The 56,318-nt window shown below is 59.5% G+C and carries 61 protein-coding genes (1 of these 61 running past the window's edge); 5 read left to right on the forward strand and 56 right to left on the reverse strand.

The window, feature by feature from the left end:
- Together FVQ81_04025 and FVQ81_04030 are read right to left on the reverse strand one after the other, a co-directional pair.
- Positions 1-599: hypothetical protein (locus FVQ81_04025; GenBank protein MBW7995740.1), on the reverse strand; the 599-nt coding region annotated here is incomplete at its 3' end.
- Positions 583-1,587 carry a polyprenyl synthetase family protein gene (locus FVQ81_04030; GenBank protein ID MBW7995741.1) on the reverse strand — a complete coding sequence of 335 codons (1,005 nt, stop codon included), beginning with the start codon at positions 1,585-1,587 and terminating at the stop codon, positions 583-585. The genes FVQ81_04030 and FVQ81_04025, both read right to left, overlap by 17 nt.
- A 231-nt stretch (positions 1,588-1,818) precedes the next feature.
- On the opposite strand from FVQ81_04030, the gene FVQ81_04035 reads away from it, so the two are divergent.
- Both FVQ81_04035 and FVQ81_04040 read left to right on the forward strand, forming a co-directional pair.
- On the forward strand, positions 1,819-2,910 hold the full coding sequence (locus FVQ81_04035; GenBank protein MBW7995742.1) for an ABC transporter permease: 1,092 nt from the start codon (positions 1,819-1,821) through the stop codon (positions 2,908-2,910).
- Positions 2,911-3,018: 108 nt separating this feature from the next.
- Complete coding sequence (locus FVQ81_04040) at positions 3,019-3,474, forward strand: hypothetical protein (protein MBW7995743.1); 456 nt, start codon at positions 3,019-3,021, stop codon at positions 3,472-3,474.
- Between the two features lie 77 nt (positions 3,475-3,551).
- Here FVQ81_04040 and FVQ81_04045 read toward each other — a convergent pair whose 3' ends face one another.
- Positions 3,552-4,163, reverse strand: coding sequence for a hypothetical protein (locus FVQ81_04045; protein MBW7995744.1), 612 nt, complete (start codon positions 4,161-4,163; stop codon positions 3,552-3,554).
- 78 nt (positions 4,164-4,241) lie between these two features.
- Positions 4,242-4,499, reverse strand: coding sequence for a YggT family protein (locus tag FVQ81_04050; protein MBW7995745.1), 258 nt, complete (start codon positions 4,497-4,499; stop codon positions 4,242-4,244).
- A gap of 118 nt (positions 4,500-4,617) precedes the next feature.
- On the opposite strand from FVQ81_04050, the gene FVQ81_04055 reads away from it, so the two are divergent.
- A complete protein-coding gene (locus FVQ81_04055; protein ID MBW7995746.1) occupies positions 4,618-4,872 on the forward strand; it encodes a hypothetical protein in 255 nt (84 codons plus the stop codon).
- A 13-nt stretch (positions 4,873-4,885) separates the two neighbouring features.
- On the opposite strand, the gene FVQ81_04060 is transcribed toward FVQ81_04055, so the two are convergent.
- From FVQ81_04060 to FVQ81_04110, 11 genes are all read right to left on the reverse strand, one after another.
- Positions 4,886-5,716, reverse strand: a complete 831-nt coding sequence (locus FVQ81_04060; GenBank protein MBW7995747.1) for an ABC transporter permease — start codon at positions 5,714-5,716, stop codon at positions 4,886-4,888.
- Positions 5,716-6,666, reverse strand: coding sequence for an ABC transporter permease (locus FVQ81_04065; protein MBW7995748.1), 951 nt, complete (start codon positions 6,664-6,666; stop codon positions 5,716-5,718). The genes FVQ81_04060 and FVQ81_04065 overlap by 1 nt, the downstream gene beginning before the upstream one ends.
- Before the next feature lie 2 nt (positions 6,667-6,668).
- Positions 6,669-8,333, reverse strand: a complete 1,665-nt coding sequence (locus FVQ81_04070) for an ABC transporter substrate-binding protein (protein ID MBW7995749.1) — start codon at positions 8,331-8,333, stop codon at positions 6,669-6,671.
- An 83-nt stretch (positions 8,334-8,416) separates the two neighbouring features.
- Positions 8,417-9,079 carry a hypothetical protein gene (locus FVQ81_04075; protein ID MBW7995750.1) on the reverse strand — a complete coding sequence of 221 codons (663 nt, stop codon included), beginning with the start codon at positions 9,077-9,079 and terminating at the stop codon, positions 8,417-8,419.
- A gap of 64 nt (positions 9,080-9,143) precedes the next feature.
- The gene (locus FVQ81_04080; protein ID MBW7995751.1) at positions 9,144-10,133 is read right to left on the reverse strand and encodes a hypothetical protein; all 990 of its coding nucleotides are present in this window, start codon (positions 10,131-10,133) and stop codon (positions 9,144-9,146) included.
- 75 nt (positions 10,134-10,208) lie between these two features.
- Positions 10,209-11,561, reverse strand: a complete 1,353-nt coding sequence (locus FVQ81_04085) for a GWxTD domain-containing protein (GenBank protein MBW7995752.1) — start codon at positions 11,559-11,561, stop codon at positions 10,209-10,211.
- Positions 11,548-13,800, reverse strand: a complete 2,253-nt coding sequence (locus FVQ81_04090; protein MBW7995753.1) for a hypothetical protein — start codon at positions 13,798-13,800, stop codon at positions 11,548-11,550. The genes FVQ81_04085 and FVQ81_04090 overlap by 14 nt, the downstream gene beginning before the upstream one ends.
- Positions 13,801-14,054: 254 nt before the next feature.
- On the reverse strand, positions 14,055-15,671 hold the full coding sequence (locus FVQ81_04095) for a 4Fe-4S binding protein (GenBank protein ID MBW7995754.1): 1,617 nt from the start codon (positions 15,669-15,671) through the stop codon (positions 14,055-14,057).
- Entirely contained in the window at positions 15,671-16,615 is a 945-nt protein-coding gene (locus FVQ81_04100; GenBank protein MBW7995755.1) for a DUF362 domain-containing protein, read from the reverse strand. The genes FVQ81_04095 and FVQ81_04100 overlap by 1 nt, the downstream gene beginning before the upstream one ends.
- Positions 16,616-16,692: 77 nt before the next feature.
- Positions 16,693-17,751, reverse strand: a complete 1,059-nt coding sequence (locus tag FVQ81_04105; GenBank protein MBW7995756.1) for a hypothetical protein — start codon at positions 17,749-17,751, stop codon at positions 16,693-16,695.
- Between the two features lie 104 nt (positions 17,752-17,855).
- Positions 17,856-18,770: an NAD-dependent epimerase/dehydratase family protein gene (locus tag FVQ81_04110; protein ID MBW7995757.1), complete on the reverse strand. Its 915-nt coding sequence runs from the start codon at positions 18,768-18,770 to the stop codon at positions 17,856-17,858.
- Positions 18,771-19,021: 251 nt separating this feature from the next.
- Here FVQ81_04110 and FVQ81_04115 point away from each other — a divergent pair, with 251 nt between their 5' ends.
- Positions 19,022-20,386 carry an aspartate aminotransferase family protein gene (locus FVQ81_04115; protein ID MBW7995758.1) on the forward strand — a complete coding sequence of 455 codons (1,365 nt, stop codon included), beginning with the start codon at positions 19,022-19,024 and terminating at the stop codon, positions 20,384-20,386.
- A 286-nt stretch (positions 20,387-20,672) separates the two neighbouring features.
- Here FVQ81_04115 and FVQ81_04120 read toward each other — a convergent pair whose 3' ends face one another.
- A complete protein-coding gene (locus tag FVQ81_04120; GenBank protein ID MBW7995759.1) occupies positions 20,673-22,964 on the reverse strand; it encodes an LPS-assembly protein LptD in 2,292 nt (763 codons plus the stop codon).
- Positions 22,965-23,202: 238 nt separating this feature from the next.
- Positions 23,203-24,045: a twin-arginine translocase subunit TatC gene (tatC, locus tag FVQ81_04125; protein ID MBW7995760.1), complete on the reverse strand. Its 843-nt coding sequence runs from the start codon at positions 24,043-24,045 to the stop codon at positions 23,203-23,205.
- A 213-nt stretch (positions 24,046-24,258) separates the two neighbouring features.
- Between tatC and mazG the strand changes: the two genes are divergently transcribed.
- On the forward strand, positions 24,259-25,098 hold the full coding sequence (gene mazG / locus FVQ81_04130) for a nucleoside triphosphate pyrophosphohydrolase (GenBank protein ID MBW7995761.1): 840 nt from the start codon (positions 24,259-24,261) through the stop codon (positions 25,096-25,098).
- Here the strand turns inward: mazG and FVQ81_04135 are convergent.
- The 39 genes from FVQ81_04135 to FVQ81_04325 all read right to left on the reverse strand — a co-directional run.
- A complete protein-coding gene (locus FVQ81_04135; protein MBW7995762.1) occupies positions 25,088-26,260 on the reverse strand; it encodes a family 10 glycosylhydrolase in 1,173 nt (390 codons plus the stop codon). The two genes, mazG and FVQ81_04135, sit on opposite strands and share 11 nt — an antisense overlap.
- A 100-nt stretch (positions 26,261-26,360) precedes the next feature.
- The gene (locus tag FVQ81_04140) at positions 26,361-27,119 is read right to left on the reverse strand and encodes a 50S ribosomal protein L17 (protein ID MBW7995763.1); all 759 of its coding nucleotides are present in this window, start codon (positions 27,117-27,119) and stop codon (positions 26,361-26,363) included.
- Between the two features lie 84 nt (positions 27,120-27,203).
- Positions 27,204-28,253 (reverse strand): DNA-directed RNA polymerase subunit alpha, encoded by a 1,050-nt coding sequence (locus tag FVQ81_04145; GenBank protein MBW7995764.1) that lies wholly within the window; start codon positions 28,251-28,253, stop codon positions 27,204-27,206.
- Between the two features lie 197 nt (positions 28,254-28,450).
- Complete coding sequence (gene rpsD, locus FVQ81_04150) at positions 28,451-29,086, reverse strand: 30S ribosomal protein S4 (GenBank protein MBW7995765.1); 636 nt, start codon at positions 29,084-29,086, stop codon at positions 28,451-28,453.
- A 22-nt stretch (positions 29,087-29,108) separates the two neighbouring features.
- Positions 29,109-29,507 (reverse strand): 30S ribosomal protein S11, encoded by a 399-nt coding sequence (gene rpsK / locus FVQ81_04155; GenBank protein MBW7995766.1) that lies wholly within the window; start codon positions 29,505-29,507, stop codon positions 29,109-29,111.
- Between the two features lie 122 nt (positions 29,508-29,629).
- Entirely contained in the window at positions 29,630-30,013 is a 384-nt protein-coding gene (rpsM, locus tag FVQ81_04160) for a 30S ribosomal protein S13 (protein MBW7995767.1), read from the reverse strand.
- 41 nt (positions 30,014-30,054) lie between these two features.
- The gene (gene rpmJ / locus FVQ81_04165) at positions 30,055-30,168 is read right to left on the reverse strand and encodes a 50S ribosomal protein L36 (GenBank protein ID MBW7995768.1); all 114 of its coding nucleotides are present in this window, start codon (positions 30,166-30,168) and stop codon (positions 30,055-30,057) included.
- A 29-nt stretch (positions 30,169-30,197) separates the two neighbouring features.
- Positions 30,198-30,416 (reverse strand): translation initiation factor IF-1, encoded by a 219-nt coding sequence (gene infA / locus FVQ81_04170; protein ID MBW7995769.1) that lies wholly within the window; start codon positions 30,414-30,416, stop codon positions 30,198-30,200.
- Between the two features lie 71 nt (positions 30,417-30,487).
- Positions 30,488-31,237: a type I methionyl aminopeptidase gene (gene map / locus FVQ81_04175; GenBank protein ID MBW7995770.1), complete on the reverse strand. Its 750-nt coding sequence runs from the start codon at positions 31,235-31,237 to the stop codon at positions 30,488-30,490.
- Between the two features lie 7 nt (positions 31,238-31,244).
- Positions 31,245-32,546 carry a preprotein translocase subunit SecY gene (secY, locus tag FVQ81_04180; protein ID MBW7995771.1) on the reverse strand — a complete coding sequence of 434 codons (1,302 nt, stop codon included), beginning with the start codon at positions 32,544-32,546 and terminating at the stop codon, positions 31,245-31,247.
- A complete protein-coding gene (locus FVQ81_04185) occupies positions 32,546-32,992 on the reverse strand; it encodes a 50S ribosomal protein L15 (protein ID MBW7995772.1) in 447 nt (148 codons plus the stop codon). The genes secY and FVQ81_04185 overlap by 1 nt, the downstream gene beginning before the upstream one ends.
- Before the next feature lie 78 nt (positions 32,993-33,070).
- Positions 33,071-33,265 (reverse strand): 50S ribosomal protein L30, encoded by a 195-nt coding sequence (gene rpmD, locus FVQ81_04190; GenBank protein MBW7995773.1) that lies wholly within the window; start codon positions 33,263-33,265, stop codon positions 33,071-33,073.
- Positions 33,258-33,788, reverse strand: coding sequence for a 30S ribosomal protein S5 (locus FVQ81_04195; protein MBW7995774.1), 531 nt, complete (start codon positions 33,786-33,788; stop codon positions 33,258-33,260). Before FVQ81_04195 ends, rpmD begins: the two co-directional genes overlap by 8 nt.
- 50 nt (positions 33,789-33,838) lie before the next feature.
- Positions 33,839-34,201 (reverse strand): 50S ribosomal protein L18, encoded by a 363-nt coding sequence (locus FVQ81_04200; GenBank protein ID MBW7995775.1) that lies wholly within the window; start codon positions 34,199-34,201, stop codon positions 33,839-33,841.
- A gap of 53 nt (positions 34,202-34,254) precedes the next feature.
- Positions 34,255-34,803 (reverse strand): 50S ribosomal protein L6, encoded by a 549-nt coding sequence (locus FVQ81_04205; protein ID MBW7995776.1) that lies wholly within the window; start codon positions 34,801-34,803, stop codon positions 34,255-34,257.
- Positions 34,804-34,876: 73 nt separating this feature from the next.
- On the reverse strand, positions 34,877-35,275 hold the full coding sequence (gene rpsH, locus FVQ81_04210) for a 30S ribosomal protein S8 (protein MBW7995777.1): 399 nt from the start codon (positions 35,273-35,275) through the stop codon (positions 34,877-34,879).
- A 98-nt stretch (positions 35,276-35,373) separates the two neighbouring features.
- Positions 35,374-35,559, reverse strand: coding sequence for a type Z 30S ribosomal protein S14 (locus FVQ81_04215; protein MBW7995778.1), 186 nt, complete (start codon positions 35,557-35,559; stop codon positions 35,374-35,376).
- 109 nt (positions 35,560-35,668) lie between these two features.
- Positions 35,669-36,247, reverse strand: coding sequence for a 50S ribosomal protein L5 (gene rplE, locus FVQ81_04220; GenBank protein MBW7995779.1), 579 nt, complete (start codon positions 36,245-36,247; stop codon positions 35,669-35,671).
- A 61-nt stretch (positions 36,248-36,308) separates the two neighbouring features.
- On the reverse strand, positions 36,309-36,641 hold the full coding sequence (locus FVQ81_04225) for a 50S ribosomal protein L24 (GenBank protein MBW7995780.1): 333 nt from the start codon (positions 36,639-36,641) through the stop codon (positions 36,309-36,311).
- Between the two features lie 37 nt (positions 36,642-36,678).
- Entirely contained in the window at positions 36,679-37,047 is a 369-nt protein-coding gene (gene rplN / locus FVQ81_04230) for a 50S ribosomal protein L14 (protein ID MBW7995781.1), read from the reverse strand.
- 36 nt (positions 37,048-37,083) lie between these two features.
- Positions 37,084-37,350: a 30S ribosomal protein S17 gene (rpsQ, locus tag FVQ81_04235; GenBank protein MBW7995782.1), complete on the reverse strand. Its 267-nt coding sequence runs from the start codon at positions 37,348-37,350 to the stop codon at positions 37,084-37,086.
- Positions 37,351-37,421: 71 nt separating this feature from the next.
- Positions 37,422-37,631, reverse strand: coding sequence for a 50S ribosomal protein L29 (locus FVQ81_04240; protein ID MBW7995783.1), 210 nt, complete (start codon positions 37,629-37,631; stop codon positions 37,422-37,424).
- On the reverse strand, positions 37,618-38,055 hold the full coding sequence (gene rplP, locus FVQ81_04245; protein MBW7995784.1) for a 50S ribosomal protein L16: 438 nt from the start codon (positions 38,053-38,055) through the stop codon (positions 37,618-37,620). Before rplP ends, FVQ81_04240 begins: the two co-directional genes overlap by 14 nt.
- 121 nt (positions 38,056-38,176) lie before the next feature.
- The gene (rpsC, locus tag FVQ81_04250) at positions 38,177-38,833 is read right to left on the reverse strand and encodes a 30S ribosomal protein S3 (GenBank protein ID MBW7995785.1); all 657 of its coding nucleotides are present in this window, start codon (positions 38,831-38,833) and stop codon (positions 38,177-38,179) included.
- 82 nt (positions 38,834-38,915) lie between these two features.
- Positions 38,916-39,275: a 50S ribosomal protein L22 gene (locus FVQ81_04255; protein MBW7995786.1), complete on the reverse strand. Its 360-nt coding sequence runs from the start codon at positions 39,273-39,275 to the stop codon at positions 38,916-38,918.
- A gap of 88 nt (positions 39,276-39,363) precedes the next feature.
- Positions 39,364-39,651, reverse strand: coding sequence for a 30S ribosomal protein S19 (gene rpsS / locus FVQ81_04260; GenBank protein ID MBW7995787.1), 288 nt, complete (start codon positions 39,649-39,651; stop codon positions 39,364-39,366).
- 23 nt (positions 39,652-39,674) lie between these two features.
- A complete protein-coding gene (rplB, locus tag FVQ81_04265; protein MBW7995788.1) occupies positions 39,675-40,508 on the reverse strand; it encodes a 50S ribosomal protein L2 in 834 nt (277 codons plus the stop codon).
- 22 nt (positions 40,509-40,530) lie between these two features.
- Positions 40,531-40,821, reverse strand: coding sequence for a 50S ribosomal protein L23 (locus FVQ81_04270; GenBank protein MBW7995789.1), 291 nt, complete (start codon positions 40,819-40,821; stop codon positions 40,531-40,533).
- Positions 40,778-41,446, reverse strand: coding sequence for a 50S ribosomal protein L4 (rplD, locus tag FVQ81_04275; GenBank protein ID MBW7995790.1), 669 nt, complete (start codon positions 41,444-41,446; stop codon positions 40,778-40,780). The genes FVQ81_04270 and rplD overlap by 44 nt, the downstream gene beginning before the upstream one ends.
- Before the next feature lie 55 nt (positions 41,447-41,501).
- A complete protein-coding gene (locus tag FVQ81_04280) occupies positions 41,502-42,125 on the reverse strand; it encodes a 50S ribosomal protein L3 (protein MBW7995791.1) in 624 nt (207 codons plus the stop codon).
- Positions 42,126-42,211: 86 nt separating this feature from the next.
- Positions 42,212-42,520, reverse strand: coding sequence for a 30S ribosomal protein S10 (gene rpsJ, locus FVQ81_04285; GenBank protein MBW7995792.1), 309 nt, complete (start codon positions 42,518-42,520; stop codon positions 42,212-42,214).
- 27 nt (positions 42,521-42,547) lie between these two features.
- Positions 42,548-43,741, reverse strand: coding sequence for an elongation factor Tu (tuf, locus tag FVQ81_04290; protein ID MBW7995793.1), 1,194 nt, complete (start codon positions 43,739-43,741; stop codon positions 42,548-42,550).
- A 72-nt stretch (positions 43,742-43,813) separates the two neighbouring features.
- The gene (fusA, locus tag FVQ81_04295; GenBank protein MBW7995794.1) at positions 43,814-45,895 is read right to left on the reverse strand and encodes an elongation factor G; all 2,082 of its coding nucleotides are present in this window, start codon (positions 45,893-45,895) and stop codon (positions 43,814-43,816) included.
- A gap of 177 nt (positions 45,896-46,072) precedes the next feature.
- Positions 46,073-46,543, reverse strand: a complete 471-nt coding sequence (gene rpsG / locus FVQ81_04300) for a 30S ribosomal protein S7 (GenBank protein ID MBW7995795.1) — start codon at positions 46,541-46,543, stop codon at positions 46,073-46,075.
- 23 nt (positions 46,544-46,566) lie between these two features.
- The gene (locus FVQ81_04305; GenBank protein ID MBW7995796.1) at positions 46,567-46,938 is read right to left on the reverse strand and encodes a 30S ribosomal protein S12; all 372 of its coding nucleotides are present in this window, start codon (positions 46,936-46,938) and stop codon (positions 46,567-46,569) included.
- A gap of 190 nt (positions 46,939-47,128) precedes the next feature.
- The gene (gene rpoC / locus FVQ81_04310; GenBank protein ID MBW7995797.1) at positions 47,129-51,229 is read right to left on the reverse strand and encodes a DNA-directed RNA polymerase subunit beta'; all 4,101 of its coding nucleotides are present in this window, start codon (positions 51,227-51,229) and stop codon (positions 47,129-47,131) included.
- Positions 51,230-51,310: 81 nt separating this feature from the next.
- Positions 51,311-55,117, reverse strand: coding sequence for a DNA-directed RNA polymerase subunit beta (gene rpoB / locus FVQ81_04315; protein MBW7995798.1), 3,807 nt, complete (start codon positions 55,115-55,117; stop codon positions 51,311-51,313).
- 427 nt (positions 55,118-55,544) lie between these two features.
- Complete coding sequence (locus FVQ81_04320; protein ID MBW7995799.1) at positions 55,545-55,934, reverse strand: 50S ribosomal protein L7/L12; 390 nt, start codon at positions 55,932-55,934, stop codon at positions 55,545-55,547.
- 49 nt (positions 55,935-55,983) lie between these two features.
- Positions 55,984-56,318: the 3' portion of a 50S ribosomal protein L10 gene (locus tag FVQ81_04325; GenBank protein MBW7995800.1), read on the reverse strand. Its footprint extends 190 nt past the window's final position; 335 of the gene's 525 nt are visible here — the last part of the coding sequence; the start codon falls outside the window, past its right edge; it ends in the stop codon at positions 55,984-55,986.

The following is a 56,318-nucleotide window of genomic DNA, read 5'->3' on the forward strand; positions in this document are numbered from 1 at the left end:
GCCCTGTCAACCGCGTAGCCCTTGGCGATCCCGCCCACGTCGAGCGCACCCATGCCGGCGGGGACCACGGCCGAGGAGCTGTCGGGTGTCAATGCTATCCGTCCGGCCGACATCAGGCTGTCCGCCAGCACCGTCAATGCCGATGAGTCCGGGAGATCGCGCTGAACTTTTTCGTCGCCGAAACCCCAGATATCAATCAACGGCCCGAGCGCCGGATCGAAACTCCCGTCCGAGGAATTCCGCACGGCTATCGCCGCGGCCAGCACCCTGGCCGCATCGAAACTGAGCGCCACCGTACCGCCGCCGTCTGCTGCCCGGCGGTTGAGCCGGCTGATTTCGCTTTCCGGGTCATGGGGATCGAAAAGCGCGTGCAGGCGGCGCGCCTCGTCAATGACTGCGGATGCGGCGCGCTCGGCCAGTTCCCTGTCGGCGCCCCGGATCTTGATATTCAGCACCGTGCCCATCACGAAACTGTCGTGAACGTAGGATCCGGCCTGCCTGGCTGAACCCAGTCCACCCAACGACCTGATTCCCACGGCCGCGAGCACGACCGCCAGCACCAGGCCCAGACGCAGTGTCCATCTACCTGTCGCGTTCAACAATGAGGTCCACCAGGACTTTCAGACGGGAGGCGCGTTCGAGGTCGAGGTGCTCAACAAGATCGGCGGCCTCGCCGGCCAGCTCAACCGCCCGGCCCCATGCGTAGTCCAGGCCGCCGCACTCTATCACGATCTCCTGCAGCGCCGAAGCCTCGGAGTCGTCGAGCCTGCCGCCGGTGGTGAAAGCACGCTCGAACTCGGCGCGCTGATTGCCGTCAATGCGGGAGAGAGAATGGATCAGGGGCAGGGTTATTTTTCGTTCGCGCATGTCCAGCCCGGTAGGCTTGCCGCTCTTGAGAGAGAACCAGGGGTAATCCAGCAGGTCGTCGGTGATCTGGAAGATGCAGCCGAACAGCATGCCGAAACTCTCCAGTTCGTCGAGATATTTCCCGCCGGAGGTGATCGCGGCCACGGCGCAGGTGGCGGCGAACAGGCTGCCGGTCTTTTCGCGCACGAACTTGAAATAGTCCTCTTCGCAGGCGGCCAGGTTGCCCTCCAGGGTCATCTGACGCATCTCGCCGCTGGCCAGGGACCGGCAGGCGCCGGTCAGCTTTCTGACCACCTCCAGGCTGCCCAGCGAGGCGATCTCGCTGAAAGCGCGCGCCAGCAGGTAGTCGCCGATAATCACGCTGGTCTTGTGGTTCCACTTGGAGTTCAGCGTCTCCACACCGCGACGGTAGCTGGAACTGTCAATCGTGTCATCGTGCACCAGCGAAGCCGTGTGGATCAGCTCCACCGAGGCTCCCAGGGAAACCAGTACATCCGGCTCCACCCGCTCGCGGTCGGCGGCCATCAGCAGCAGCGTGGGACGGATCATCTTTCCGCTCTTGCTGAACAGGTGGCCCATCACCTCGTTGATCGGTTCAAAATCGCTCTCGAGCAACTGTTCGATTCTCGCGCCGATCAGTCCGAGGTCCTCGCCGTGGACTAACTGGATCTGGGCCAGCGCCTCGACCCATTTTCTGCTGACACTGGTTTCGGGATTCAATCAGTCTCCCGGTTTACGGCCCCGAGTTTCAGTCATGCAAGATGGAAAAGGACAACGTTTGAAGCTAACAAATAGGCGTTTATAAGTCAACAATACTCCGCCATTTGCGGCAACTCCCTTGACTTAAGACCTGCCTGCCGCTAGATTAGGTTTTTCGCCGGCGGCGGCGAAACCTGTTTAAATCCATCGACCAGATTCGAACTTCCGAAACCAACCGGCCGGCTGCCCTTAATGTTCAAACTCGCCCTCTCCAATCTCAGTCAGCGCAAGATGCGCAGCGCGATCAGTATCCTGGCCCTCTCGGTGGGCATCTGCCTGTTCATGGTGCTCTGGGGTCTGGTCAACGGGGTGCTCAACGAGTTTACCGAGCGGATCAGGGGTATCGGCGCGGACATAACCGTGGTGCGCAGCGGGAGCAACCCCCTGCTGTTCGGCTCGGGCGTGCTGCCCTACGAGATGGCCGACGAACTGCGCCGGATCGAGGGCGTGCAGACAGTCAGCCCGGTGATGATCTGGAAAACCCAGATCGGCGGCGCGCCCTACAATGTGTTCGGAATCGAACCGGACAATTTCCAGGACCTCGGCGGCGAGTTGATCTTTACCGACGGGCGGCCGCTGCAGGCTCAGGACGAGATGTTCATCGACAGCCGGATTGCGGCCCAGGAGAGCCTGGGCGTGGGCGACTCGCTGACTCTCGGACAGCCGTTCCGGATCGTGGGAATCGTGCGGCCCGGCGTGGGTACGCGGGTGTTCATGCACTACGGAAAAATGGCCGAGCTGACCAGCCAGCCGGGGCGGGTGAGTCTGTTTTTCGTACGGGCGGAGTCGCCGGAGGCGGTCGATGAGGTCTCGAGAAAAATCCTCGCCGCTTTCGAGGGAGTCGAGACCCAGTTCATGAGCAATATCGCCGCCTCGATGGGTAAGTATCTCAACTCGCTCAACCAGTTTATCGGGGCGATTAACTACACCACGCTGATCATCAGCGCACTGGTAATTCTGCTGTCGATGTACACCACGGTGGTCGAGCGCACCCGCGAGATCGGGATCCTCAAAAGCCTGGGAGCCTCGCGCGCCTATATCCTGATCGCGATCATGACCGAGGCCTTCGTGCTCAGCCTGCTGGGAGCGATACTGGGCATCACGCTGGCCCTGGGCAGCAGCGCGGTGATCGAGTGGAAATTTCAGTTGCTGACAGTGGAGCTTACTGCCGGCCTGGCCCTTCGCAGCATGGCCCTGGGGCTGATAGTCGGCTGTATCGGCGCGCTCTACCCCGCGCTGTGGGCCGCGCGCCAGGACCCGCTGGAGGCCCTGGTTTACGATTGAGCTAATAGAATATTTTTCTTGCGTAGTCTTCCCCCACCGCATTAATACTATTCTTGCATGGCTTAAGAATTTTCTTTCTTATCCGTAGGTTATTGCGAGATAAGCGTTATGGCTCTTGAAATATTACCGACACTATGGAGCTTCCTTAAGGGACTGCTAAATCTTTTTAAGGATAGACAAAGCCGTAAAGAAAAATATGATTTAGAGTTACTTCAGAAGAGATTTGAAGTATATCAAGAAGCATATTCTTATGCAGATAAACTCAAATCTAAAATCCGCGCAGATGAAGAAAAAGATCAAATCGTTACAGAAGCAAAAGAATGGTTTACTAAAAATTGCCTTTATTTAGAACCCGGCTTGAGAAAGGATTTTCAAGGTTTTATACATGAGGTATGGATTTACAGAGAGCGAGTCATTCATTGGAAAAGAATTGGCCGAAGCGAAGGTTTTGAGACAGAAGAAGCAAAAAAACTAAGAAAAGAGATTGAGGATAAATACGAAGAAATTTGCAGTATGCAAATGAAAATCCAAGAGGATATAGATCAATATTATCAAAACATATAGTGTTGTGTCACAGAAGCAGGTTCATCTTTATCGTAGGGGCGGTCCCATGTGTCCGCCCGCCTTTTCTAAATTTAAAGCTATTTGACTTTCTTTTTCACTACCCACCGCAACGGATTATTCTCGATATACTCCCGCACTTCAGAGATGTTGCTCAACTTCCGAATAACGTGGTCGTAGTAGGATCGCTGCCAAAGATGTTTGTTAAAATGGTCCCACTTTCCTAGCTTGATCCCTCTGATAAATTCATTGGTCGACATTGTTTTGAACCACTTAACAATATCCGGCAGCGTAGCATCTATCGATGTAAATTGGTTCTTTGCCAACTTCTCTTCCGGGCGGACACACGGGTCCGCCCCTACACGCTTTGGTTGATTATTTGACTCCAGTATCTTGATAATGCCATGCAGGTGATTTGGCATTAAGATGTATGTGTCCAGTTGAATAGTCGGGAATTTATCCGGTATTTTCAGCCACCATCGCTTAACCATTTCTCCGGCTTCATTAAGCAGTATTTTCCCGCCTGCTATCTCACCAAAAAAATTGCAGCTTTGATGCGTACATAAAGTGACAAAATATGCGCCGGGAGAGGCATAATTATACTCGGGCAGACGAATAGATTTCCGTCTCTTTTCAAATGAATCCGATTCGGACATCATATCTTTCCCAAGTAGATATTTATCCGAAGACACCTGTAGGGGCGGACCCACGTGTCCGCCCAGGGTTTGGATTGTAAATCCCTTTGGATATTAGGCGTTACCACGATTATTTCAATAACCTATCAGCGAGAGCACCAGCCGCTCGATCATGCTCAGCACGAAAAAGGCCACTATCGGGCTGAAATCCATCCCGCCCAGGGGCGGGATCAGCGCGCGGAACGGCTGGAGGAACGGTTCGGTAACCCGCACCAGCAGCCGCACCCAGGGCTGGCGGTGATCGACATGGAACCAGGAAATGATAATCCTGGCCAGCAGCAGGTAGCCGTAGAAGGTGAGCAGCTTGTCCAGCAGGTTGTAAAGCATCATCATGCCCCGTTTTTTAAGGAATACATTGACAGTTCAAGTTTTATCGCATTCTGCCGATAAAGATATACGCGGGAGAAAAAAATTTCAATCTCCCGCACGTTACGGGCACGGATGCCCGGTTATGGTAATCATCACGGAGGATGAGATGCCGCTGTTGAAGTACTTCCGCTCGCTGCGCGGTAAATCCCGCCGCCGCACTTCTCCCGGCAAATCAGCTACAGGCGTTATGACCGACTGCGCCGATCCCGGAGATGCGCGTGACGACCTCCTGGCGGCCCAGAGCTTCTATGCCGAGCAGGAGACCACCCGTTCCCTGGGCAGAAAAAAAGAGCGCCGGGGCCTCAAAAAGCATATCTCGGGCATCTTCACGATCTGACCCTGTCCGCCGCTCACTTTCCCCGTCGCAGCCTGGGGTCGAGCACGTCGCGAAGGCCGTCGCCGAGCATGTTGAACCCCAACACGGTCAGCAGGATCGCCATGCCCGGGAAGATGCAGACCCACGGCCTGGTGGTCAGGAAGAACTGGCCCTCGGTGATCATCGCACCCCAGCTCGGCAGGGGGGGCTGTGCTCCCAGCCCGAGAAAGGAGAGCCAGGCCTCGGTGAGGATATTCGAGGCCACGCCCAGGGTGAGAGCCACCAGCAGCGTGCCCAGGGTGTTGGGCAGCACGTGACGCAGCACCACGCCCAGCGGTCCCACTCCCACGCTGCGCGCCGCGGTCACGTAGTCCCGCTCCTTGACCGCCATCACCTCGGCGCGCACCAGCCGGGCGATATTGGCCCAGCCCACCAGACCCAGCACGATAAAGATCTTGCCGATTGTCGGGTCCTCGAACACCGCCATCACGGCCAGCGCAAGCAGCGCGGTGGGAAACGCCAGCACGATATCGGTGATCCGCATCAGCACCTCGTCCAGCCAGCCGCCGGCGAACCCCGCCACCGCCCCGACAGTTGTGCCCACCAGCCCGGAAATCAGCACGGCCAGCACGCCGATTGCAAGAGATATCCGTCCGCCATGCAGGACCCTCGATAAAAGATCGCGGCCAAGGGAATCGGTGCCGAACGGGTGGGCCGCCGAGGGCGGAGTCATCACTGCGTCCATGTCCACGCTGTAGGGGTCGTATGGCGAGAACAGGTCGGCTCCCAGCGCGCCTAAGATCAACGTGATTATCAGCGCCAGGCCGATGCGGAAAGTCCAGCTGCGCACAGTAAGCCGGCCCATCATCCACCCCCCGCGCCGCGGTAGCCCGGCAGGCGCACCCTGGGATCGATCCAGGCGTAGAGCAGGTCGATTACCAGATTGGCCGCCACGAACACGAACGCCAGAAAAATCACCCCGCCCTCGACCACCGGCAGGTCGCGCACCAGGATCGCGTCATAAATCGCCCGCCCGATCCCCGGCCAGGCGAATACTGTCTCGATGGCCACCGCCCCGCCCAGTAGTCCCGCCAGATTCGTCCCGATCACGGTCACCAGCGGAATCGCCGCATTGCGCAAGGCATGGCGCAGCACCACCCGGTGGCCGGGCAGACCCCGGCTGCGGGCGGCCAGGATATAGTCGGTGCCCATTACTTCGAGAAAGCTGCTGCGGGTGATCCGGGCGAAATAGCCGGTGCTGATCGCACTCAGGCTGAGTGCGGGCAGGATCAGGTGGCGGACGCCGCCATCGCCGTAGCCGCTAACGGGCAGCCAGCCGAGCCAGACACTGAACACGACGATCAACATCAGGCCCAGCCAGAACACGGGCGTACTTATTCCCAGCAGAGTGAGCACCATCACGCCCCAGTCCAGCGAGCGTCCGTGGTAAAGCGCGGCCAGCACTCCGGCGGTAACGCCGAAGAGCAGGGCGATCAGGATCGTGGCCAGGGCGAGCTTGAGCGTGGCGGGAAAGCGCTCGAAAATGACCTCGCTCACGGGGCGGCGCTGACGGTAGCTGTAGCCCAGGTCGCCGGTGGCGACCCCGGCCAGAAACATCCCGTAGCGTACGTACAGCGGCTCGTTCAAGCCCATCCGCTCGCGGATCGTCTCGATAGTCTGCTCATCAACGTTCTGGCCGGCCATCAGCCGCGCCGGGTCGCCCGGCACCAGATACATCAGCGCGAACACCAGCGTGGCGATCCCCCACAGCACGGGAATCAGCGACAGCAGACGTCTGAGGACAAAGGCGAGCATAGCTACTCCGAAACCTGCTTAAGATACAGCCGCTCCAGCGGCACGGCCCAGATTCCCAGCGACGGAAACACGGCCCCACCCCACTCCGGGCGCAGCAGGGCCACCTGCCCCGGGTGATAGAGAAAAATCCAGGGAGCTTCCTCGCCGATTATGCTCTCCACCCGGCGGTAAAGCTCAGCGCGACAGTCCAGATCCACCACTCGAGCTGCCTGCTCAAGAAGACTGTCTACTTCCGGGTCGGCGAACCGGGAGTAGTTGCCGGCATCGCCCCAGTTTGACGAGTGGAACAGGGTGTGGAGGAAATTGTGCGCATCGGGAAAATCCCCGACCCAGCTTCCGCGGAAAATCCCGGCCTCCCCCGCGCGAACAGCGGCCAGGAACGCGGCCCATTCCAGGCTCTTGAGCCGGATATCCACGCCGAGCTCGCCCAGGCAGGCCTGGATGAACACGGCCACCCGCCGGTCCACCGGATCGTTGTTGTAGAGCAGGGTCAGCTCCGGCAGGCCCTCCCCGCCCGGATAACCGGATTCGGCCAGCAGGCTGCGGGCGCGCTCGGGGTCGTAGGGGTAGCCGTCCAGGCCGGGATTGTGCCCCGGCAGTCCCGGCGGGACAGCTCCGGCGGAGACCACGTCGACTCCCTCGCCAAGCACTTCCACGATAGCTTTCTTGTTGATCGCGAAATTGAACGCCTGGCGCAGGGTACGGTTACCCCTGAACGGCTCGCGGGTGAGGTTGAAGCCCAAGTAGCGCACCGAGAGTCCGGGCCAGACATGGAGCTGTTCCGGCGTGCGCTTACGCACCAGCCCGACATGGCCGGGCGGGAGCTGGTCGAGCAGGTCCAGCTCGCCGGCGCGGTATTTCTCGTAGGCCACGCTGATATTGGGCGCCACCTCGAACTCCACCCGCTCCACGGCCCGGCCGGCCGCAGGAGGCGAAGCATGTCCGGCGCGCTCCAGCACGATCCGGCTGTCGTGCTGCCAGCTGACGAAACGGAACGGCCCGGAACCGACCGGCTCCTGGCCAAAGTTGTCCGCGCCCAGCCGCTCCACTTCCTCGCGCGGAACGATACTGGCCGCGGTCATGGTCAATTGCACCAGAAACGGCGCATAGGGTTCTGCCAGACGGATCACCACCGCGCTGTCGCCCTCGGCGCTCAGCCCCTCAACGCTGTCCGCGCGTCCCTCGCGGAAATCAGCAGCCCCGGCAACCGGGGTCAGAATCCAGGGCCGCGGGCTGGCGTTGGCCGGGTCAAGCAGGCGGTGGAACGAATAGACCACATCAGCGGCCGCCACCCTGCGTCCGTTGTGAAAGCGGGCGCCGGGACGGAGCACGAACCGGAACGAGAGGCCGTCGGCTGAAACCTCCCAGCGCTCCGCCAGCGCGCCGGTCAGTCCGGCGGTGGACGGGTCCAGGCGCAGCAGGGGATCGAACAGGTTGTTGACCACACTCTGGCTCACCAAGTCCGCGCTGTGGATCGGGTCCAGGCTGGGCGGGTCGCCGGGAATCCGGAAGCGGAAAGTGAGCGTACCCTCGCCGTGCTGCCCGCGCCGATCACCGCCGGAGCATGCCGCCAGCAGCGCTAAGGACAGTATCAACCAGCAGGCAACTGTGAAAACCGAATAATGCCCACGGGCCCTGATTACCCGCGTATCCAGATAATTGGTCATGCCGGGAATATAGTCCGCCGGTCCCGGCCGTGTCCAGAGGGGAAGGTTTCAAAAGAACCAGGAGGCACAACCGGCAGCATCACTTACTTATCAGCTCCCGGCAGTTTCCAGCGCTCCGGATCGTCCTTGACAAAATAGCCGGAGCGCACGATCCGGCCGCTTTCGGCCAGGACGTAGTCGGTGGTGTCGTGGCGGACGAAATGCGGATTGCCAAGCAGGTTGACCCCCACCACGGAGCTGTCGGAGGGACCGGTATAGACCAGCAGGTAACGGCTGTCGTTGCGCGGGTTGGGGACAGTGAATACCAGCCGCCAGTCCTGTCCGAAAGCAGTCAGATCGCCGATCCGGGCGGTGTCGGCGCTGAACTCGAACGGGAATGTCCCGGCCAGCCGGCGGGTCACCCGGTTACTCTCCACCGGGCCGTAAAGCAGCAGCGAGTAGTCGCGGATAAGGCCTGAATCGACCTCGCGGTCGGGGTAGACCAGAATGTCCCGGTCCAGACTCCTGCCCAGCAGGTCGGCGACCTTGTGGGCGTAATCACGCAGGGCGGCGGTGCTTTCGCCATCGGTGCCGTAGACGATCAGCAGGCCCGAGGGATCGCGGAGAAAGACATCATCGATCGGCCCCGTCAGCGGCCTGTCGCCGCGGTTGGTAAACTTGAGGACCAGCACACAGGCCAGGATCGCGATCAGGCCGAACTTGACCGACCTGTTGCCGCCAAATATGCCGCGCGATACGGGGAACACGGGCTTCCCGCCCCTGCGTCCGATACGATCAGGCTGTCCCGGGGAACGATAGCTCACAGGGCGCTCAGACCAATCCCTGCGACGAGAGGTTGCGGGCCAACTCCTGCAGGTAGGAATTGACCTGCTCGGGGTCGTCCAGACCCAGAATTCCGATCACCGCGCGGCCTGACTGGACAGCCACCACCTTGCCGTAGTACGAATCCTGCGCGGTAAACAGCGGGGACTCCATCCCCTCCGGCTCCTCGACATTCCGGCCGTATTTCTCCATGAATTCCTTGTAGACCCGGTAGCTGCGGGCAGCTTGTTCGAGGTTGTCGTGGAGGATGAAAAACAGCTTGAACTCGCTGCCGCCGGACTCGTAATCAGCGATAAAACCGTTCTTCAATTCGCTGTGCCCCAGGACGTCCTGGGCCAGATAGCGCTGAGTACCAGCCTGCAGGCCGTTCTCGGGGAATGCGGCGAGCTGGGACGGATTGCCCGCGGGCGCATCGAGGCGTGCGCTGACGGCGCCGGCGAGCACTTCCAGCAAATCGCCCTTGCCGGTCTGGAACGCGGTGACTTTTACGTAGTAGGGTCCCTGCCAGAAATGCAGGGCATTGTCGGTGAGATAGCCCTCGGCGCCGACATCCACGCGCGGTGCCAAGCTGTTACGCTCGGCCGAATAGATCCCGAATCCGCAGAGCTGGTCGGCCATCCGGTAGATATCCACCACCGCCTGCAGGGAGCCATCCGAGGTTTCGCAGTCGGCGGTGATGACGGCCTCGAATTTGTAGACCAGATAGCCCTCGGCGCCGCCGTTGATATACTCCCACAGGTTGTCCGGAACGAATATCCGGGGGTCTCCGCTTAGCGCCCAGCCTTCCACCTCGCCCTGAACCGGCAGCAGCGCGGTCATCTCGCCGGCCAGCCGGCTGCTGTCGCCCGCCGGCTCCGAGGCTTTTTCAGCGGCTGCCTGGCGCTCTTGTTCCGATCCGGAGCAGCCGGCAGAGATAAGCACAACAGCAGCCAGGAGAAACACCAACAGGGGTTGAACAACTGAGTGACTGCGCGACATCGCCCGATGCTCCTTCAAAGTTAACTGTACCGGCGGATAAGCCTGTCTCCTTCATAATATAATCAACTTTCAGGCTCACCACCACCTGCGATCGCGGATATACTCGTCGAATTCGCCGCGGTTGCGCAGATTGTGGCCGAAAAAGTGCATCACCAGGCCCTCGTACTCGTAAATCCAGATCTGGTTCAGGCGGCTGCCGTAAATCTCGGTGGGAGGACCGAGGAGAATATAGACCTCGCCCATATTGGTCTCCCAGCCTTCTTTCTTCTCGGTGGTAAAGTGTTTGTTGGCGTAGTCGATCCGCTCGAAATACTGGACGCGCAGTTCATTGACCGCCGTGGCCGGCACGGGATCGATTTTGGTCCAGAACTCCTCGAGCGCTTTGGCCTGCTCGTCCTCGGCGATCGCCTCCAAGCGCTCCATCTCGTTTTCCCGTACCAGGTAGCGAAGGTACTTGATCTCGTTCTTGTAATTTTTGGTCACCCAGTCGGCGCTGCGGACGATTTTGAATTTGAACGAGGTGGCGCGGGCCAGGCTGGTGTTGTTGGAATCCCGTAACTGGACGTCCAGCTCGTAGGTGCCCAGTCCCATCGTACCCGTCGGGATTTCGATCATCTTGCGCTGGCGGATCAAACCGTCCTCCAGCGGCACGTCGACCCGCGGGAAGAGCATCAGCGCTTTCACCACCTCGGCGGTAAGCTGCCAGTCTTCGGGCAGCGAGGAGCTGTCGGCGTAGATCTCGACCAGCAGCCAGATCGGTTTACCGCTGGGGATCTTCAGGCTGCCCTCGTTCGGAATCTCGCCTTCCGGCGGCATCGGCGGTCTCCGGCCCTGTTCCAGTCCCTCGGGAGCCGCGTAGAACAACGGAGTGCTGAGCTTGGGCAGGTCAGCGTTAAAATCGGGCACCTGGACGCTCACGCGGCCGTTGCCGTAGGTGCTGGCCTGCACGTCCTTGACCTCAACGAACCCTTCGTATTTGCCCGGCACCGCGCGGATGGTGATAGTCAACGGGTCGAAATGCTCGGCCAGGCTGGTTTCATCGTAGCTGGGAACGTGCACTTTCTTGTCCCATAAGCCCTTGAGGATATTGCGGGTCTCGGTCTCGCGCATGTTCAGGAACGTTTCGTAATGGGCCTCGTAGTACCTTTCGCCACGGTAAAACAGCAAGTGCTCGTTCTCCACGGTCAGGGTGACCAGGCAGAGGGTACTGTCCCGGCCGTCCTTGTAAAAACTCATTCTGAACCCGAACGGGACGTCATTTTCGAACGAGTGCAGGTCCTGGGCCAGGGTGATTTCCGGCTCCGGCAGCGTAACCGCCAGCGCTGCAAACAGCACTCCGGCGGTGATAATCCTCAACGATAATTTCGACATGCCGTTCACTTTCTCCCCTCCCAGATCCTGCCGGCCGATAATGTCAATCCCGGACAAAAAACCGGGAATTCCGGCGGAAAGACCTGCCCTGCTGGTTGAGGTCTTCAATATTGATTGAAAGCTCGTAGAGACCGTTCTCGTTGTCACTGATGTCGATAGCCAGGTCTTCGGTCACCAGATCGCTTTCCAGCGGCGCCTTCTCCTTCTCCATCGTCAGGATCACTTTCTCCTTGCCGGGACTCGCGCCCAACAGCTTCCGGAAACCGTCATATATTTTACCAAACACGTTGCGGTCGCGTTCCAGTAAAGACATCGAATAGGTGATCCGGTAATTGCACCTGCCGTTGGAATCGGGAACCAGGTTGTAGATCTCCTGGTAGACGTACATTTTCTGCGACGGGTGGAACGTGCGCGAGGGCTCCGGCTGGACCTCCAGCCCGTGGCGCAGGAATTTGCCGGAATCCGCCGGCGAGGCGAAAATCTGCCGGGCGGCGATTATCTGGCTGGCCTGCAGTGAATCCTCCCGGTAGCTGTCCACCGTCAAGTCGCCGTTGAACGTCCCGACCGAGCCGCCGTTGAGGATTTTGATGAAATAATGGTAATCCCCGGGTTCCAGCTCGATCCGGACCAGACCCACAATCTGGCGGTCCATCAGATCCCGCGGGTTGATCGAGGTTGTATGGCGGTCGAGCTGCTCGTGCCATTTCACCTGCTCCCAGGCCTGGTTGTAAATCGCCAGCTGGCTTTTGACCTCGAACTGGAAGCCCTCGCCAGTGTTGTTGGACGTAATCGCCCGCCCGGGCACGCCGGAATAGAACTCAACCGTACTTTTGCCATTTTCCCGGCCGCGAAATTCCACGAAATCGTACGAGCTTTCCAGCCTGTCGGTATAGGGATAGAGGACGCTTTCGCTGGACAGGGCTTTTTTCAGGGAAGTGATATTCTGGTCGTATTCATCGAGATGGGTGAACGGATCGTAGGGATTACGCGAGAGGCGGGCGTATATTCCGTTGCCGATTTCCATCCGCGAACTGTACAGCTCGGTCATCCACTGGAGCCTGTGCGACTCCTCGGGCGCCGTATGGCTGACCCCTCCCAGCACGCCGCGAAAGTTCATAACCGCGGCCGTAAGCGAGGTAACCAGCTGGTAGTCGTAACTGCCCTTGAGCGCCACGAAATTGATAATCATGTCGCCGTCGTCGCGATAGTACACCCAGGTCACGTTGGGATGAAGGCCCTCGCCCATATGCTTGACCGACCGGTTGGGAGCCCCGTGGCGGATATGAATCACCCCGCGGTCATCGTAGCCCAGCGCCTCCTCCGGCACATAGCCCATCGAGGGATGAATGGAGGGACTGCGGCTGATAAACGGTACGCGGAACAGCGAATCGGCGGCCTGAAGGCGGCCATAGTGCTGGACAATCCTCACGCCGGGGGTAAGTCCGAGTTCGTGGTCTCGTTTGAGCCAGAAAGAACGGAAAAACTCCTCTGCCCGCTCCGGGCCGATATTCTTGTAAGTGTCATGCTCTTCCCTGCCGGCCAGCATGACCAGGTCGTGAAAAAAAGGCTGCATCTGCTCCCGGGTTTTGATATCCGAGACGCCCTGCCAGTAATAGCGGAGTCCCTCGGCATATTTGGACCTGTAAAAATTTATCCGCGCCAGCTCCAGTTCCACCAGCGGATCGCCCTCGGCGACCTGGTGTTCCACGGCCTCGCGCAGAATCCGCTCGGCATTGACCAGATCTCCGCTGGCTTTGTGCAGTACGGCCAGCTTGAGGATGATGTCCCGCTTCAGGCCCCCAAGCTCGTAAGCCCGCCGCATGTGATCCAGCGCCAGGCCGGTATCGCTCTGGTCGAAACGGCGCATATAGGCGCTGCCGAGCCAGTAATGGGCCACCCACCATTCCGGGGCCAGCTCGACCGCGGTCTTTAGATGCCCTATCGCGCGGGAGATGTTGTCGTGGTGGAACAGGCGCTCCAAGGCCTGGAAGATGATAATCCGGCTGTCCCTGCTGATCAACTGGCTGCGGCCCAGCCCCACATGTACGCGGGAGTCGTCGGGTGCAATCTCCCTCGCCTGCTTAAAGGTGTGGCCGGCCAGTTCGCTGTCATCGTTCAGCAGCTGCTGCTCGCCGAGGCGGATCAGGGTGGTGAGCCTGGTGCGGACCGTGTCCTGGGGGATAGTCCGGTCGGGAATCATCTCAGCGGCGTTATCACCGGCGGCGGCAGCGGAAGGTCCGGCGGCTGCGATCAGCCACAAGAGCAGTACGGCCGTCGGGGAGGATAATTTTTGCATAATCTATATCCACCACCCGTCAACTGACGGGTTCAGATGTGATCCGGTCTGTTGCACAGCTTTATACATTGCCTGTCACCCAAAGGTTCCGGTGCTTTGATATTTGCCGCGAAATACCTTAAAACGCAGCCGTGCACTATATTTATAACAGTCCATCAGCCATTTTTCCACTCTCATTTTCTGCCTGAAGCCCAAAAAAAGGCGCCCCGCCCGGGCCGCCCATCAACGCTCTCACATGTTTTCAACCGCTCATCTCAAACTTCGCCCCCGCCGTAGACATCCAGCAGCAGCTGATTTTCCTGACTGCGGGACTCGCCGATCGAGGTGCAGTAAATTCCCGGCTTGTCGACCAGCGGGCAGGCATACTCGCAGATTCCGCAGCCGATACACAGGTGCGGGTCCACTTTGGGCTGCTTGATCACCTTGGAAACTCCCTCGCGGTCTGTTACCTCCACTTCCTCGAAATAGATCGCCTTCTTGGGCGTCGGGCAGACTTCCTCGCAGACGATGCAGCTGCGCCCGAGCGAGTATGGGAGACAGCGGTTCATGTCGAAAATCGCCAGGCCGATAACCGTCCGGTGCTTCTGCTCGGTGGTCAGTAGCTCGATAGCGCCCGTGGGACAGACCTGACCGCAGAGGGTGCAGTTGAACTCGCAGTAGCCGAGCTGCATTTTCAGGTACGGGGACCAGAACCCCTCCAGGCCGGCCTCCATCAGGGTGGGATGGATCGCGTTCTTGATGCAGACTTTCATGCACTCTCCGCACTTGATACAGCGCTTGAGGAACTCCTCCTCGGCCACCGCGCCCGGCGGACGGATCAGGACGGGATTGAACTTCCTGCCCTCGCGTCCGCTCCCCACCCGCGCTGACGGCGGCGGCTTGCGCGGATCGATCCGGAACAGGGCCAGCGCGCCCACAGCCGCGGCCGCCGAGGCCAGCACAGCCCGTTTACCGATATCCACCGAGGCTTCTCCGCGGGCGGGCAGGCCCAGACCCAGGCTGATCGAATCGTGGGGGCAGGCCTCCACGCAGTTCCAACAGGTCAGGCACTCGCTGCGCATCCAGCTTTCTGTGCTGTGCGGCTCGCAGGCTCCCTCGCAGTTGCGCTTGCAGAGCATGCAGTTGGTGCAGGTCTGTTTGTCCACTTTCAGCTTGAGCAGGCTGAACCGGCCCAGCAGTCCCAGCAGGGCGCCCAGCGGACAGAGGTAGCGGCACCAGAATCTGCGGCGGAGTTGGTTCAGCACCGCAATCGCCACGAACAGCAGACCGATAAACAGGCCCTGGTAGAAATAGGGCTGCTCGAAAGACAGCACGTGGCTGCGCAGGAACAGGAACACAGGCTCGACAATCGCGCTCAGCCAGGGCCGGTCCAACACCAGCAGCGGGTAGAACAGCGCCCGCGTGAGAAAATTGAACACCGGGTTAACCGCCAGGCTGAACGAGCGGATCAGCACGGAGAACGGGTCGAGGAAGCCGACAATCTGCAAGCCCAGGATTGATGCGATCAGCAAAAAGATAACGGCCACGTATTTCCAGCTCTGGCGGCGGTCGTAGCGGTTGCGGCGGACATTTTCGGCCGTCTTGAGCCGGTTGTGGCTCAGGACGTGGTTCAGCGTGCCCATCGGGCAGACCCAGGCGCAGAAAAAGCGGCCGAACGCCACGGTAACCGCCACGGTCAGCAGGCTCCAGAGCATCATCGCGGGCAGGCTGTGAGCGGCGAAAAAAGCGGCCGCGGCCACCAGGGGATCGAAATCGAAGAAAATCTTGACCGGGTAACTGATCTGGTCGGTGCCCTTGTACTCGGTCATCACCAGCAGGAAGAGGAACAGAACGAAAAACAGAACCTGGCTGACCCTGCGCGCGTTCCGCATCAGATCTCGACCTCCGAGGTCCGGACGGCGTTCAGATCGAGAGTGCCCAGGCCCATCCGGCTGCCGATTTCAAGATAGCCGATCGCGGCGGGATCGATCCCGAAAAAGCCCGCGGCGCGGGCATCGGCGGCCACCGGGTCTACTGAGGCGATCACCGTGTCCAGCTGCTTGACATCGCCCAGGCTGCCGCCCGAGGGTCCGTTGGCGGTCAGAATCCGCACGGCGTCGATCACGGTCAGGGCCGGGGCGAAAAAGCGGGTCATCTCGGCAATCGAGAGGTGGACATCCTGGTGGAGCTGGTTGCGCCGTCCGCCCATCAGCCCGTAGAAGTTCTTCATCCCCAGCGTCAGGCGGCTCAACGAGTGGTGCTTGGCGATCGGGACGTTGATAATCCGGTCCACCTCCAGCGCCTCGCGGTAAACCGGCCACTCCTTGATCAACTCGCCGCCCACATTCACTCGCCGGAAATTGTAGTCCTCCAGGAACGGCACCTCCGCGCCGACTTCCTCGGCCGCGGCTTTGATCCCGCTGCGCACGTAACAGCGCCTAGGGTCGTTGATCGTGTTGTCCAGCACGGTCACTTTGGCCGCGCCGGCATCCAGGCACATGGCGCACAGCTCGGCGACAACCTCGGGATTTGTCGTGGCCGCCTGGGCCGGGACCCTGTCCCAGCCGATATTGGGCTTGATCATCACCTTGTCGCCCCGGCTGACAAACACGCCCATCCCGCCGAGTTCCTCCACCGCCCGCCGGGTAATCGCGCGGGCGTCCGCACCCTTGACCACCGACATTTCAGCCCCGACCACGTTAACCGGCCTGGGGCTGCGTCCGCCGGCGGCGGCAACTGACCCGCCCGAGCCCTCGCCTCCCCCACAGGCCCCCAGAGCGGCCGCGGCAGCCGAGCCACCCAGGAGTTTGAGAAAGCTTTTTCTATTCAGAGACATAGTTAGGTCCTCCTGAGACCTTAAACGTCTTAATCGTGCCGATGGTACACTTTTGCCGATAACTGCCGGTGAGCCTGTTAATTCTTGCTGCCCGAGCCCGTGGACATGCCGCCGCCGGGGGGATTACCCGTCCCGTGCGGTGATGCCGACCGCTCCGGCTTGACCGCACTGTGGGGATTGCTTTTCCCCGTGTCGTGCAGCGCACCGGCCTGATCGAACAGGGCGGTAATCTGGGTTGTCCGCAGGATTACCACGTCCATTCTGTCCAGATGAGTGTAGACTATCCGCTTGTCGGTGATCTTGGCGGTCGCGCTGTCGGCGGCGGCCAGATCGGCCTTGTCACGGTAAAAGGCGGTCACCGAAGAGAAAACAGCCTCGGCGAGGGTGGAATCCGGGTACTGGACCACCAGGAAACTGGCCGGGTTGCTGTTTTCGCGCATCCGGTAGGCACCAAACGCGCCGGGAATGCTGTCGCTGATGGTAAACACGTTCTCGTCACCGACAAAGCGTAGTGAATTCAGCCCCAGCGGACCCTCGAGATAGGTCTCCGTATGCGGGATCAATCCGCGGCGCGGCAGCAGGGACAGGATATCGGGCCAATCATCCGGCTCATCGGCCAGTTCAAGCTCGATTCGCGAGGCGATCTCATCGAGAGCCGCGGCGGTAACCTGATCGCGGTCCGCAGCCTGAACATCGACAAAATATTCTCCCGCACAGAACAGGACCCGGTAGTCTCCGCGAGCGCCGATAGTGCCTTTCGAGACCGGGCGGTGCGAAATCTTCCGGTTGACACTGAAGATCCCGTACGCGGCTTCGGAGTCTTCCATGCGGTAGATCTTGGCCACGATCGAAACGCCGCTGCCGGATGCGTACTCTTTGACCGCGGTTTCCTCGCAGCCGAACTCCATGAAGATATCCGCGCCGCCGTTAATGAGATCATAGAGTTCGCGGCCGCTGTAGACTTGGGCTTGACTGCCGGCAACCGTGCCCTCCGGCAGTTCGCTCAACGGGAACAGGGCCGTCAACTCGCTCGGCCCATCAGAGCCCGCTTGCTTAGCTCCGCCACAGGCAATCAGCGCAGTAATAACCGCAGCCAGCAGCAAGCGGGTGATCCCGTTTAGAGAATTCTGACTCATCCAGACCTCCAGCCGGGCATCGGTCTTCCCGGCAGTAGCTGATAACCTGCTCAGTTAAAGGTTGGAATTTACCGGATCATAACCGAATTGTCAATTGCGGGCGGTCATCCCTGACAGCCCTCAAAAAAGCGTATCGTGGCCAGCAGGCATTCACGCTGATCCGGTTCCGGCCGGTAACCCAGCGATTTGAGGCGCGAGATGTCGGCGTAGCTGGTATGGATATCGCCCGAACGGGGACCGGCATGGATCAGCTTGCTCGAGGAGCCGGTGAGGTCGATAATCTGCCGGGCGATATCGTTGATCGTGATATGTTCGCCGCGGGCGACGTTGCACACCGGACCACCTTTTTCCGAAGCCAGTACGCAGGCGGAAACGACGTCTTTGACATAGACGAAATCGCGTACCTGGGTACCGTCGCCGTACACCGTGATATCCTCGCCACGCAAGGCCCTGTGAATGAAAATCGGAATAGCGGCGGCATACTGGCTCCGGGGGTCCTGGCGCGGCCCGAAGACGTTGAAAAACCTGAGCGGTCCCGCCCCCACGCCCCACTCGTCCTCGAAAATCTTCAGGTAATACTCGCCATCGAGCTTGGTCACAGCGTAAGGACTCTTGGGTTCGGGCAGCATATCCTCGCGTTTGGGCACCACCGGGTTATCGCCATAGACCGCCGCGCTGGAGGTGAATACCACGCGTTCCACTCCGTGTTCACGGGCGGCTTCGAGGACATTGAGCGTACCCTGTGTATTGATCTCCACGCACTCCGCCGGCTTTCCCAGACTTTCCGGCACACTGATCATCGCCGCCAGGTGAAACACCCGGTCCACGCCCTCGAACAGCGGAAACAGTCTCTCCCTGTCCGTAATCGTCACCTCGTGGAACTGATGGTTCAGGCCATCCAGGTTGCTCCGGTAACCGGTACGAAGGTTGTCGACAACTACTACCTCGTGGCCGGCATGAAAATGCTCGACAACGTGACTGCCGATAAAACCGGCTCCGCCGGTAACCAGAATGCGCATCAGCAAGTGCTCCGGGACAATGAAAAACTTACGGACCGTCCTGAATTCCAACCGGCTGTTAATTTGCCACCCTCCCGCTGATAAATCAAGCGCATACGGTGGGCGCAAGCCGTTTCAAAACATCCACGTCATTGACAAAATTTGGCAGTTCCGCTAACTTTCGGACTCTTTCCCGGTTATACCAGAACCGATTACCCGGATAATAATTAAGCGTTTGATCTCATCATAAAGTTTGTCTGCAAGGAGGACCGGTGGCTAATACATTTTCGACTACGCCGAAAACAGTTCCCGAGGTGTCCACTGCCAACCGCACGATTAAAACCCGGATTCCGGTACCTGAATCTCTGCCTGTTATCGATAAACTGCGCAAGTACGAGCCGATCTCGATGTCCGGCCAGCCGCTGGTGCTGTGGAACAAGGGTGAGGGCGCAACTGTCTGCGACTCGTGGGGCAACCGCTGGATCGACTGGTCGAGCGGAGTGCTGATCACCAACGCGGGCCACAACAACCCCCGAATCCGTCAGGCGATTATCGACCAGGCCGAGTCGGGGCTGCTGACCAGCTACTGTTTTCCCAACAACCCCAGGGCGCGCCTTGCCGAACTGCTGGTGGAGATTACGCCGAAAGAACTGACCAAGGCGTTTATCCTCACCACCGGCAGCGAAACTGTGGAATGCTGCCTTAAGCTGATGCGCACCAACGGCCTGCGCAAACACGGCAAAGACAAGATAACGATTGTCAGCTTCACTAACGCGTTTCACGGCCGCACCCTGGGAGCCCAGCAGCTCGGCGGGATCCCCAAGCTGAAAGACTGGATCGTCAACACCGATCCCAATATCGTACAGGTAGCGTTCCCCGACGGGTTCCGTAACCCGGACACCAGTTTCGCGGGGTTCGAGAAAGCCCTGGCCGAACAAGGGGTCACACCGGAGTCGGTGGCCGGCGTGATCCTGGAAACTTACCAGGGCGGCGGCGCCAGTTTCGCTCCTGTCGAGTATATCATGGCCCTGCGTGAGTGGTGCGACAAGCATGGAGCGCTGCTCACGTTCGATGATGTCCAGGCAGGGTTCGGACGCTGCGGCAAGATGTTCGGCTTCGAGCACTACGGAGTCATCCCCGACCTGACATGTTTCGGCAAGGGTATCAGCAGCAGCCTGCCGGTTAGCGCCGTGCTGGGCCGCGAGGAAGTGATGAACCTCTACGGTCCGAACGAAATGACCAGCACACATACGGGCAACCCCGTCTGCGCGATGGCCGCGGTGGCCAATATCGGATCGATTATCGATGACAAGCTGGTCGAGAACGCCGCCGCCATGGGCCAGGTGCTGCTCGACGCTCTGGCGGGTCTGATGACCAAGTACGACTCGGTGATCGGCGCAGTACACGGCAAAGGCCTGGTGGCCGGGGTTCATGTAGTCAAGCCGGGTGGGATCGAGCCGGATGCCGACCTGGCCTGGCACGTGGTCAACAGCTGCGTGGAAAAGGGCCTGCTGATGTTCGCGCCGGTTGGTTTCGGCGGCGGCACCGTGAAAATCTGCCCGCCGCTGGTGATCAACCGCGATCAGGTGGAGGAAGGCCTGGCCGTGCTGGACGAGGCTTTCGAGGAAAATCTCTAGGCCACGGTATTATAAAAAACAAACTATAAAAGGCCGCGCCGGGATCGACCCGGTGCGGCCTTTTGCTTCGCATCCTGCGGTGAAGCGGGTAATGCATGCGGGCCGGCACGTTCATTGCCAGGAGCCGCCGATGGGACAGTGGGGCCGGGCGGACGGCGGGAAGCAATGAACGTGCCGGCCCGCGTCCTTACGGTTTTTCTCTTCTCAAGCTTTTCCGCTTTTGGCTTTGCTTTTGCTTTTGCCTCTCTCCTCATAGCCCCTAGAAATCACGGTTCTGTTAGCAATATTAGTTGCTGGCCCGACGGACGTCGGGAACGCGGATCGCCGGGTTGGCCAGCAGGTAGGTGCTGAACACGAACTCGAACCGTCCGTTGGTCAGCGTGATCAGGCTCAGGTTGGCGCGCCAGCAGTGAAGGTCGCGGTTGAGGATAAACCGCTGCCCCTGCAGGCCGCGGGCGTTGAAATTGAAACTGCTGCTGTAGACCAGGTGCCACTTGGCGGTCGGGTTGAACGTGAACGACCAGCGGATACTCTGGTTGTTCCGTGCTGCGGACCGGGATCGGCTGAGGTTGTGGCTGATATTCACGCTCCACGGCATCGCCCGGCTGAAAGCCAGGTCGCGTTGAGTTTCGTAGTCGCTCATCCGCGGGTTGAACGCGCTGCCGGCGGTGCCTGGATAGCGCATGCTCTCGCGGTATGCCTCCTCTTCCAGCTCCGCAGGCGATTGCTGCCGGCCTTCGCCCTTGTAAGTCCCTCTCAACGTGATAGTCGTGCTCAGGCTGCGCATGAACGGATCGAACCGTTCCCGCTGCCCCGGTTCAACCAGGTCGTGGTTCATCAGCAGCTGGACGTTTAGGAACGAGGTAGGACTGGAGGTAATCGAAGTCGAAAGATTCCCCCAGCCCAGAGTGTCACGCTTGGCCGCGCGGGTAAAATCGTAGTTCAGGCTGTTTCGCACTCTCACAAGCTGGCCGTTGCGCGAGGGCCGCTCGTCATCGTTCGCCGCGGCGCTGTCGGTTCTGGAATCCGTATCGGTGAAGTACTTGTAGTCGATATCATTGGAGATCGACAGGCTCAGCCGGCTGACCTTGCCCCGGGTTCTGAGCTCGGTCAGGTCGGGCTGGAAATTATAGGTCAAGGTGGGCCGGATCGTGTGGCGCCAGCGGTAAATCGGACCCAGCCGCGGACCATCGAAAAAACCGTAGATCTGGGTGGACATCGACGAGGAGAAATTCAGGGTCTGTTCGTGATCGAACCGCTCGCCGTCAGCGCGAAAATTGTCGTGGGAAAGGCGGGTACTGTAACGCAGGCTCGGATTAACCTTGAGCCAGCCGTAAAGTGTCTGCGGAGAATCGAGTTCGAACCGGCTGTTGGAGTTGTGGACAGAGCGGGTGGAATCGTTGCTCTCGGTGGTCCGGTTGTGGCTGTAGCTTGTCGAGGCGCCCCAGGTGATATTGTACAGCCAGCCGCTGGAGACCAGGCCGTGACGGCGCGGGACGGTCCGGGACATGTAGGGAAACAGGCCGCGCTTGTTCAGGCTCAGGCTGGCCGAGGGGAGGTTCGTCACGGTGCGGTCGCTGCTCAGGAATTTCTCGTGACGCGCGCTGGTGGTGAATGATCCCCAGGACGGTCGCCAGTAGTAACTGGCCGTGGAGCGCACGCTCTGGCGAAGGAGGTCCTGCTGGTCGAATCCCGTGCGCTGCAGGAGGTCCCGGCTGGAGGTGTAGTTGACCTCGGCATTGAACCTGCTGCTTTCGCTGAGAGTCTGGTTGTGACGGCCGAAGATGCTGAAATCCGTGGAATTGTTTATTTTGTCGTTAATCCGACGGATGTCGAAATTCCCGTCGTAGCTGTATCGCTTGCGGTAGCGTGTCCGGCCGCGGAACGTAGTCTGGCTGCTGGTGCGGATATCAACCGCGCCCAGAAAATCGACGTAATCGCTGGGCGCCCAGAAATAGCCCAGGTTACCGAAAGTACGGCCTGTGATCCTGTCGTAGGCGATACTGTTGACGCCGATCCTGGGCTGGAGGATTCCCGACTTCCGGTTGCCCCGCGTGACCGGGAAAAAGACGAACGGCAGGGCGAACACCGGCACCTTGCCCACCTTGAGCACCACCGGCGAGGCGAATACCCGCTTGTCGCGGATTACCTTGATCCGCCTGCTTTCAAAATGGAAGTGCTTGGACTGCTCCAGGTCACAGGAAGAGAACACGTTGCCCCGGCCGAAAACACTATCCGCTCCCACCTTGGCCATCCGGCTGCTGTGCAGCTCCCACTCGGCAAACTGCGTACTTCCCTCGGAAATAACCCCGTGGTTGTGGTCAAGGTTGTAGCGCACCCGGCCGCCCTCAAGCTCGTCGGTACCATCGGAGAGCCGCGTCTTGCCGCTGACAAAGATATCGCCTGTGGAGCGGTTGTAGGCAATCAGCGAGTCGCTGGCCACTTCCTGCTGCTGGCTGGACACATCGGCCTGGCCCTGCAGCACCATCACGTTGCGCTGCATGAAAAACACGATCCGGTTCCCGGCATAACGAACCGAGCTAACGCGGCCCATGCCTTTCTCGATCAGCGCCTGCATAATACTGTCTGGTTCGGGGATCCTGAGAGAATCTGCTCCGGCTGAGGTGTCCGCGCTGGTTGAATCGGAACTCGAAGAATCCCGGCTGGCAGGGGCTGATGTTGTATCAACTGATAATCGAACGGCTTCCGGCCGCTGCGCCCACGCGCGAGGCTGCCAGCAGCAAACCAATACGGCGGCCAGCAGTGCGAGCGGCAACACACTGCCCGGGCGGGCCGGATGGGGGAAAAACAACGGATCAGCCTGCCCGCTCGCCCTTCTGCTTTTTGCGGGCCACGACATAGGCAATCCAGACGCTCAGCTCGTAGAGAAACGCCATCGGCACGGCCACCAGGACCATACTGCCCGGGTCCGGAGGAGTCACTACCATCGAGAGGAGAAAAATACCGACAATCGCATGCCTGCGCTTGGCGCGCAGAAACTGGGGTGAAATAATCCCCAGCCGGGCCAGCAGCATAATCGCGATCGGCAGTTCGAAGACGAACCCGGTGGCCATGATCATTTTCAGAGCCATGTCCAGGTAGCTGCTGGCCGTGAGCATGAACTCGGTGGAGGCGAACTGGAACTTGCTGAAAAACGCCATCCCCAGCGGCAGGGTGATATAAAAGGCCATCACCGCGCCGAGGACGAACATGAAAATCGAGGCGAACAGGAGCGGGAATACCAGTCTGCGCTCCTTTTTCAGCAGGGCGGGTGCGAGAAAGGCCCAGAGCTGGTAAAGAATGACAGGCGAGGCCACAATCAGTCCGAACCCGAACGAGAGCTTAAGCGCGATCATGAACCCTTCGGTGGGCCTGATAATCATCAGCTTCCCGTCGCGAAGGTACGGGGCTACGGGTTTGACCAGGATCTGCAGGATATCGTACCTGCTGTTGAGGTAGAAGCCGATACAGATGCCGATAAAGAGGGTGGCCAGGCTCCAGAGGATGCGCATGCGCAACTCCTCCAGATGGTCAAGGAAAGGCATCTCGCTCTTGCGGTTGAGGTCGTCTTCATCTTCCTCCTGGCTGTCATCGTAAACCACCGGCGGTGGCGGCGGAGGGGATTCGACCGGAACCAGCTTTTTAGTTTCTTCGTCCATCGCACCCTGCAAAACATTGTTGCGGAGCCGGCAAGTGTCTGCCGGCGGATTGAATAAATCACGTCGGCGAAATATACGAATTTCAGGGGGTTACGGTCAAGGTTTACTGCGCATGGCATTGCCGGCGGAACCGGGAAACTCCTTGCACACGGGGCTTAAGCTGTTAACTTGTGTGCCGTGAGAAAATTTGCCAACTTGAGTACGGATACGAAGATGACCGGACAGGACAGCCGGGAATTCGAGAAAATCACCACTGTCGAGCAGCTTGTCGCGCTGGTGGATTTCCTGCGCAGCGAACAGGGCTGCCCCTGGGACCGCAGGCAGACCAGCGAATCGCTCAAACCCTACCTGCTGGAGGAGCTCTACGAACTGCTGGATGCGATCGAGCAAGGGGACGAGGCCAAGCTTAACGACGAGCTGGGCGACGTGCTGCTGCATCTCTGCTTCCAGGTCTCGCTGGCGCGGGAGGCCGGGAATTTCGGGATGGAGGACGTGGTGGCGGGAATCCGGGACAAGATGATCCGCCGTCACCCGCACGTATTCGGTGAAGAGCAGTTCGCCAGCCGCGAGGACCAGCTTTTCGCCTGGGAACAGATCAAGCACCGCGAAAAACAGAACGGCGCTGAGGACGAGCAAAATAAATCCGTACTGGACGGCCTGCCGCGCTCACTGCCCGCCCTGCTGCGCGCTTTCCGGATCCAGGGCCGGGTGAGCAAGTTTCAATTCGACTGGGACGGACCGGAGGAGCTGTTCGGTAAGCTGGATGAGGAGATCGCCGAACTCAAAGAGGCGATGGCGGCCGGAGACCAGGCGGCGGTGGAAGAGGAACTCGGCGATCTGCTGTTCACCGCGGTCAACCTGGGCCGGCTGCTGAACCTCCATCCCCACGAGGCGCTGGAGAGGACCAACGAGAAGTTTATCCGGCGGTTCAAGGCGATGGAGGGTCTGCTGGTCCAGAGGGGCCTCAGGCTCGGGGAACTGAATCTGGAGCAGCTCGACAAATTCTGGGAGCAAGTGAAAGACACGGAGCGAGGCGGGGAACTCAACGCTTGAACAGCAGCCTACGGACCGCATCGAAAAAGTAACGGTTGTCCTGGACTCCATCGTAGGAGAAAAAACAAATCCCGCCGGCGTTCAGCGGCACTATTTTCCGGGCCCGCTCCATAATCCCGCTCACCGGAACATCCCACGCACGCAAGCCCGCCCAGACATGCCCGGCTCCAATTTCCCTGCATGCGGCTTCGATCTGGGCATGCACCAATTCCGGATCGGTACTGTAGGCCATCGGCAACACCATCCGTACGTAACCCTCGCGCACCCAGCTTGGCCAGTCCTGTCCGAAAACGGTATACGCGTCTTCGATATCCGGTTTCACCGCCGCGCTCAGCACGGTGCCGGGACGCTGTGACTCAACCACGGTTTTCACCCGCGCAACTATCCCGCTCACATACCCGGCTCTTACCGCCCGCCACTGATCCATCAGTTCCTCGAAGCGCTCCTTCCCGTATTTCTTCTTTACCGTATCAGGCTGTCTGACCAGCTTCAACGGATCGATTCCGGCGGTTGAGTGGAACCCCCGGCGCGCCTCCGGACCGTAATCCACCGAACTCATCGGATAACGGATATAATCGAGGTGGACGCCGTCGAGCGGGTAGCGGGAAACCATGTCGCGGATAAAGTCCTCGAGGTAGGCGCGAACCCCCGGATCGGCCGGCGAGAGGAAAGCTCCGGCGATATTGTGTTTGTTAAGCCGTGCCGGGGAGTAATCGGCAAGCGAACGGCTGTCGCTGTCGTACATCATCCAGTCAGGATGGCGGTTGTAGGCGTGCGAGGGGTCCGCGGGAGGCGAGGGCGCGCTCCAGACCAGCAGCGTATTGACCCAGGCGTGGACCCTGATACCGCGGGCGTGGGCTTTTTCGAGCACGTAGGCCAGCGGATCGAACCCCGTGGCCAGCAGGCCGCGGATCGGCTCTGACTGCGGATACACGCGGGACGGGAACCAGGCGTCTCCCCTGCCGCAGACCTGGACGAACAGGTTGTCGAAACCGGCGTCAGCGGCGCGCTGAACCATCCTGTCGATACTCTCGGCCGAAAGCAGGCTGTAGCGCACAACCCACATCGCCCTGGCCTGGCCATCGGCGGCCGCAAGGCCCAGCTGGGCGAATGTGAAAGATGCCGCCAGCAGAGTCATGGAAACGGCGCGTTGAATACTCACGCAAGCTCCGATGCGGGGAAAAAACTAAAAAGCGGGAGAGGGAATACTATCCCTCTCCCGCCTGCATATAATGTCAATACGAGCCGGGGCCGAACCGATGCTACTTGTCTTCCTGCTGCTCTTCGTCAGCGTCCTGCTCCTGCTCAGCTTCGGCCTTTAACTCTTCCTGCCCGGCGGGAGCTTCCGCCGGCTGCTCCTCTTCGACCGGAGGTACCTCGGCTTCCGCGGCGGCTTCGGCCTCGGCTTCCGCGGCGGCTTCGGCCTCGGCTTCCGGTGCGCTTTCCTCGCTCACGGCATCATCGGCGGGCGTATCCTCGGCAGCGGCCTCTGTTTCAGCAGCACTTCCTTCTGCTTCAGCCTGTTCAGCGGCGCTCTCCTCAACGGCAGCGGCCTCGGCCGGCTGCTCCTGATCATCGGCGGCCTGCTGCACCTGCTGCACGGCCTCCGGAGCCTCTTTCTTTTTCGAGCGACGGCGGCGTTTGCGGCCTCCGCCCCTGCTGACTTCCTCGGTCACCAGCTCCAGCAGCGCCATCTCGGCGTTGTCTCCGTGACGGTTGGCCAGCTTGAGAATGCGGGTATAGCCGCCCGGCCGTTCCTTGAACCGTTCGCCCAGGGTATCGAATAACTTGGAGACGGCGTCCTTGTCCTTGACTAACCGCAGAACCTGGCGCCGGGCGTGAAGGTCACCGCGCTTGGCGAAGGTGATCATCTTCTCCGCCAGCGGCCTGGCCTCCTTGGCCTTGGCCGTGGTGGTGCGGATCTTCTCGTGCAGGATCAGGCCGGTGATCAGGTTGCCCATCAGCGCCCGGCGGTGACTTGCGGTACGGTTGAGCTTTCTGCCCTTCTTCATATGTCTCATCTTAGCAGGTCCTTAATGTCCTTGCTCCCACGCTCACCACGCACCTCATGTGGAACGTCCGGATCGTCGCGGGAAAAGCCGGTTTTATTCCTGGTCGTCTTTCTCGTCCGGATTGTCAAGCTGGTTCTGCTCCGCTTCCTCGTCCGGTTCCCATTCGCCCTTTTCATTTTTCTGCAGCTTCATCCCGAAATGCATCCCGTGGCGGGAGAGGATTTCGCTGATCTCGTTGAGAGATTTGCGGCCGAAATTGCGGAACTTGATCATCTCGTTCTCGGATTTCTGCACCAGATCGCCGAGGGTTTTGATGTTGGAGGTCTTGAGGCAGTTGCTGCTGCGCACGGACAGTTCGAGTTCCTCGACACTGCGATTGAGCCGCTCTTTGAGCTGATTGTGCTTCAGGTCCTGGGCGCTGGTTTTCTGCTCCTGGGGCTCACTGAAGCTCTTGAGATACTCCAGGTGCTCGATCAGCAGCTCGGCGGCCTTGATCATCGACTTTTCAGGGTCGAGGGCACCGTTGGTGTGCACACGCATGATCAGCTTATCGTAATCCGTGCGCTGGCCCACGCGCTGCTCCTCAACCTCGAACGAGGCGCGCACGACGGGCGAATAGATCGAGTCGGCCGGGATAAGCTGCGGATCGTTATCGGGCAGTTCGTGCTGGTCGACGGGGGTGAAGCCGCGGCCGAGCTTTACCAGCAATTCGATCCGAACCTTCTTGTTCTTCTGGAGGCTGAACAGGTAGTGGTCCTTGTTGACCACTTCGAGACCGGCGGGCACCTCGATATCAGCCGCGGTGATCTCGCCCTTCTTGCTGACTTCCAGCTTGCACACCCATTCTTCGTCCTCGTCGTCCGTTTTCTTTTTGAGCACGACCCGCTTGACGTTCAGGACCAGCTCCGAGACATCTTCCAGCACACCGGGGATGGTCGTCAACTCGTGCAGCACGCCGTCGATCCGGACGCCCCAGATCGCGATTCCCTCGAGCGAGGAGAGCAACACCCTGCGCAGGGCATTACCAAGAGTCAGGCCGAAACCTCTTTCCAGCGGGTAAACGTTGAACTCGCCGTAGGTTGCATCGCCGACTCCACTCTGCTTTTCGATCCTCGAGGGCAAAACAATATTTTTGAGACTCATAACCGCTATTTCTCCCGCTTGAAGTAACCTGATTCTGGGAAATAGCTCCGCAAAAACTTTAATCCCCAATCTTCAGGGGGCCTTATAGCCTGTTTCCGGTCAGTTCCCGCCCTCTGATGGCTCCAGCAACATCGCCGCACAACCGGGCGGGGGTTCGGTGAAGAGCGCCAACGAGGGTCTCCACCGGGTCTGCGCGCCTACTTGGAATACAACTCCACGATCAACTGCTCCTGGGCAATGATCGGAATACTCTCCCGCATCGGGACCTCCAGCAGCTTGCCGCTCTGGCTCTTGTAGTCCACGCTGAGCCAGGAGACAGGTTCCTGCTTGCCCCTGCGCTCGATAGTGGAGAGGATCAGTCCGAGTTCGTTGCTGGGCTGCTTGACCGAGATTTCCTCGCCAGGGCTGACCTGGCAGGAGGGAATATCGACTATCCGCCCGTTGATCTTGATATGGCGGTGACGGACAAGCTGCCGCGCGCTCTTGCGGCTGGGCGCGAACCCGAGACGGTAGAGCACGTTATCGAGCCTGGTTTCGAGCATCTGCAACAGGTTTTCGCCGGTAACGCCGCTCTTCTTGCTGGCTTTCACGTAATAATTGCGGAACTGTTGTTCCAGCACACCGTAGATCCGTTTCACTTTCTGTTTTTCACGCAACTGGATCTGGTAATCGCTCACCTTGCGGCGGCGGGCGGTCATGCGGCCGTGCTGCCCCGGAGCGAAATTACGGCGCTCGATCGCACATTTATCGGTGTAGCACCTTTCTCCCTTGAGAAAGAGCTTCATCCCTTCTCTACGGCACAACTTGCAACTGGCTTCCGTGTATCGCGCCATCAGATATCCTCCACCAATGAAACTAGACCCGTCTGCGCTTGGGCGGACGGCAACCGTTGTGTGGGATTGGAGTAACGTCCTTGATCGAACGGATCGACAGTCCCGCGGCCTGGATGGCCTGGATGGCCGACTCGCGCCCGGCGCCGGGTCCCTGCACACGCACGTGCACCCTTTTCATCCCCAGATTGACCGCTTCCCTGGCGGCCGTATCGGCGATGATCGTGGCTGCAAACGGCGTGCTCTTCTTGGAACCCTTGAACCCGCACTTGCCGGCGCTGGACCACAACAAGACGTTGCCGTCCAGGTCGGTGATCGTCACTAAAGTGTTGTTGAAACTTGCCTTGATGTGAGCGACACCCTCGCTCTCCACCTTCTTGATTCTCTTCTTAGGCTTGGCGCCTTTTTTTCCTGGACTCGCCATTATCACTCCTGTAACAGATACTCTGGAAATGCGGTCCGGCCACTGCCCGCCGAACCATCCCGGGGCGGCTTGTCCGCAGTTTTCCGGTTCCTGTCTCACCGCCCACAGGGCTGGTGAGAGCGTTACTTCTTGGCCTTAACCTTCTTCTTGCCCGCGATCGCGACTCTCGGACCCTTGTTCGTGCGCGCGTTGGTGTGCGTGCGCTGTCCGCGGACCGGCAGCTTGCGGCGGTGGCGGATACCGCGGTAGCAGCCGATATCCATCAGCCGCTTGATATTCATCGCCACCTCGGTACGCAGAGCGCCCTCGACCTTGAAATCGCGCTCGATGACGCTGCGAAGCCTGGTCTGTTCGCTGTCCGAAAGATCGTTGACCTTGGTGTTCAGATCGATCCCGGTTTCCTCGAGGATCTTTTTGGCCGAGCTGCGGCCGATCCCGAAGATGTACGTCAGGCCGATCTCCACTCTTTTGTTTCTGGGCAGGTCGACTCCGGCTATACGAGCCATTACCTAATCTCCCAACGTAAAATTTACAAATGCCTGAGGACTCAACCCTGGCGTTGTTTATGCTTGGGGTTGCGGCAGATGATGCGCACCACCCCGCGCCGGCGAATTACCTTGCAGTATTCGCAGATTGGTTTAACCGAGCTGCGCACTTTCATCGCTTACTCCACTGCCTAGCGGTTCACGTTCACTTATAGCGGTAAGTAATCCGGCCCCGGCTGAGATCGTAGGGGCTCAATTCGAGCGCCACTTTGTCGCCGGGCAGAATCCGGATGAAATTCATCCGCATCTTGCCGCTGATATGAGCCAGCACCTCGTGATCGTTCTCCAGCTTGACCCGGAACATCGCGTTGGGCAGCGGCTCGACTACCGTACCGGTTACCTGTACTGCTTCTTCCTTTGCCATTCCTCATTCCCTGTTCAATACGTCAGGGTGGTTCTGCGTTTACTGCTGTAGTGCAAACAACATAAATTCGCTCAGTTGGTTAAAATCTCCGGTCCGTTCGGCCCCACCGCTACCGTATGCTCGATATGGGCGCTCAGCTTGCCGTCGGCCGTAACCACGGTCCAGTTGTCGTCCAGCGTACGGACCTCGTGGGTCCCCTCGTTGATCATCGGCTCGATCGCGATCACCAGCCCCTCCTTGAGAGGATAGCCGCTTTGCGGTTTCCCGAAATTGGGCACCTGCGGGTCTTCGTGGAGGTTCTGACCGATACCGTGACCGACCAGATCACGAACCACCGAATAGTTTTCCTGCTTCGCCACCCGGTCGACCGCATGGCCGATATCGCCGATCCGGTTGCCGGCCACCGCCTGCCCGATCCCCGCATCCAGCGCCCTGGCGGCGCACTCGAGCAGCCGTGTCTGATTCTTCCGGGGCTTGCCGATAATAAACGTGGCCGCCGCATCGGCGTAGAAGCTCCTGCGCACCACGCCCACATCCACACTGAGCAGGTCGCCATCGCGCAGGATATTCTCGCGGCTGGGAATCCCGTGCACCACCTGCTCGTTCAGCGAGGTGCAGAGCGTGCCGGGGAATCCGCCGTAGCCCTTGAACGCGGGCCGGCAATCGGGGTACGAGCCGATCAGGTTCTCCGCCGCCTCGTTGAGTTCCCAGGTGGAAACTCCCGGGACAACCAACTCCTTGACCCGGTTCAGGGTTTCGGCGACGATCTTGCCGGCCTCCCTGATCTTATCGATATCCGATCGTGTCTTTAAAAATACCATCGTTCCGCTACATTGTTCGTCGGCCGGGCACTTTCGATTTCTTCATGAAACCGTCGTAGTGACGCATCAGCAGGTGGCTCTCCATCTGCTGAATCGTATCCAGCGCGACGCCGACCACGATCAGCAAGCTGGTGCCGCCGAAATAGAACGGCACGTTGAGCCAGCGGTACATGTAAATCGGCAATACGGCGATCGCGGCCAGGAAAACCGATCCCGGCAGGGTAATCCTGGTCAGGACCTTGTCGATATATTCGGCGGTACGCGCTCCGGGCCTGATCCCCGGGATAAACCCTCCCTGGCGCTTGAAATTCTCCGCCAGGTCGACCGGGTTGAAAATCACCGCCGTGTAAAAGTAGGTAAAGAATACGATCATCAAGCTGTAAACCACCACATACGAATCGGTATTCGGCTGAAAGAAGCTCGTCACATCCTCCAGAAAACCACCGGGGGCCAGGAACGAACTCAAAGTCGCAGGCACCACGATAATCGACTGGGCGAAGATGATCGGCATCACGCCCGCGCTGTTGATCCGCAGCGGCAGGTGTGTCTGCTGGCCGCCCATCACCTTACGGCCCACCATCCGTTTGGGAATCTGGATCGGTATTTTGCGCGTGCCCAGGGTCATCACGATTACGCCGGCCACCACGGCCACCATCACCACACAGACCAGCAGCATCGGGATAATCCCGATCACGTCGTTGCGCAGCATCTCGATACTCTGGAACACCGCGGCGGGAAAGCGGTCGATAATGCTGAAAAAAATCAGCAGGCTCATGCCGTTGCCGATCCCGCGCTCGGTGATCTGCTCCCCCAGCCACATCACCATGATCGCGCCGGTGGTGAGTGTTACCACGGTGGTGACCCTGAACAGCCAGGGGTTATCCATGGTCACCGCGCCGAGGCTATCCAGCCAGGTGGCGATACCCACGCTCTGGATAAAAGCAAGCAGCACAGTGCAGTAACGCGTGTACTGCGTGATCTTCTTGCGGCCTTCCTCGCCCTCTTTCTGCAGCTTCTCGAAATAGGGGAACACCGGCGGCAGCAGCTGGAAAATAATCGAGGCGCTGATGTAGGGCATAATGCCCAGCGCAAACACGGTCGCCCGCTGCAGCCCGCCTCCGACGAACATGTCCATCAGTCCGAAGAAGGTGTCCTGCTGAGTGCTGAACCACTCCATCAGCCGGTTGACCGCGATTCCCGGCACCGTGATATGTCCACCGATCCGGTAGATCACGACGATCAGGAAAGTGAATCCCAGCTTACGCTTCAGCTCCGGTACATCAAAAATATTCCGCAGCCCCGCAGCCATTACAGCACCTCGACTTTGCCACCCGCGGCCTTAATCACCTCGCGGGCTTTGGCGCTGAAAGCGTTAGCTCTGACATTGACCGCAAAACTCAGCTTACCGCCGTCGCCCAGTACTTTCACCGGCTGGTCGGGCTTGCGGATCAGTCCCAGCCCGGCCATCGCCTGCGGGTCGAGGCTGTCGCGCTTGCCCGCCCGCTCGATATCCGAAAGGTTGACCACCTGGTAAGTCTTGCGGAACGGGTTATTGAACCCCCGCTTGGGAAGGCGCCGCTGGATCGGCATCTGTCCGCCCTCGAACCAGACGGGCATCTTGTTCTTGCCGCTGCGCGACTTCTGTCCATTTTCGCCGCGGCCACTGGTGCCGCCCCGACCGGAACCCCTGCCCCGTCCGACACGCTTGCGCCCGCGGGTAGCTCCCTCGGGTTTTTTCAATTCGCTCAGTTTCATTACACGCTCTCGGAAGTTCGATTACCGTTAGAGTTCAATGCCAGCGCACTGCAGAAAAACCAGCGGCGAACCGCCCGGTCAGGTGTTTTCCTCAACCCGGACCAGGTGGCTGACCCTGAAGATCATCCCGCGCACCGAAGGAGTGTCGTCGTGGATGACGGTTTTCTGGTGGTGGGTCAGCTTGAGTGCCTCCAAAGTGGCTTTCTGCTTTTTGTTCGAGCCGATCCCGCTCTTGATCTGGGTAATTTTCAGCTTTTTCGTCTTACTACTCACTGGTGGCCTCCACAACTACCTTGTCTCCGCCGGCCACTTCCTCGGGTGTCACTCCCCTGATCCTGGCCACTTTCTGCAGGGTCATCAGCCCTTTCAGACCCTCCATGGTAGCCTTGGCCATGTTGTGCGGATTGTTACTGCCCAGGGACTTGGAGAGGATGTTATGGATCCCGGCGCATTCGAGCACGGCGCGCACGCTGCTGCCGGCGATAACACCGGCGCCCGGAGCCGCCGGACGCAGCATCACGCGGCCCGCCCCGAAACGTCCCACAATCTCGTGCGGGATAGTCCCGCGGATCACCGAAACCTTGACGATATTCTTCTTGGCCGTCTCCATGCCCTTGCGGATCGCGTCGGCGACCTCGTTGGCCTTGCCCTTGCCCAGGCCGACACTGCCCTTGCCGTCGCCCACGGCCACGAGGGCGCTGAAGGAGAACCGGCGTCCACCCTTGACCACTTTGGCGCAGCGGTTGATTGAAATCACGTTTTCGATCAGGTCGCTTTTTTCTCTGTCACGCTTCATGTCTGCCACTTTAAATACTCCTTGCGGTGCACGGGGTTAGATCGCCGGTGTCAGAATTGGAGGCCGCCTTCGCGGGCTCCATCGGCAAACGCCTTGACCCGCCCGTGGAAGATATAGCCGTTGCGGTCGAAAACGATCTTCTCGATCCCTTTCTTGCGGGCTTTCTCGGCCAGCATCTTACCGACTTCCTTGCTTACCTCGATTTTTTTCTTGTCTTTGGAATCAATTTCCTTGCACAGCGAGGAGAGGCCCAGCAGGGTCGTGCCCCGGGTATCGTCGATTATCTGGCCCTGGATATTTCCCAGGGTCCGGGAGACCACCAGCCGCGGACGTTCCGGCGTGCCGGAAATGTGCTTGCGGATCCGGGCATGTCTCCTGGCTCTTGCACTCCTGCGGTCGAAAGCTTTCATCATCAGTTCCTGTTTCTGCAACATTTTGCGGAAGATCAATTCTTCCGAATACCAGTTTACACGCCGATAGTCGCGCCGGCCTTACCGGCCTTGCGGATAATCCGCTCGCCCTCGTAACGCACGCCCTTGCCCTTGTAAGGTTCCGGCGGACGGAAGGAGCGGATCTTGGCCGCGATCTCGCCCACCACCTGCTTGTCGATTCCCGTGACCACGATCTCGGTCAGCGAGGGAGTCTCGAAGGTGACATTTTCCGGTGGCGGAACGTCGATCTTATGCGAAAATCCCAGTTCGAGGGTCAGGGACTTGCCGGACATCTGGGCCCGGTAGCCCACACCCTCGATCAGCAGTTTCCTGGTGAATCCCTCGGTGACCCCGACAATCGCGTTATTGATCAGCGAACGGGTCAGTCCGTGCAGGCTACGGTTGAACTTATTGTCGTCGGGCCGCTTGACCAGGATCTCTTTTTCAGCGATCTCGACAATCATGTTGGGGTGAACGGTTTCGAAGTTCTTACCCCGTGGTCCCTCGACCACGATTTTGTCGCCCTCCCGGCTGACCTTGACGCCGTCGGGAACGGGGATCGGCATTTTTCCGATTCGGGACACTTGGGTCCTCTCCTGAATCTCAGTGTCGTTACTTTAGGATTGCCCGGTTCTTCTAGTGCTTCAGGCTCAGTGATTACCAGACGTGGGCAATCACTTCGCCACCGACATGCCTGGCCCGCGCCAGCCGGTCGGTCATCAGACCCTTGCTGGTGGAGATAATCGCCACACCCAGGCCGTTGCGCACGCGGCGGATCTGGTCCGCCCTGATGTAAACCCTGCGGCCGGGCTTGCTGATCTTACACAGGCCGATTACTGCCGGGGTTTCATCCATGCCGTAGCGCAGGTAAATCCTCAGGATATTCTGCGGCGGGTCCGTGATTTCCCTGAAGTTGGCGATCAGCTTTTCCTCCAACAGGATGCGAGCCATTTCCCTGACCAGCTTGCTGACCGGCACATCGACACGGATCTTCTTGGCCTGGTATCCGTTACGGATCCTGGTCAGCATGTCGGCGATTGGATCGGTCATCGTCATTGCGCCGTACTCTCCAAACTAATGGTTTTACAGTGTGAATGTCCCTGCGTCAACGTACGCGCCATCCGGTGCGCGCGGATTTGCCGCCCGAACTCTCTCTACCAGCTTGCCTTGCGCATGCCGGGAATCATCCCGTCCAGGGCCAGCTCGCGCAGACAGATCCGGCAGACGCCGAACTTGCGGTAGTAGCCGCGCGGCCGTCCGCAGCGCTGACAGCGATTGTACTGGCGAACCTTGAACTTCTGTTTTCTTTTCGCCTTGGCGATAAGGGCCTTCTTAGCCACTTTACCGTCCTTTCGTGAATACTCTTGAAGCGGTCCCTGCAGCGCTCATTCGGAGGCGATACAGGGTCTCCCGATCATTCAACAAATACATCACAAATACATTGCCTGCTCAGGCCACCTCTTCGGCCTTGGCGCCCTTCTGCAACGTTGTGGTGCGGAACGGCATGCCGAGTTCGCGCAGCAGGGCGAAAGCCTGGTCGTCACGCTCGGAGGAGGTGACTAAAGTAATGTCGATACCGTGGATCCCCTCGATCTTGTCGTAGTCTATCTCGGTGAAAGTCACCTGCTCCCTGACACCCAGCGTGTAGTTCCCGCGCCCGTCGAAACTCCTGGTCGGCAGACCGCGGAAATCCCGGATACGCGGGATCGCGATCGAGATCAGACGATCCAGGAACTCCCACATCCTGTTGCGGCGCAGGGTGACCCGGCAGCCGATTTTCATACCCTCGCGGAGCTTGAAATTGGAGATCGACTTCTTGGCGGTGGTAATGACCGCGTGCTGGCCGGTAATCTGGCGCAGTTCTTCCTGGGCAGCCTCCAGAGATTTCGGGTTCTGGATCGCATCGCCCATGCCGACGTTAAGCACGATCTTCACCAGGCGGGGGATCTGGTTGGCATTGGAGATTTCAAAATCCTCCTTGAGCCTGGGAACCACGGCTTTTTCGTAATGTTCTTTAAGCCTTGACATTGCTATGCTACCTGTCTACTTGAGTGATTCTGCCGCTTAGGATCACAATCGATTTCAGCGCCTACTTGGCGGCCTTGGTTTCGATCACCTCGCCACTGACAACGCTGATCCGGACTTTCGATCCCCTCTCGTCGTCCAGCTTCCGGCTGCTCACCCGCGTACCCTTGCCTGCCTTGTCGTCCCAGAGCATTACTTTACACAGGTTCATGGGCGCTTCCTTTTCCACGATCCCGCCCTGGGGGGTTTTCTGGGTCGGCTTGGTGTGGCGCTTGACCATATTCAGACCCTTGACAATCACGCGGCCGGCCTTGGGCAGGACCATGAGCACTTCGCCGGTCTGGCCCTTATAGTTGCCGCTGACCACCACAACTTTATCGCCTTTGACTATTCGCATGTCCAAATCACCCTGTCATGTTACCGGGTTTCGTTTATCAGAGCACTTCCGGGGCGAGCGAGATAATTTTCATGAACAGTTTTTCTCTCAGCTCGCGGGCAACGGGTCCGAAGATACGGGTGGCGCGCGGCTCCTTGCGCTCGTCGATAATCACCGCCGCGTTCTCATCGAACCGGATATAGGACCCGTCCTTGCGCCTCGTTTCCTTCTTACAGCGAACCACCACGGCCCGCGCCACCTCGCCCTTGCGCATGTTGCTGTTGGGCATGGCGTCCTTGACAGTTACAACGATAATATCGCCGACACGGGCGTAGCGGCGGCCCGAACCACCGAGAACCCTGATACAGAGGGCCTTTTTGGCGCCGGAATTATCCGCGATTTTAAGGATTGACTCTTGCTGAATCATTTTTCAACCGTCCGTATGCTTAGAAGTTGGCGCAGATCAGGTCCGCTGCTCCTCGCCGACGGAAAGGAGCTCCACCACGCGCCAGCGTTTCTGCTTGCTCAGCGGCCTGGTTTCGATGATTTTCACCATGCTGCCGACCTTGTACTCGTTATTTTCGTCGTGCGCCTTGAAATTCTTGATGCGGCGCACCGCTTTGCCGTAGAACGGGTGCTTGAACTGGCGCTCGACCTTGACCACGATGGTTTTGTCCATTTTGTCGCTCACCACTACCCCGATACGGGTTTTACGGTCATTGCGTTCCATCTTGACTCCGATTCACAGGTCATTCCTGCTGGTTGCGCTGTCTCATGAAAGCCAGCCTTCGCGCGGCGCGTCTACTGCGCCACGGCCTGGGACTGCCCTTCCATTTCTCTCAAAACTGTCCGGCAACGGGCGATATCCCGTCTCAGGTAACGTAACTGCAACGGGTTCTCGATATTGTGCACCGCGTTGCGGAAGGAGAGCCGGAAGTACTCTTCTTTCAACTCTCCCAGCTTGCCCCTGATCTCGTCTTCGGTCATGCTCCTGATTTCAAGAGCTTTCATCTTTACCCTCGCTTAGCGTATGCCTGGTTACCACCTTGCACTTGACCGGCAGCTTGTGGGCGGCCAGCCGGAGGGCCTCCATCGCCAGTTCGTGGCTCACGCCACCAATCTCGAACATGATTCTGCCGCTTTTGACCACGGCAACCCAGCCCTCGGGAGCGCCCTTACCCTTGCCCATCCGGGTCTCGGCCGGCTTTTTGGTAATCGGCTTATCCGGAAAAATGCGGATCCACACCTTACCGCCGCGGCGGATATGGCGGGTGAGAGCCACCCGGGCGGACTCGATCTGCCGGTTGGTGATCCAGGCCGGCTCAAGAGACTGCAGGCCGAACTCACCGAAGGAGACCGTGCTGCCGCGATAGGCCAGACCCCTCATCCTGCCGCGCTGCTGCTTGCGGTGTTTGACTCTTTTCGGAGAAAGCATTTCAGTTCACTCCCTTGCCCGCCCCTCCAGTCGCTATCGCGGCGCCTGGTGCGGGTTACCGTTCTCTAGTTACAGACTCTTCCCGTTCGCTCAATCCCGCCCCTCAGATGGGAGTGGCGTTCTACTCGATCTTGCCGGCCCGTTTCTGCTTGGAACGGATTACCTCGCCCTTGCAGATCCACACTTTGACACCGATAGTGCCGAAAGTTGTATTAGCCGTCGAGGTGGCGTAGTCGATATCGGCGCGGATCGTGTGCAGCGGAACGCGACCTTCGTGGTAGCCCTCGCTGCGGGCGATTTCCGCACCGCCCAAGCGACCGCCGGCGATAATCTTCACACCCTGGGCGCCCATGCGCATCGCGCTGGTGACCGCTTTCTTCATGGCCCGGCGGAAACTCACCCGCTGTTCGAGCTGGAACGCGATCCCGTCGGCAACAAGCTGGCCGTCCAGTTCAGGAGTCTTGATCTCCTCGATTTTGATGAAGATTTCGTCCTTGGACAGATGAGCCAGCTCGTCACGCAGCTTGTCCACTTCCTGCCCCTTGCGGCCGATGACCACCCCGGGCCTGGCGGTGTGGATGATCACGGTCATTTTCTGCGGCGTCCGTTCGATCACCACCAGGCTGATCGCCGCGTGGCTCATCCTGCTGTGGATGTACTTACGGATCAGCTCGTCTTCCTTGAGCATGGGGCCGAAATTCTTGTCGGTGTACCATACTGAGCGCCACTGCTTGACCACGCCAAGCCTGAAACCGATCGGGTGTGTCTTCTGACCCACTGCTGACTCTCCTTGCAACTGTATAGAGTCCCGCGGAAAACCCTTCGCCGCTTCCGGCCCTCAGGGCGCGGGACCCATGTGATTACTGCCCTGCTTCAGGTTCCGGAATATCGAGTTCAACGCTAATGTGGCTCGAGCGTTTGAGGATCGGGGTAGCCCGGCCCATCGCCCGGGGACGCCAACGCTTGTAGGTCGGTCCCTGGTCGACCCTGATACTGTGCACTGTAATCTCGTTCGTATCCAGATCGAAACTGCCCAGTTGATTGACCGCGTTGCTGTAGGCCGACTGGACCAGCTTGCGAACCGGCTCGGCGGCGGCTTTCCTGGTGAAACGCAGGATATTGAACGCTTCCTCCAGGTCCTTGCCCCGGATAAGGTCGATCACCAGTTTTACCTTGCGCGAACTGATACGCACGAACCTTGCTTTAGCTGTCGCAATCATTTTGCCGTTCTCTGTCTTGTTGGTTAAGCTCTCAACACCCATCATCGGATACAGTCCCCGCAGGGACAGCCGCCCGCTGACGGCAATGCTACCTCTTCTTGGCCGTGCGCTCTGCGAGCTTACCGCCGTGGCCGCGGAAGAACCGGGTGGGCGAAAACTCGCCCAGCTTGTGCCCCACCATGTTCTCGGTCACATAGACCGGGATGAACTTGTTGCCGTTGTGCACGGCCAGCGTGTGGCCGACAAACTCCGGGCTGATAGTGGAACGGCGCGACCAGGTTTTGATAACCTTCTTTTCCCCGGCCTCGTTCATCCGATCGACCTTCCGCTGCAGCGAAGGCTCGATATAGGGTCCTTTTTTCAGCGATCTCGTCATAAATGCCAATTACCGGTTAAGTTTTACTTTCTCTTCGTCCTGCGCCTGACAATCAACCTGTTGCTGGCCTTGTTGCGACGGCGGGTGTTGTTACCCTTGGTCGCCTTGCCCCAGGGCGTGCAGGGGTGGCGTCCGCCGCTGGTGCGGCCCTCGCCGCCGCCCATCGGGTGGTCCACAGGGTTCATCGCCACGCCGCGGACATGGGGCCTGCGACCCAGCCAGCGCCTGGCGCCGGCCTTGCCATAGTTGATACCCATGTGCTCCTGGTTGCCGATTTCGCCGATCGTGCCCATGCACTCGCGGGGAACCAGCCTGACCTCGCCCGATGGCATCTTGCAGTGGACATAGCGGCCCTCCTTGGCCACGACCTGGATTCCTGCTCCGGCACTGCGGGCAACCTGCCCGCCCTTGCCGGGCTTGAGCTCCACGTTGTGCACTATCGTGCCCATGGGAATCTCGCTGAGCGGCAGGGCGTTGCCGTTATTGATATCGCTGCCCGGCCCGGCCTCGATAATGTCGCCCACCCGCAATCCCTTGCAATGTAGGATATAGCGTTTCTCTCCATCTGCGTACTTGACCAGGCAGATGAACGGGGTGCGGTTGGGATCGTATTCGATCGACGCCACCCGGCCCTTGACGCCGTGCTTGTTCCGCTTGAAATCGATCACGCGGTAACGGCGCTTGGCGCCGCCGCCACGAAAGCGGACAGTGATGTGCCCGTCGTTGTTGCGTCCGCCCGTCTTTTTCATCGGGGCCAGCAGCGACTTCTCCGGCTTGTCGGTGGTCAGCAGGTCGTAGGCGTTAATCGAACGGAACCTGCTGGCACTCGTTATCGGTTTCAGTTTCTTCAGAGCCATTTGCTCGTTACCCGGCTATGGATTAAACACCTTCAAACAATTCGATATGGTCGTCGGCGGCAAGCGAGACGAACGCTTTTTTCCACGATGACCTGCGGCCCTGACTGCGTCCCTGCTTCTTGAGCTTGCCCAGGCGGTTCTGCAGCCTGACCTTGGTAACCCTCACGCCGAACAGTTCCTCGACAGCCGCCTTGACGTCGTGCTTGGAAGCGGCCACATCGACCTCGAAACAGTACTGGTTCTCGGTCTCGCGCAGCAGGTCACTTTTTTCAGTCAGCAGCGGCCGTTTTATGATCTGATGCTGATCCTTCATTGCCAACTCGCTTCAGTTTTTTGATTACGCTTTTTTCGATTACCAGCTTGTCGGCCAGCAACACATCGTAAGCGTTGCAATCGGTGAAGTTCTTCATCGCCACCCGGGCGATATTGCGCATCGATTTCCAGGCCATCTGCCTGCCGCCGTCCACCATCACCAGCACCTTGCCCTCGCCGGCGCCGATGCAGTCAAGCAGGGCGGCCGCGCGGGAAGTTTTCGGCTCGTCGAAAGTCAGGTCCTCGACCACCACAACCGCCCCGTCCTCGGCGGCCTTGGCGCTCAGCGCGCTGGCCAGGGCCTTGCGGCGCACCTTGCGCGGCACCCGGACATCGTAGTCTTTGGCCAGCGGCCCGAAAGTGGTGCCGCCCCCGCGCCAGATCGGACTGCGGCGCGTTCCCGCGCGCGCCCGGCCGGTACCCTTCTGCCGCCAGGGCTTGCTAGTGGAGTAATTGACCTCGCTGCGCGTTTTCGTATTGGCGTCGCCCTGGCGCTTGTTGGTCAGGGTGGCGTTGACCGAATAGTAGACAGCGGCCTCGCTCGGATCGGTACCGAAATAGCTGTCCGGCAGACCGATCCGGCCGGCCTTTTCTCCGTTTTCCTTCAACACCGCTACTCGTTTCATCAGTATCCTCAGAAACTTGAACCGTCTCGAACGGTCCCGATTTAAGCAAGCAATCTTATTTCTTCTTGAAAACAGTCACCAGGCCGCTGGCCGGACCCGGCACCGCACCCCTGACAAACAGGCGGTTGCCCTCGGTGTCGACCTTGGCCACTACCAGGTTACGGACTTTCTGGTTCGCGTTGCCGTACTGGCCGGGCATCTTCTTGTTCTTCCAGACCCGCGCGGGATCAGCAGATGCTCCGATCGAGCCGGGTACGCGATGGGCGGTGTTGCCGTGAGTGGCATCGCCGCCGCTGAAGCCGTAGCGCTTGATAACGCCCTGGAAACCGCGTCCCTTGGTCACGCCGCTGACATCCACGCCCTCGCCGGCCTCGAACATCCCGACATTCAATTCCTGGCCGAGCTCGCAAGAGGCCGCGTCCTCGATCCGGAACTCGCCCAGGGATTCGGGATAGTAGTCCGCGGCGGCTTTCGCCAGATGGCCCTGCTCCGGTTTGGTGATATTCTTGGGCTTGCGCTCGCCGAATCCCACCTGCACCGCGTTGTAGCCGTCCTTCTCAGCGGTCTTGATCTGGGTGACACGGCACGGACCGGCCTGGATCACAGTCACCGGGACCATCATACCGTCGTCATCGAAAATCCTGGTCATTCCGACCTTTTTACCGATCAGTCCAAGCATTACTACCTCATTAAGGCCCTTGTTAAACCGACTCAGCCGGTCAAGCGCAATTCGTCACGGCACGACAGGCAACGTCCGGGGCGGTATCAGGTCTTGATCTCGATATCGACCCCGGCCGGCAGATCGAGCTTGGTAAGCGCATCGATAGTCTGCGGCTTACTGTTGTAGATCTCGATCAGGCGTTTGTGCGTGCGGATCTCGAACTGCTCGCGGCTTTTTTTGTCAATGTTCGGCGAACGGTTGACCGTAAACACGCTGCGGCGCGTGGGCAGCGGGATCGGGCCCACCACCTCGGCGCCGGACTCGACCGCGGTCCTGAAAATATCCTCGGTCGAGCGGTCAATCAACGCGTGGTCAAACGATTTAAGCCGGATGCGAATCTTCTGTCCCTGCACTTGTTCCTCTTTATCTGCAAAAAGTAACTACTCGATAATCTCGGTAACGACACCGGCGCCCACCGTGCGGCCGCCCTCGCGGATAGCAAAGCGCAGCTCCTTCTCCATCGCTATCGAGGTGATTAACTCCACGGTCAGCTCCACGCTGTCGCCCGGCATCACCATCTCCACGCCCGAGGGCAAACTCGCCGAGCCAGTCACATCGGTCGTGCGAAAGTAAAACTGCGGACGGTAACCCTCGAAAAACGGCGTGTGGCGGCCGCCCTCTTCCTTCTTCAGCACGTACACCGTTCCCTTGAACTTCGTGTGCGGCGTGATCGAGCCCGGCTTGGCGATCACCTGGCCCCGCTCCAGCTCTCGCTTGTCTACTCCGCGAAGAAGCAATCCCACATTATCTCCCGCCTGTCCGTCATCAAGCAGCTTGCGGAACATCTCCACACCCGTCACCACGCTCTTGCGGCTGTGGCCCATCCCCAGTATCTCCACTTCCTCGCCGACCTTGATCTTCCCCCGCTCGATTCGTCCGGTGCCTACCGTGCCACGGCCCGTGATCGAAAACACGTCCTCCACCGGCAGCAAAAACGGCTTGTCCGTCTCACGTACCGGCTCCGGGATGTAGTTGTCGATCGCATCCATCAGCTCGTCGATACACTTCGTATCTTCCGCGCCAGGCTCGCCGCTCTCCAGCGCCTTCAATGCACTGCCCTTGATCACCGGAATATCATCGCCCGGAAACTCGTAGCTGCTCAAAAGCTCCCGTACCTCAAGCTCCACCAACTCCAACAGCTCCGGATCGTCCACCTGGTCAACCTTGTTCAAAAACACCACGATATACGGCACGTTAACCTGGCGGGCCAGCAATACGTGCTCCCGCGTCTGGGGCATCGGACCATCGGCCGCGCTCACCACCAAAATCGCCCCGTCCATCTGGGCCGCGCCCGTGATCATGTTCTTCACGTAGTCGGCGTGTCCCGGACAGTCAACGTGTGCGTAATGCCGGTTCTCCGTCTCGTACTCCACGTGTGCCGTGGCGATCGTGATCCCCCGCTCCCGCTCCTCCGGTGCCTTGTCGATCGCGTCAAACGGGACATAGTCGGCCAGACCCCGCTTCGAAAGTACCTCCGTGATCGCCGCGGTCAACGTCGTCTTGCCGTGGTCTACGTGGCCGATCGTGCCCACGTTTACATGCGGCTTCGTCCGCTCAAACTTCTTCTTTGCCATTTTGGCATCTCCTTGCGTTTTTTTATTCCTACAGTTTCTTTCGTCGCTCTATCCGGCAGTCTTACGGCTCGGTCAGCCGACCAGAATCGCCTCGGCCTTTTCCCTGCTGACTTCCTCGTAGTTGGAAAACTGCATGGAAAACACCGCCCGGCCCTGAGTAAGCGAGCGCAGACTGGTGGCATAACCAAACATGTTTCTCAGCGGGACCGTGGCGTTGACAACCTGAGCCTCTTTTTTCTGGCTCATGCCGCGGACCTTGGCCGCGCGGCTGGCGAGATCGCCCATCACGTCGCCCAGATACTCGGACGGGACGGTGATCTCGACATCGAACACCGGCTCGAGCAGTCTCACTCCGGCCTTGCGGACAGCGTCCTTGACCGCCATGGAGCCGGCGATCTTGAACGTCATCTCGCTGGAGTCGACCTCGTGGTGGGAACCGTCGATCAGCCTGGCCTGGATGTCGACCAGCGGGTAACCCGCATCGCCGCCGCTGACCAACGCCTCGCGCACTCCCTGCTCCACCGACGCAATATACTCGCGGGGAACCGAGCCGCCGACAACCTTGTTCTCGAAATGGAAACCCTTGCCGCGCTCCAGGGGCTCGAACTCCATTTTTACATGGGCGAACTGGCCGCGACCGCCGGTCTGGCGGACAAACTTGACTACGATCTTCACCGGCCTGGCCAGGGCCTCGCGGTAGGCCACCTGGGGCTCGCCCACGTTGGCCTCCACTTTAAACTCGCGCAGCATGCGGTCGACCAGGATTTCGAGATGCAACTCGCCCATGCCGGAAATCAGGGTCTGGCCCGTGTCCTCGTCGATCCGCACCTGGAAAGTCGGGTCTTCCTCGGAGAGCTTCTCCAGTGCCGCGTCCAGCTTGTCCTGATCGGCCTTGGTCTTGGGCTCGATAGCCACCGAGATCACGGGCTCGGGGAACACCATCCGCTCCAGGATAATCGGGTGGCCCTGCTCGCAGAGCGTATCGCCGGTGCGCGCCTGTTTGAGTCCCACCACGGCGGCGATATCACCGCAATAGAGGTGGTTGCGCTCTTCGCGTTTGTTGGCGTGCATCTGCAGGATACGGCTGATCCGCTCCTTGCGGCCCTGCGTACTGTTACTGATATGCGTTCCGGCTTTGAGCACGCCGCTGTAAGCGCGCACGAAAGTCAGCCTGCCCACATAGGGGTCGGTCATGATCTTGAAGGCCAGCCCGGCGAACGGCTCGTCGTCGGCCGGCTTGCGCTCCACCAGTTCCTCTTCCTGCTGGGGAAGGTGTCCCACCACCGGCGGCACGTCAATCGGCGAGGGCAGGTAATCGGTGATAGAGTCGAGCAGCTTCTGCACGCCCTTGTTCTTGAACGCGCTGCCGCAGAGGACGGGGATTACATCGACAGCGCAGGTAGCCTTGCGGATCGCCCGCTTGAGCAACTCTTCGTCTTCGGCATCGACACGTTCGTCCTCGAGATATTTGTGCATCAGATCGTCATCGAAATCGGAGAGCGCTTCAAGCAGGTCGTAACGGTACTTTTTGGAGGTCTCCAGCAGGTCTTTAGGGATTTCGACTTCCTCGTAAACCGCGCCCAGGCTGCTATCCTGCCAGACAATGCCTTTCATGCGGACCAGGTCGACCAGGCCGGTGAACAACTCCTCGGTGCCGAACGGGATCTGCAGTATCAGCGGCCTGGCGCCGAGACGCTCCTTCATCATTTCCACGGCATGAAAAAAATCGGCGCCCGCGCGGTCCATTTTATTGACAAACGCGATCCGGGGCACCTGGTAACGGTCGGCCTGACGCCAGACCGCCTCGCTTTGCGGCTCCACGCCGCCGACAGCGCAGAACACCACCACCGCGCCATCGAGCACCCGCAGGCTGCGCTCCACCTCGACCGTGAAATCGACATGGCCGGGGGTATCGATAATATTGATCCGGTGATCGTCCCAGAAGCAGGTAGTGGCTGCGCTGGTGATAGTAATCCCGCGCTCTTTCTCCTGCTCCATCCAGTCCATGGTGGCCGCACCCTCATGGACCTCGCCCATGCGGTGCAGCCTGCCGGTATAGAACAGGATGCGCTCGGTTATGGTAGTCTTACCGGCATCGATATGCGCCAAGATGCCGATATTCCTGATCCTGTCAAGCGGTATTCTTCTGGACATTTTCCTTAACTTCGTCCTTTCAACTATCCAACTTCGCCCTAACTGCGACAATTGGCATAAAACGCCGCCCCACGAATACTCAAAAGGGCGGCGAAAAAAGACGTCAGTAAGAAGACCCGCTTCGTCACGCTGAGACCCATGCCCGCCAGGCAGGCTCCGAGTGTACGAGAGCGGGAATTACCACCGGTAATGGGCGAACGCCCGGTTGGCCTCGGCCATCCGGTGGGTATCTTCCTTTTTCTTGACTGTACTTCCTTCGTTGCGATAAGCCGCTGTCAATTCCGCGGCCAGCCTTTCATACATTGTCTTTTCGCTGCGGGCTCTGGCGAAGCCGATCAGCCAGCGGAGCGCCAGCGCCGTGCGTCTGTCCGGCCTGACCTCGACCGGCACCTGGTAGGTGGCGCCACCCACGCGACGACTTTTGACCTCCAGGGCAGGCTTGGTGTTATTGACCGCCTGCTTGAACACGTTCAGTCCCGGCTGTCCGGTTTTTTCCTCCACCAGCGCCAGGCTGCGGTAGAAAATGTTCTCTGCCGTGCTTCTCTTGCCGTCAAGCATCATGCAGTTGATAAACTTGGTGACAAGCGTGCTCTGGAACCTGGGGTCCGGCTGAATCTCTCTTTTTTCCGCTACTTTTCTTCTCGACATCTAGCTAGTCCGCTCGCTAATCATTATTTTGGTTTTTTGGTGCCGTACTTGCTCCGGCCCTTTCTACGATCATCGACACCGCTGGCGTCCAGCGTGCCGCGGATGATATGGTAACGCACACCGGGCAAATCCTTGACTCGCCCGCCCCGGATCAAAACGATCGAGTGCTCCTGCAGGTTATGCCCCTCGCCGGGGATATAGGAAGTCACCTCGAAGCCGTTGGTCAAGCGCACGCGGGCCACCTTGCGCAGAGCCGAGTTCGGCTTCTTGGGCGTAGTGGTGTAGACCCTGGTGCAAACCCCCCTGCGCTGCGGGCAGCCGGCAAGCGCCGGTGCATTGGTCTTGCTCTTGATTTTTTTCCTGCCCTTGCGGACCAACTGATTGATACTCGGCAAAAAACCTCCGTAAAAGTAAAGAGTCTTTAAAAATAGTCAGTTAATTCTCATTTGTCAACCTTAAACAACTCATTTTAACCCTTATCGGAAGCCGCTTTCCACCGCCGGGGGTGCGTCCTGCCGGGGGCCTCAAATTCAGGTCACCGGCGCGCGAAAATAACGCTTTATTACGCCGCTGCAACGCAACCGGTCAGAGCTGAATTTCCTGCTCGATCACGGTTTCCCTGTCGGCTTCGGCCTCCTCCTCGGCGCTCTTGGGGAAAATCACGTCCTTGTAGCGCAGAAGTCCGGTCCCGGCGGGGATCGGATGGCCGATAATGATATTCTCTTTCAAGCCCTGCAGGTCGTCGCGAAGCCCGTTGATCGCGGCCTCGGTCAGCACACGGGTGGTCTCCTGGAAGGAGGCCGCCGAGATGAAACTGCTGGTGGTCAGGCTGGCCTTGGTGATTCCCAGCAGCAGAGGCATGCTGGTGGCCGGCTCGCCGCCCTCGGTGATTATCCGCTCGTTCTCGCGGCGGAAGTGGTGCTTGTCCACATTCTCGCCCTCGAGGAAGTTGGTGTCACCGGGATTGACGATACTGACCTTGTTCAGCATCTGGCGCACGATGACGCCGATATGCTTGTCGTTGATCTTTACGCCCTGCAGGCGGTAGACCTCCTGGATCTCGTTGAGCAGGTACTCCTGCACCGCGCGCGGCCCCTTGATCTTGAGGATGTCGTGCGGGTTGATCGGGCCCTCGCTCAGACGGTCGCCGCTGCGCACCCAGTCGCCCTCGTGCACCCGGAGGTGCTTACCGTAGGGGATAAGGTACTCACGGAGTTCGCCAACCTCGGGGGTGACGATGATCTGGCGGTTGCCGCGCACAATCTTGCCGAATGTCACGCGCCCGTCGATTTCGGTGATAACCGCCGGGTCCTTGGGCTTGCGCGCCTCGAACAGCTCGGCCACTCGCGGCAGGCCGCCGGTGATATCACGGGTCTTGTAGATGTCGCGGCCGAGCTTGGCCAGGATCGTACCGGCAGCCAGCTCGTCCTTGTCGTTGATCAGCAGGTTGGCGCCGGTGGGGATAATGTAATCCCGGATTTTCTTGCCCTTCTTATCGACAATCTCGATATGGGGGTGATATGCTTTCTCGCGGTCGTCGATAATCACGCGCTGACGGCGGCCGGTGATTTCATCCAGCTCCTCGCGCAGGGTGATATCCTCGACTATATCGGCGAAACGGACCTTGCCCTTCACGTCGGTCAGGATCGGATTCGAGTGCGGGTCCCACTCGAAGAGCAACTGCTCCTTCTCCACTTTCTGCTTGTTCTTGACATGCACCACCGAACCGTAGGGGACGTTGGTGCGGCCGCGGACACGGTCCTCACCGTCCTTGATCACAATCTCGCCATCGCGGCTGACCACCACCAGTTCGCCATCGGCATTTTTCACGGTACTGATTTCGTCGTATTCCACCGACCCGTCTACCGGCGAACTCTTGTGGCTCTGGGCCGCGATCCTGCTGGCGGTACCGCCGTAATGGAACGTACGCAGGGTGAGCTGGGTGCCGGGCTCGCCGATACTCTGAGCGGCGATAATCCCGACAGCCTCGCCGATTTCCACCGGCCGCATGGTGGCCAGGTCGCGGCCGTAGCATTTCTGGCACAAGCCGCGCTCGCTCTCACAGGTCAGCACCGAGCGGATCCTGACGTTTTCGATTCCGCTCCCGTCGATAGTCGCGGCTTCCTCCTCGGCGATCTGGTTGCCGGCCTTGACAATTACGATCGTGTTGCCGTTGGCATCCTTGTTGATCGGGTCGATCACGTCCTCGAGCGCCACACGGCCGACAATCCTGTCGCGCAGCGGCTCGATAATTTCCTCGCCTTCCTTCAGGGCGCTGATATCCAGTCCCAGGATGGTTCCGCAGTCTTGCTCGGTTATGGTCACGTCCTGGCAGACATCCACCAAGCGGCGGGTAAGGTAGCCGGCGTCGGCGGTTTTCAGCGCGGTGTCAGCCAGCCCTTTGCGGGCGCCGTGGGTGGAGATGAAGTACTCCAGCACGGAGAGTCCCTCGCGGAAATTGGAGGTGATCGGCGATTCGATAATCTCACCGATCTGGCCCGTGATTTTCTTCTGCGGCTTGCCCATCAGCCCCCGCATGCCGGCAAGCTGGCGGATCTGCTCGCGGCTGCCGCGGGCGCCCGAGTCGGCCATCATGTAGATCGGGTTGAACCCGTCGTTGCTCTTGCGCAGGGCGATAAACATCTCCTTGGCCACATCGCTGGTGGTGTGAGTCCAGATGTCGATCACCTTGTTGTACCGCTCACCGTCGGTGATAGCGCGCTGTTTGTAGGCCTTCGTTATCCGGTCAACGTCGTTGCGGGCCGAGGTCAGCAGCTCTTCCTTGCGCTTGGGAATCAGCATGTCGGTGACTCCGACCGTGATACCGGCCCAGGTGGCGTAACAGAAACCGAGGTCCTTGAGGTCATCCAGCAGCTGCACCGTGCGCTTGTGCCCGGCCTCGCGATAGGACTTGAACACCAGATCGCTCAGGACGTCTTTTTTCATTACCTTATTTATAAAGCCCAGCTCCTCGGGGAGGATCTGGTTGAAAATCACGCGGCCGACAGTGGTATCGAGCCAGTGATCTCCGACCTTAAGGCTGATCTTGTCGTGAAGTTCGAGCCGGCCGTTTTCGTGCACGCGGATCGCATCGTTCTGGTCGATAAACTTCATCGGCTCGTAGCCCTCCGGCTCGATATGGCGGTTGCGGGTCAGGTAGTAGCAGCCCAGGACAATATCCTGGCTGGGACTGGCCACCGGAGTCCCGTTCGAGGGCAGCAGGAGGTTGTTGGCGCTGAGCATCAGCACCCGGCACTCGATCTGGGCTTCGTAGGAGAGCGGCACGTGGACCGCCATCTGGTCGCCGTCGAAATCGGCGTTGAACGCCGGACAGACCAGCGGGTGCACGCGGATCGCCTTGCCCTCGACCAGGATCGGCTCGAACGCCTGGATCCCCAGCCTGTGAAGCGTGGGCGCGCGGTTGAGCAGCACGGGGTGGTCGCGGACAATCTCTTCGAGGATATCCCAGACCTCGGGCTGCTCTTTCTCGACCAGTTTCTTGGCGCTCTTGACAGTCTGGACGAAGCCTTTTTCTTCCAGTTTGCGGATGATAAAGGGCTTGAACAGCTCCAGGGCCATAATTTTGGGCAGGCCGCACTGATGGAGTTTCAGTTCCGGGCCGACCACGATCACCGAACGGCCGGAATAATCCACGCGCTTGCCGAGCAGGTTCTGACGGAAACGGCCCTGTTTGCCTTTGAGCATGTCGCTCAGGCTCTTGAGCGGGCGTTTGCCGCGACCGCGGACCACGCGGGTGCGGCGGCCGTTGTCGAACAGGGCGTCCACCGATTCCTGCAGCATCCGTTTCTCGTTGCGCAGGATCACCTCGGGGGCGCGCATTTCGACCAGCTTCTTGAGCCGGTTGTTGCGGTTGATCACCCGGCGGTAGAGATCGTTCAGATCACTGGTGGCGAACCGGCCGCCCTCCAGGGGCACCAGCGGTCGAAGGTTGGGCGGAATCACCGGCACGACGTCCATGATCATCCACTCCGGGTTGTTGCCCGAGAGACGGAAAGCCTCGACCACCTTGAGCCTTTTGAGCAGACCCTTCTTGCGGTGCGGCGAGGTCTCGACCTTGACCAGGGAACGCAGTTCGCTGGAAACGTCCTCGATATCGATCTCGCCCAGCAGGAGCTTGATCGCGTTGGCGCCGATTCCGGCCTTGAAGCCCTCGTAGCCGGCTTCCTCGGCGTCCAGGTACTCGTCCTCGCCGATCAGGTCGCGTTTCTTAAACTTGCTGTTTCCCGGCTCGATAACCACGTAGTTGGCGTAGTACAGCACTTTTTCCAGATCGCGGAGCGTCATGTCCAGCAGATAGCCCATCCGGCTGGGCAGGCTCTTGAAGAACCAGATATGGGCGACCGGCACGGCCAGTTGGATGTGGCCCATCCGCTCGCGGCGCACGCGGCTGAGTGTCACCTGCACGCCGCACTTGTCGCAGATCACGCCGCGGTAGCGGATACCCTTGTATTTGCCGCAGTTGCACTCCCAGTCCTTGACCGGGCCGAAGATCTTTTCGCAGAACAGGCCGTCGCGCTCGGGCTTGAAACTACGGTAGTTGATCGTCTCCGGCTTGGTAACCTCGCCGTAACTCCACTGCTTGATCTGGTCGGGAGAGGCAATACTGATCTGAATGTACTTGAAAGAGTTTCGTCTGCTCTCGCGCGGGTTTCTCAGATCTATCATGTGCACCCTCTTGAGGGTAAAATTGAAAGTTTCTCAAATTATTCCAGTTAACAAGCTGCGGCCTCAGGGGCCCGGGAGTCCTCAGTCGTCATCCTTGCCCAGCACCACCGACAGGCCCAGGCTCTGCAGCTCCTTAATCAGCACGTTGAAACTTTCCGGTGTACCCGGCTCGGGCAGGTTGTCGCCCTTGACAATCGCCTCGTACACCTTGCTGCGGCCCACGACATCGTCGCTCTTGACCGTCAGCATCTCCTGTAGAGTGTGGCTCGCCCCGTGGGCCTCCAGGGCCCAGACCTCCATCTCGCCGAAACGCTGTCCGCCGAACTGGGCCTTGCCGGCCAGCGGCTGCTGGGTAACCAGTGAATAGGGGCCGATCGAGCGGGCGTGGATTTTGTCTTCCACCAGGTGGCTCAGCTTGAGCATGTAGATATAGCCGACCGTTACCGGGGAGTCGAATTTCCGGCCGCTGCGCCCGTCGCGCAACTCAATCTTGCCCTTGGCCGGCAGGTTGGCCTTCTCCATCAGCTCGAAAATCTCCTCCTCGCTGGCGCCGTGGAACACCGGCGTCTCGACATCCATGCCGAGCAGGCGGGCCGCATAGCCGAGGTGCGTTTCCAGAATCTGGCCGACGTTCATCCGGCTGGGCACACCCAGGGGGTTGAGGACGATTTCCACCGGGGTCCCGTCGGGCAGGAACGGCATATCCTCCTCGGGGACGATTTTGGCCACGATACCCTTGTTGCCGTGACGGCCGGCCATCTTGTCGCCGACAGCCACTTTGCGCTTCTCGGCCACGTACACCTTGACCAGCTGCACCACGCCGGGCGCAAGCTCATCGGGAGCCTTGATCTTTTCTTCCTGGGACTTGGCATATTTCCTGGCCGTTTCGATCCTCGCCTCGGTCTCGGACACCAGGCTCTTGATCTGCTCGGTTACTTCGTTCTTCTCGACCGTGATCGTACCGATTTCGATCTTGTTCCAGTCGATGTCCTTGATCATCGCGGCCGTCAGTTTTGTGCCTTTCTTGAACTGCTGCTTCTCGGTGTCTTTGTTGAACAGGCAGACCACTTTCCGGTTCCTGAGCAACTTGGCAAGCTGCTCGCAGGTGAACTCGCGGATGGCCTTGATTTTCTCTCTTTCGCGGTGTCGCTCCTGCTCCAGCTGGGCCGAGTGGTCGTCGGTGATCAGCGGATCATCGATCAGGCGGCTGAACACCTTGACGTCGATCACCACACCCTCGATTCCGGGCGGGATTTTCAGCGAGGTGTCCTTGACGTCGCCGGCCTTGTCGCCGAAAATGGCTTTCAGCAGACGCTCCTCGGGGCTGAGCTCGGTTTCGCCCTTGGGGCTGACCTTGCCGACCAGGATGTCGCCGGGGCCGACTTTGGCGCCGATACGGACAATCCCGCGCTCATCGAGATTGCGCACCGCGTCCTCGCCCACGTTGGGGATCTCGGCGGTGATTTCCTCGGTGCCGCGCTTGGTGTCGCGCACCTGGATGTCGAGTTCCTGGATATGGATCGAGGTGAACTTGTCGTCCTTGATCAGTTTTTCGCTGATCGCAATCGCGTCCTCGTAGTTGTAGCCGTACCAGGGCATGAACGCGCAGAGCATGTTGACGCCCAGGGCGAGCTGGCCGCGGTCGCTGGAGGCCCCGTCGGCGATAATGTCATCCTTCTTGATTTTCTGTCCCAGGTCGACCAGGGGGCGACGGTTGATCGCGGTGTCCTGGTTGGTGCGTTGAAACTTGCTCATCCTGTAGGTATCGCGCTCCGGCATGGCGTTGAACAGGCCGGTTTCAGTCCGCTCTTTCTCGTTAACCAGGACCACGATCTGCCCGGCATCGACATATTCCACCACTCCGCCGCGGCGGGCGGTGATCACCGTGCCGCTGTCGCGGGCCACGCGCTCCTCGAGTCCGGTCCTGACCACCGGGGCCTCGGGATTGAGCAGGGGCACCGCCTGGCGCTGCATGTTGGACCCCATCAGCGCGCGGTTGGCGTCATCGTGCTCAAGGAACGGGATCAGCGCCGCGGCCACGCTTACCAACTGAGCCGGAGCCACATCGATAAAGTTGATTTCCCTGGGCGGCACGCGAAGGTAGTCGTTGCGCTTACGGCAGAGGATCAGATCGTTGACGAGCTTGCCGTCCTTATCGGTGGCCGCGTTGGCCTGGGCAATCACGTACTTGCCCTCCTCGAACGCGTCCATGTAGACGACCTTCTCGGTCACCTTGCCATTGGTCACCTTGCGGTAGGGAGTTTCGATAAACCCGAGCTCATTGATCTGGGCATAGGTGGTCAGGCTGGTGATCAGGCCGATATTCGGTCCTTCCGGCGTCTCGATCGGGCACATCCGGCCGTAGTGGCTGAAATGCACGTCGCGGACCTCGAAGCCCGCCCGCTCGCGGGTAAGACCGCCGGGGCCCAGGGCGCTGAGGCGGCGCTTATGGGTCAGTTCGGCCAGGGGGTTGGTCTGGTCCATGAACTGCGAGAGCTGGCTGGAGCCGAAAAAGGCGTTGATCACGGCACTGATCGTCCGGCTGTTGACCAGGCCGTCGATCTTCAGGCCCTCGTTGCTCTGCAGGCTCATTCGCTCCTTGATCAGGCGCGCCATCCGGTTGAGTCCCAGGCTGATCTGGTTGGCCACCAGCTCACAGACACTGCGGATGCGGCGGTTGCCCAGGTGATCGATATCGTCGATCTCGCCCTGGCCCTCGCTGAGGGCCACCAGGTAGCTGATCACGGCGATAAAGTCTTCCTGGGTCAGCGTGGTAACGTCCTCGCTGATTTTCAGGTTCAAGCGCTGGTTGATCTTGAAACGGCCCACCAGGCCGAGGTCGTAGCGCTTGGGGTTGAAGAACAGCTTGTCGATAAAGTCGCGGGCGATCTCCATGTTCGGCGGGTCACCGTTACGCAGCGCCTGGTAAATACGGGTCAGCGCTTCTTCCTCGTTATGGCAGTTGTCCTTGAGCAGGGTATTTTTGATCAACTTGTTCTCGAGACCCTTGGTGGCCGGCTCGTAGATATCGATCTTGTCGAACCCCTTCTGCTGAAGGCTGCGGGCCAGCGAACTGGTAAGCTCCTGCCCCAGTTCGGCCACAACCTCGCCGCTCTCCTTGTCCACGAGTTCCTTGGCAAGCAGGTAGGGGGTCGAGGCCTCGCGCTTGCGGCGGCTTTTGCCGGCAATTTTCTTCAACTCGGCCTTGCCCTTCTTGTAGAACATTTCGATAATCTGATGGTCCTCGGGGTAGCCGAGGACGCGCAGCAGGGTGGTGGCCGGGAACTTTTTCTTCTTGTCGATATGGACGTAGAGGCAGTCGTGGATATCCACGTTGAACTCGACCCACGAGCCGCGGAACGGGATTATCCGCGAGCTGAACAAGCGCTGTCCGTTGGTGTGGATATTCTCCTCGAAAATCACGCCGGGCGAACGGTGCAGCTGGCTGACAATCACCCGCTCGGCCCCGTTGATGACGAACGTGCCAAGCTCGGTGAGCAGGGGCAGTTCGCCGAGGAAGACTTCTTTTTCGATAATGTCCTTGATCTTCTTCTTGTTGCCGACAGTCTCCTTGGCAATCAGCCGCAGGGTGGCCTTGAGCGGGATCGCGTGGGTCATGTCGCGCTCCTGGCACTCCTCGACAGTATACTTGGGTTCGCCGAGACTGTATTTGACAAACTCCAGGGTGAAGTTGTCCTGGTAGTCGGTTATGGGGAAAACCTCGTTGAACACCTGCTGCAAGCCGAAATTCTTGCGTTCTTCCGGCGGCGTCTCCTTCTGCAGGAGCTTAGCGAAGAAGTGGGTCTGGATATCCAGCATATGCGGCATCGCAACAGGCCGCCTCAGCTTGGCGAACGAGATTGTTTTCAGTTCGTTACGCGGCTTCATGAATTAACCAGTCTCCTGATTTTGGATTGGTCAGAGTACGACAAAAACGGATCAATCGAGCAGCGGGACAACTCCGCGGGGAGGGCCGGCCGAGGATCCGTTTCGGCAGTGCTAACAGTGCGAAAAGGGACAGTTAAGCTCACAGGTTCCGTCTCATCGCTCATCCTCCGGAAACCCGTGCCGGTCGTGTTTTGCACGAGGGTTAACAAGCTTATCAGTCCCCGACTCTTCTGGTTAAAAGTAACGGGCAGTGAGCGGCGCGCCGCTCATCGCGCGGGATCTGTTTGTAATCGCCCTGATCAGCTGTTTGAGCCTGCCTCCGTTTCACAGAAGTGGAATTCCGGTACGGCCCGTCTTGAATAGCTGCCCGCACCGGGTAAGCATCAACCCCGGACGGCCTCAGCCACACACGGGGTGCAGCTGAAAACTACTTGACCTCGACAGTGGCGCCGGCTTCTTCCAGCTTGGCCTTCATCTGCTCGGCCTCTTCCTTGGTGACGCCTTCCTTGATCGGCTTGCCTGGATTGTCCACGACGTCCTTGGCTTCCTTCAGGCCCAGGCTGGTCAGCTCACGCACGGCCTTGATCACCTGGATCTTCTTTTCGCCAATCGAGGTGAGAACTACGTCGAACTCGTTCTTCACTTCCGCGGCGGCCGCTTCGTCGCCGCCGGCAGCCGGGGCCGCCGCCATCATCGGAGCGGCCGCCGAAACGCCGAATTTTTCCTCAAGCTCTTTTACGAGCTCGTTCAGCTCGAGAACGGTCATGCTCTCGATTGCTGAAATGATATCATCTTTCGATTTCGTCGCTGTTGCCATCTTACGGATCCTCCCGGGAGAATATGAGTTGAAATATGAAAGTATAGCCTCAGTCAGCTGATTCCTTGGCCTTGGCCACCTGCGCCAGCACCCGCACCGCGCGGGCGATAGTGTCGTTGAGCACGAAGACCAGACCGGAAATCGAAGAGTTCAGGCTTCCCATCAGCTTGGCGATAAGCTCGTCCCTGGTGAGCAGCTTGGCCAGCTGTTCGATAGTGGAAGCGTCCACGACCTGCTCGTTCATCATACCCACTTTGGGCTTGAAGCCTTCGTGGTTCTCGCGGAATTTCGAAATAATCTTGGCCGCGGTCACACCCTGGTCGCTGCTGATCACCAGCGCAGTCGGGCCCACGAGGAAAGGTTCGAGGCTCTGCCAGGGAGTGT

The organism is Candidatus Glassbacteria bacterium (assembly GCA_019456185.1).
Taxonomy (GTDB): Bacteria; Gemmatimonadota; Glassbacteria; order GWA2-58-10; family GWA2-58-10; genus JAJRTS01.

Excerpts from the sequence above, each read along its gene's own strand:
- FVQ81_04035 (MBW7995742.1), top strand. The coding sequence starts at position 1,819 with ATGTTCAAACTCGCCCTCTCCAATCTCAGTCAGCGCAAGATGCGCAGC.
- rplD (MBW7995790.1), bottom strand. The coding sequence starts at position 41,446 with ATGAAACGAGTAGCGGTGTTGAAGGAAAACGGAGAAAAGGCCGGCCGG.
- FVQ81_04105 (MBW7995756.1), bottom strand. The coding sequence starts at position 17,751 with ATGAGTCAGAATTCTCTAAACGGGATCACCCGCTTGCTGCTGGCTGCG.
- rpsD (MBW7995765.1), bottom strand. The coding sequence starts at position 29,086 with ATGGCGCGATACACGGAAGCCAGTTGCAAGTTGTGCCGTAGAGAAGGG.
- FVQ81_04185 (MBW7995772.1), bottom strand. The coding sequence starts at position 32,992 with ATGAAACTGAGCGAATTGAAAAAACCCGAGGGAGCTACCCGCGGGCGC.
- secY (MBW7995771.1), bottom strand. The coding sequence starts at position 32,546 with ATGGCTGCGGGGCTGCGGAATATTTTTGATGTACCGGAGCTGAAGCGT.
- FVQ81_04140 (MBW7995763.1), bottom strand. The coding sequence starts at position 27,119 with ATGAGACATATGAAGAAGGGCAGAAAGCTCAACCGTACCGCAAGTCAC.
- rpsS (MBW7995787.1), bottom strand. The coding sequence starts at position 39,651 with ATGACGAGATCGCTGAAAAAAGGACCCTATATCGAGCCTTCGCTGCAG.
- rplB (MBW7995788.1), bottom strand. The coding sequence starts at position 40,508 with ATGGCTCTGAAGAAACTGAAACCGATAACGAGTGCCAGCAGGTTCCGT.
- FVQ81_04040 (MBW7995743.1), top strand. The coding sequence starts at position 3,019 with ATGGCTCTTGAAATATTACCGACACTATGGAGCTTCCTTAAGGGACTG.
- FVQ81_04050 (MBW7995745.1), bottom strand. The coding sequence starts at position 4,499 with ATGATGATGCTTTACAACCTGCTGGACAAGCTGCTCACCTTCTACGGC.
- FVQ81_04070 (MBW7995749.1), bottom strand. The coding sequence starts at position 8,333 with ATGACCAATTATCTGGATACGCGGGTAATCAGGGCCCGTGGGCATTAT.
- rpmJ (MBW7995768.1), bottom strand. The coding sequence starts at position 30,168 with ATGAAAGTGCGCAGCTCGGTTAAACCAATCTGCGAATACTGCAAGGTA.
- FVQ81_04320 (MBW7995799.1), bottom strand. The coding sequence starts at position 55,934 with ATGGCAACAGCGACGAAATCGAAAGATGATATCATTTCAGCAATCGAG.
- rpsG (MBW7995795.1), bottom strand. The coding sequence starts at position 46,543 with ATGTCGAGAAGAAAAGTAGCGGAAAAAAGAGAGATTCAGCCGGACCCC.
- FVQ81_04280 (MBW7995791.1), bottom strand. The coding sequence starts at position 42,125 with ATGCTTGGACTGATCGGTAAAAAGGTCGGAATGACCAGGATTTTCGAT.
- FVQ81_04060 (MBW7995747.1), bottom strand. The coding sequence starts at position 5,716 with ATGGGCCGGCTTACTGTGCGCAGCTGGACTTTCCGCATCGGCCTGGCG.
- rpsM (MBW7995767.1), bottom strand. The coding sequence starts at position 30,013 with ATGGCTCGTATAGCCGGAGTCGACCTGCCCAGAAACAAAAGAGTGGAG.
- map (MBW7995770.1), bottom strand. The coding sequence starts at position 31,237 with ATGGTATTTTTAAAGACACGATCGGATATCGATAAGATCAGGGAGGCC.
- FVQ81_04110 (MBW7995757.1), bottom strand. The coding sequence starts at position 18,770 with ATGCGCATTCTGGTTACCGGCGGAGCCGGTTTTATCGGCAGTCACGTT.
- FVQ81_04255 (MBW7995786.1), bottom strand. The coding sequence starts at position 39,275 with ATGATTGCGACAGCTAAAGCAAGGTTCGTGCGTATCAGTTCGCGCAAG.
- FVQ81_04200 (MBW7995775.1), bottom strand. The coding sequence starts at position 34,201 with ATGATGAAAGCTTTCGACCGCAGGAGTGCAAGAGCCAGGAGACATGCC.
- FVQ81_04090 (MBW7995753.1), bottom strand. The coding sequence starts at position 13,800 with ATGCAAAAATTATCCTCCCCGACGGCCGTACTGCTCTTGTGGCTGATC.
- FVQ81_04095 (MBW7995754.1), bottom strand. The coding sequence starts at position 15,671 with ATGCGGAACGCGCGCAGGGTCAGCCAGGTTCTGTTTTTCGTTCTGTTC.
- rpoC (MBW7995797.1), bottom strand. The coding sequence starts at position 51,229 with ATGATAGATCTGAGAAACCCGCGCGAGAGCAGACGAAACTCTTTCAAG.
- rpoB (MBW7995798.1), bottom strand. The coding sequence starts at position 55,117 with ATGAAGCCGCGTAACGAACTGAAAACAATCTCGTTCGCCAAGCTGAGG.
- rpsQ (MBW7995782.1), bottom strand. The coding sequence starts at position 37,350 with ATGGAACGCAATGACCGTAAAACCCGTATCGGGGTAGTGGTGAGCGAC.
- rpsK (MBW7995766.1), bottom strand. The coding sequence starts at position 29,507 with ATGGCGAGTCCAGGAAAAAAAGGCGCCAAGCCTAAGAAGAGAATCAAG.
- rplE (MBW7995779.1), bottom strand. The coding sequence starts at position 36,247 with ATGTCAAGGCTTAAAGAACATTACGAAAAAGCCGTGGTTCCCAGGCTC.
- tuf (MBW7995793.1), bottom strand. The coding sequence starts at position 43,741 with ATGGCAAAGAAGAAGTTTGAGCGGACGAAGCCGCATGTAAACGTGGGC.
- FVQ81_04080 (MBW7995751.1), bottom strand. The coding sequence starts at position 10,133 with ATGTCGCGCAGTCACTCAGTTGTTCAACCCCTGTTGGTGTTTCTCCTG.
- FVQ81_04270 (MBW7995789.1), bottom strand. The coding sequence starts at position 40,821 with ATGAAGGATCAGCATCAGATCATAAAACGGCCGCTGCTGACTGAAAAA.
- mazG (MBW7995761.1), top strand. The coding sequence starts at position 24,259 with ATGACCGGACAGGACAGCCGGGAATTCGAGAAAATCACCACTGTCGAG.
- FVQ81_04225 (MBW7995780.1), bottom strand. The coding sequence starts at position 36,641 with ATGCGAATAGTCAAAGGCGATAAAGTTGTGGTGGTCAGCGGCAACTAT.
- rplP (MBW7995784.1), bottom strand. The coding sequence starts at position 38,055 with ATGCTTTCTCCGAAAAGAGTCAAACACCGCAAGCAGCAGCGCGGCAGG.
- FVQ81_04195 (MBW7995774.1), bottom strand. The coding sequence starts at position 33,788 with ATGAAGCGTGACAGAGAAAAAAGCGACCTGATCGAAAACGTGATTTCA.
- FVQ81_04120 (MBW7995759.1), bottom strand. The coding sequence starts at position 22,964 with ATGCAGGCGCTGATCGAGAAAGGCATGGGCCGCGTTAGCTCGGTTCGT.
- FVQ81_04145 (MBW7995764.1), bottom strand. The coding sequence starts at position 28,253 with ATGAGTCTCAAAAATATTGTTTTGCCCTCGAGGATCGAAAAGCAGAGT.
- fusA (MBW7995794.1), bottom strand. The coding sequence starts at position 45,895 with ATGTCCAGAAGAATACCGCTTGACAGGATCAGGAATATCGGCATCTTG.
- rplN (MBW7995781.1), bottom strand. The coding sequence starts at position 37,047 with ATGATTCAGCAAGAGTCAATCCTTAAAATCGCGGATAATTCCGGCGCC.
- FVQ81_04055 (MBW7995746.1), top strand. The coding sequence starts at position 4,618 with ATGGTAATCATCACGGAGGATGAGATGCCGCTGTTGAAGTACTTCCGC.
- rpsH (MBW7995777.1), bottom strand. The coding sequence starts at position 35,275 with ATGACGATGACCGATCCAATCGCCGACATGCTGACCAGGATCCGTAAC.
- FVQ81_04065 (MBW7995748.1), bottom strand. The coding sequence starts at position 6,666 with ATGCTCGCCTTTGTCCTCAGACGTCTGCTGTCGCTGATTCCCGTGCTG.
- tatC (MBW7995760.1), bottom strand. The coding sequence starts at position 24,045 with ATGGACGAAGAAACTAAAAAGCTGGTTCCGGTCGAATCCCCTCCGCCG.
- FVQ81_04100 (MBW7995755.1), bottom strand. The coding sequence starts at position 16,615 with ATGTCTCTGAATAGAAAAAGCTTTCTCAAACTCCTGGGTGGCTCGGCT.
- infA (MBW7995769.1), bottom strand. The coding sequence starts at position 30,416 with ATGGCAAAGGAAGAAGCAGTACAGGTAACCGGTACGGTAGTCGAGCCG.
- FVQ81_04240 (MBW7995783.1), bottom strand. The coding sequence starts at position 37,631 with ATGAAAGCTCTTGAAATCAGGAGCATGACCGAAGACGAGATCAGGGGC.